Origin of the sequence: Marivita sp., from assembly GCF_020055635.1 — a bacterium.
Lineage (GTDB): Bacteria > Pseudomonadota > Alphaproteobacteria > Rhodobacterales > Rhodobacteraceae > Marivita.
In genome coordinates, this window is record NZ_JAIPUT010000023.1 from 1 (window position 1) to 55,805 (window position 55,805).

The 55,805-nt window shown below is 62.1% G+C and carries 56 protein-coding genes, 1 tRNA gene and 1 pseudogene (1 of these 58 running past the window's edge); 19 read left to right on the forward strand and 39 right to left on the reverse strand.

Annotated features, from left to right (window positions below; genetic code table 11):
* The 3 genes and pseudogenes from LCF60_RS12215 to urtE form a co-directional block, all read left to right on the forward strand.
* Positions 1-465, forward strand: a pseudogene (locus LCF60_RS12215) (urea ABC transporter permease subunit UrtC); the annotation flags it as partial.
* Positions 465-1,211 carry an urea ABC transporter ATP-binding protein UrtD gene (urtD, locus tag LCF60_RS12220; protein WP_292292091.1) on the forward strand — a complete coding sequence of 249 codons (747 nt, stop codon included), beginning with the start codon at positions 465-467 and terminating at the stop codon, positions 1,209-1,211. The pseudogene LCF60_RS12215 and the gene urtD, both read left to right, overlap by 1 nt.
* Position 1,212: 1 nt before the next feature.
* Positions 1,213-1,908: an urea ABC transporter ATP-binding subunit UrtE gene (gene urtE, locus LCF60_RS12225; RefSeq protein WP_292292092.1), complete on the forward strand. Its 696-nt coding sequence runs from the start codon at positions 1,213-1,215 to the stop codon at positions 1,906-1,908.
* Here the strand turns inward: urtE and LCF60_RS12230 are convergent.
* The 3 genes from LCF60_RS12230 to LCF60_RS12240 are packed head-to-tail and all read right to left on the reverse strand — an operon-like array spanning position 1,905 to position 4,853.
* Positions 1,905-2,618: an amino acid racemase gene (locus tag LCF60_RS12230; RefSeq protein WP_292292093.1), complete on the reverse strand. Its 714-nt coding sequence runs from the start codon at positions 2,616-2,618 to the stop codon at positions 1,905-1,907. The two genes, urtE and LCF60_RS12230, sit on opposite strands and share 4 nt — an antisense overlap.
* Positions 2,618-3,820: an aminotransferase class I/II-fold pyridoxal phosphate-dependent enzyme gene (locus LCF60_RS12235; RefSeq protein ID WP_292292094.1), complete on the reverse strand. Its 1,203-nt coding sequence runs from the start codon at positions 3,818-3,820 to the stop codon at positions 2,618-2,620. The genes LCF60_RS12230 and LCF60_RS12235 overlap by 1 nt, the downstream gene beginning before the upstream one ends.
* Positions 3,821-3,827: 7 nt before the next feature.
* A complete protein-coding gene (locus LCF60_RS12240) occupies positions 3,828-4,853 on the reverse strand; it encodes a D-cysteine desulfhydrase (protein WP_292292095.1) in 1,026 nt (341 codons plus the stop codon).
* Between the two features lie 105 nt (positions 4,854-4,958).
* Between LCF60_RS12240 and LCF60_RS12245 the strand changes: the two genes are divergently transcribed.
* On the forward strand, positions 4,959-5,861 hold the full coding sequence (locus LCF60_RS12245) for a LysR family transcriptional regulator (RefSeq protein WP_292292096.1): 903 nt from the start codon (positions 4,959-4,961) through the stop codon (positions 5,859-5,861).
* Between the two features lie 7 nt (positions 5,862-5,868).
* Here the strand turns inward: LCF60_RS12245 and LCF60_RS12250 are convergent.
* From LCF60_RS12250 to LCF60_RS12265, 4 genes are all read right to left on the reverse strand, one after another.
* A tRNA-Thr gene (locus LCF60_RS12250) sits at positions 5,869-5,944 on the reverse strand.
* A 69-nt stretch (positions 5,945-6,013) separates the two neighbouring features.
* On the reverse strand, positions 6,014-7,537 hold the full coding sequence (locus LCF60_RS12255; RefSeq protein ID WP_292292097.1) for a heme biosynthesis HemY N-terminal domain-containing protein: 1,524 nt from the start codon (positions 7,535-7,537) through the stop codon (positions 6,014-6,016).
* 11 nt (positions 7,538-7,548) lie between these two features.
* Complete coding sequence (locus tag LCF60_RS12260) at positions 7,549-9,003, reverse strand: mitofilin family membrane protein (protein WP_292292099.1); 1,455 nt, start codon at positions 9,001-9,003, stop codon at positions 7,549-7,551.
* A gap of 53 nt (positions 9,004-9,056) precedes the next feature.
* Positions 9,057-9,800, reverse strand: coding sequence for a uroporphyrinogen-III synthase (locus LCF60_RS12265; RefSeq protein WP_292292101.1), 744 nt, complete (start codon positions 9,798-9,800; stop codon positions 9,057-9,059).
* A 72-nt stretch (positions 9,801-9,872) separates the two neighbouring features.
* Here LCF60_RS12265 and tsaD point away from each other — a divergent pair, with 72 nt between their 5' ends.
* The 5 genes from tsaD (at position 9,873) to LCF60_RS12290 (ending at position 13,050) form a co-directional block, all read left to right on the forward strand.
* Complete coding sequence (gene tsaD, locus LCF60_RS12270; protein WP_292292102.1) at positions 9,873-10,943, forward strand: tRNA (adenosine(37)-N6)-threonylcarbamoyltransferase complex transferase subunit TsaD; 1,071 nt, start codon at positions 9,873-9,875, stop codon at positions 10,941-10,943.
* Complete coding sequence (locus LCF60_RS12275) at positions 10,940-11,896, forward strand: NAD(P)H-dependent glycerol-3-phosphate dehydrogenase (protein ID WP_292292104.1); 957 nt, start codon at positions 10,940-10,942, stop codon at positions 11,894-11,896. Before tsaD ends, LCF60_RS12275 begins: the two co-directional genes overlap by 4 nt.
* A gap of 10 nt (positions 11,897-11,906) precedes the next feature.
* Complete coding sequence (locus LCF60_RS12280; RefSeq protein WP_292292105.1) at positions 11,907-12,182, forward strand: YciI family protein; 276 nt, start codon at positions 11,907-11,909, stop codon at positions 12,180-12,182.
* A complete protein-coding gene (locus LCF60_RS12285) occupies positions 12,179-12,598 on the forward strand; it encodes an EVE domain-containing protein (protein WP_292292107.1) in 420 nt (139 codons plus the stop codon). Before LCF60_RS12280 ends, LCF60_RS12285 begins: the two co-directional genes overlap by 4 nt.
* A gap of 77 nt (positions 12,599-12,675) precedes the next feature.
* Entirely contained in the window at positions 12,676-13,050 is a 375-nt protein-coding gene (locus LCF60_RS12290) for a DUF1761 domain-containing protein (RefSeq protein WP_292292108.1), read from the forward strand.
* Positions 13,051-13,271: 221 nt separating this feature from the next.
* Here LCF60_RS12290 and LCF60_RS12295 read toward each other — a convergent pair whose 3' ends face one another.
* Positions 13,272-13,613, reverse strand: coding sequence for a DUF2853 family protein (locus LCF60_RS12295; RefSeq protein ID WP_292292109.1), 342 nt, complete (start codon positions 13,611-13,613; stop codon positions 13,272-13,274).
* A gap of 232 nt (positions 13,614-13,845) precedes the next feature.
* The gene (ahcY, locus tag LCF60_RS12300; protein ID WP_292292110.1) at positions 13,846-15,234 is read right to left on the reverse strand and encodes an adenosylhomocysteinase; all 1,389 of its coding nucleotides are present in this window, start codon (positions 15,232-15,234) and stop codon (positions 13,846-13,848) included.
* Positions 15,235-15,356: 122 nt separating this feature from the next.
* Between ahcY and LCF60_RS12305 the strand changes: the two genes are divergently transcribed.
* Together LCF60_RS12305 and LCF60_RS12310 are read left to right on the forward strand one after the other, a co-directional pair.
* A complete protein-coding gene (locus LCF60_RS12305) occupies positions 15,357-15,953 on the forward strand; it encodes an HD family hydrolase (RefSeq protein WP_292292111.1) in 597 nt (198 codons plus the stop codon).
* Positions 15,950-16,441 carry a GNAT family N-acetyltransferase gene (locus LCF60_RS12310; RefSeq protein WP_292292112.1) on the forward strand — a complete coding sequence of 164 codons (492 nt, stop codon included), beginning with the start codon at positions 15,950-15,952 and terminating at the stop codon, positions 16,439-16,441. The genes LCF60_RS12305 and LCF60_RS12310 overlap by 4 nt, the downstream gene beginning before the upstream one ends.
* 18 nt (positions 16,442-16,459) lie before the next feature.
* Here LCF60_RS12310 and LCF60_RS12315 read toward each other — a convergent pair whose 3' ends face one another.
* The 11 genes from LCF60_RS12315 to regB all read right to left on the reverse strand — a co-directional run bounded on the left by LCF60_RS12315 (position 16,460) and on the right by regB (position 31,089).
* Complete coding sequence (locus LCF60_RS12315) at positions 16,460-17,137, reverse strand: D-lyxose/D-mannose family sugar isomerase (protein ID WP_292292113.1); 678 nt, start codon at positions 17,135-17,137, stop codon at positions 16,460-16,462.
* An 87-nt stretch (positions 17,138-17,224) separates the two neighbouring features.
* Positions 17,225-18,541, reverse strand: coding sequence for an ATP-dependent protease ATPase subunit HslU (gene hslU, locus LCF60_RS12320; RefSeq protein WP_292292114.1), 1,317 nt, complete (start codon positions 18,539-18,541; stop codon positions 17,225-17,227).
* Positions 18,542-18,579: 38 nt separating this feature from the next.
* Complete coding sequence (gene hslV / locus LCF60_RS12325) at positions 18,580-19,137, reverse strand: ATP-dependent protease subunit HslV (RefSeq protein ID WP_292292115.1); 558 nt, start codon at positions 19,135-19,137, stop codon at positions 18,580-18,582.
* Positions 19,138-19,252: 115 nt separating this feature from the next.
* Complete coding sequence (trxA, locus tag LCF60_RS12330) at positions 19,253-19,573, reverse strand: thioredoxin (RefSeq protein WP_292292116.1); 321 nt, start codon at positions 19,571-19,573, stop codon at positions 19,253-19,255.
* A gap of 47 nt (positions 19,574-19,620) precedes the next feature.
* The gene (addA, locus tag LCF60_RS12335) at positions 19,621-23,013 is read right to left on the reverse strand and encodes a double-strand break repair helicase AddA (RefSeq protein ID WP_292292117.1); all 3,393 of its coding nucleotides are present in this window, start codon (positions 23,011-23,013) and stop codon (positions 19,621-19,623) included.
* Positions 23,010-25,955: a double-strand break repair protein AddB gene (addB, locus tag LCF60_RS12340; protein ID WP_292292119.1), complete on the reverse strand. Its 2,946-nt coding sequence runs from the start codon at positions 25,953-25,955 to the stop codon at positions 23,010-23,012. Before addB ends, addA begins: the two co-directional genes overlap by 4 nt.
* Positions 25,948-26,628: a nucleotidyltransferase family protein gene (locus LCF60_RS12345; protein ID WP_292292120.1), complete on the reverse strand. Its 681-nt coding sequence runs from the start codon at positions 26,626-26,628 to the stop codon at positions 25,948-25,950. Before LCF60_RS12345 ends, addB begins: the two co-directional genes overlap by 8 nt.
* Positions 26,628-27,593: a phosphotransferase gene (locus LCF60_RS12350; RefSeq protein ID WP_292292122.1), complete on the reverse strand. Its 966-nt coding sequence runs from the start codon at positions 27,591-27,593 to the stop codon at positions 26,628-26,630. The genes LCF60_RS12345 and LCF60_RS12350 overlap by 1 nt, the downstream gene beginning before the upstream one ends.
* Positions 27,590-28,063 (reverse strand): tRNA (adenosine(37)-N6)-threonylcarbamoyltransferase complex ATPase subunit type 1 TsaE, encoded by a 474-nt coding sequence (gene tsaE / locus LCF60_RS12355; RefSeq protein ID WP_292292123.1) that lies wholly within the window; start codon positions 28,061-28,063, stop codon positions 27,590-27,592. Before tsaE ends, LCF60_RS12350 begins: the two co-directional genes overlap by 4 nt.
* A 51-nt stretch (positions 28,064-28,114) precedes the next feature.
* Complete coding sequence (locus LCF60_RS12360) at positions 28,115-29,623, reverse strand: PAS-domain containing protein (protein ID WP_292292125.1); 1,509 nt, start codon at positions 29,621-29,623, stop codon at positions 28,115-28,117.
* Between the two features lie 77 nt (positions 29,624-29,700).
* The gene (gene regB / locus LCF60_RS12365; protein WP_292292126.1) at positions 29,701-31,089 is read right to left on the reverse strand and encodes a sensor histidine kinase RegB; all 1,389 of its coding nucleotides are present in this window, start codon (positions 31,087-31,089) and stop codon (positions 29,701-29,703) included.
* A gap of 116 nt (positions 31,090-31,205) precedes the next feature.
* On the opposite strand from regB, the gene LCF60_RS12370 reads away from it, so the two are divergent.
* Both LCF60_RS12370 and LCF60_RS12375 read left to right on the forward strand, forming a co-directional pair.
* A complete protein-coding gene (locus LCF60_RS12370; protein ID WP_292292127.1) occupies positions 31,206-31,832 on the forward strand; it encodes an SCO family protein in 627 nt (208 codons plus the stop codon).
* Positions 31,833-31,910: 78 nt separating this feature from the next.
* Positions 31,911-32,465: an ActR/PrrA/RegA family redox response regulator transcription factor gene (locus tag LCF60_RS12375; protein ID WP_292292128.1), complete on the forward strand. Its 555-nt coding sequence runs from the start codon at positions 31,911-31,913 to the stop codon at positions 32,463-32,465.
* 27 nt (positions 32,466-32,492) lie between these two features.
* Here the strand turns inward: LCF60_RS12375 and LCF60_RS12380 are convergent, their stop codons facing one another.
* Positions 32,493-34,034: an ABC transporter substrate-binding protein gene (locus LCF60_RS12380; protein ID WP_292292129.1), complete on the reverse strand. Its 1,542-nt coding sequence runs from the start codon at positions 34,032-34,034 to the stop codon at positions 32,493-32,495.
* A 156-nt stretch (positions 34,035-34,190) separates the two neighbouring features.
* Positions 34,191-35,162: a prolyl aminopeptidase gene (pip, locus tag LCF60_RS12385; protein WP_292292131.1), complete on the reverse strand. Its 972-nt coding sequence runs from the start codon at positions 35,160-35,162 to the stop codon at positions 34,191-34,193.
* Positions 35,163-35,212: 50 nt separating this feature from the next.
* Between pip and ubiG the strand changes: the two genes are divergently transcribed.
* The gene (ubiG, locus tag LCF60_RS12390; protein WP_292292133.1) at positions 35,213-35,956 is read left to right on the forward strand and encodes a bifunctional 2-polyprenyl-6-hydroxyphenol methylase/3-demethylubiquinol 3-O-methyltransferase UbiG; all 744 of its coding nucleotides are present in this window, start codon (positions 35,213-35,215) and stop codon (positions 35,954-35,956) included.
* A gap of 102 nt (positions 35,957-36,058) precedes the next feature.
* On the opposite strand, the gene LCF60_RS12395 is transcribed toward ubiG, so the two are convergent.
* Genes LCF60_RS12395 through LCF60_RS12410 form a run of 4 tightly spaced genes read right to left on the reverse strand, consistent with a single transcriptional unit; the run spans position 36,059 to position 38,359 of the window.
* Positions 36,059-36,508: a MarR family transcriptional regulator gene (locus LCF60_RS12395; RefSeq protein WP_292292134.1), complete on the reverse strand. Its 450-nt coding sequence runs from the start codon at positions 36,506-36,508 to the stop codon at positions 36,059-36,061.
* Entirely contained in the window at positions 36,505-37,338 is an 834-nt protein-coding gene (locus tag LCF60_RS12400) for a carbon-nitrogen hydrolase family protein (RefSeq protein ID WP_292292136.1), read from the reverse strand. The genes LCF60_RS12395 and LCF60_RS12400 overlap by 4 nt, the downstream gene beginning before the upstream one ends.
* 4 nt (positions 37,339-37,342) lie before the next feature.
* The gene (grxC, locus tag LCF60_RS12405) at positions 37,343-37,600 is read right to left on the reverse strand and encodes a glutaredoxin 3 (RefSeq protein WP_292292137.1); all 258 of its coding nucleotides are present in this window, start codon (positions 37,598-37,600) and stop codon (positions 37,343-37,345) included.
* A gap of 30 nt (positions 37,601-37,630) precedes the next feature.
* A complete protein-coding gene (locus LCF60_RS12410) occupies positions 37,631-38,359 on the reverse strand; it encodes a double zinc ribbon domain-containing protein (RefSeq protein WP_292292139.1) in 729 nt (242 codons plus the stop codon).
* 14 nt (positions 38,360-38,373) lie between these two features.
* Between LCF60_RS12410 and LCF60_RS12415 the strand changes: the two genes are divergently transcribed.
* Both LCF60_RS12415 and hemH read left to right on the forward strand, forming a co-directional pair.
* Positions 38,374-39,195, forward strand: coding sequence for a methyltransferase domain-containing protein (locus tag LCF60_RS12415; protein WP_292292140.1), 822 nt, complete (start codon positions 38,374-38,376; stop codon positions 39,193-39,195).
* 56 nt (positions 39,196-39,251) lie between these two features.
* On the forward strand, positions 39,252-40,316 hold the full coding sequence (gene hemH / locus LCF60_RS12420) for a ferrochelatase (protein WP_292292141.1): 1,065 nt from the start codon (positions 39,252-39,254) through the stop codon (positions 40,314-40,316).
* Positions 40,317-40,412: 96 nt separating this feature from the next.
* Here hemH and LCF60_RS12425 read toward each other — a convergent pair whose 3' ends face one another.
* Complete coding sequence (locus LCF60_RS12425) at positions 40,413-40,604, reverse strand: ferrochelatase (protein ID WP_292292143.1); 192 nt, start codon at positions 40,602-40,604, stop codon at positions 40,413-40,415.
* A 149-nt stretch (positions 40,605-40,753) separates the two neighbouring features.
* Positions 40,754-41,353 carry a L,D-transpeptidase gene (locus LCF60_RS12430; protein WP_292292144.1) on the reverse strand — a complete coding sequence of 200 codons (600 nt, stop codon included), beginning with the start codon at positions 41,351-41,353 and terminating at the stop codon, positions 40,754-40,756.
* A gap of 172 nt (positions 41,354-41,525) precedes the next feature.
* On the opposite strand from LCF60_RS12430, the gene LCF60_RS12435 reads away from it, so the two are divergent.
* Positions 41,526-42,080, forward strand: a complete 555-nt coding sequence (locus tag LCF60_RS12435; RefSeq protein WP_292292146.1) for a CAP domain-containing protein — start codon at positions 41,526-41,528, stop codon at positions 42,078-42,080.
* 25 nt (positions 42,081-42,105) lie between these two features.
* Here LCF60_RS12435 and LCF60_RS12440 read toward each other — a convergent pair whose 3' ends face one another.
* The 9 genes from LCF60_RS12440 to LCF60_RS12480 form a co-directional block, all read right to left on the reverse strand.
* Complete coding sequence (locus tag LCF60_RS12440) at positions 42,106-42,591, reverse strand: L,D-transpeptidase family protein (protein WP_292292148.1); 486 nt, start codon at positions 42,589-42,591, stop codon at positions 42,106-42,108.
* An 89-nt stretch (positions 42,592-42,680) separates the two neighbouring features.
* A complete protein-coding gene (locus LCF60_RS12445) occupies positions 42,681-43,445 on the reverse strand; it encodes an ion transporter (protein ID WP_292292149.1) in 765 nt (254 codons plus the stop codon).
* 12 nt (positions 43,446-43,457) lie between these two features.
* Positions 43,458-44,678 (reverse strand): class I SAM-dependent RNA methyltransferase, encoded by a 1,221-nt coding sequence (locus LCF60_RS12450; protein WP_292292150.1) that lies wholly within the window; start codon positions 44,676-44,678, stop codon positions 43,458-43,460.
* 39 nt (positions 44,679-44,717) lie between these two features.
* On the reverse strand, positions 44,718-46,547 hold the full coding sequence (locus LCF60_RS12455; protein ID WP_292292151.1) for an ABC transporter ATP-binding protein: 1,830 nt from the start codon (positions 46,545-46,547) through the stop codon (positions 44,718-44,720).
* On the reverse strand, positions 46,544-48,397 hold the full coding sequence (locus tag LCF60_RS12460; protein WP_292292152.1) for an ABC transporter ATP-binding protein: 1,854 nt from the start codon (positions 48,395-48,397) through the stop codon (positions 46,544-46,546). The genes LCF60_RS12455 and LCF60_RS12460 overlap by 4 nt, the downstream gene beginning before the upstream one ends.
* Positions 48,398-50,242: an ABC transporter ATP-binding protein gene (locus LCF60_RS12465; RefSeq protein WP_292292153.1), complete on the reverse strand. Its 1,845-nt coding sequence runs from the start codon at positions 50,240-50,242 to the stop codon at positions 48,398-48,400.
* Positions 50,243-50,377: 135 nt separating this feature from the next.
* The gene (locus LCF60_RS12470) at positions 50,378-51,523 is read right to left on the reverse strand and encodes a CCA tRNA nucleotidyltransferase (protein WP_292292154.1); all 1,146 of its coding nucleotides are present in this window, start codon (positions 51,521-51,523) and stop codon (positions 50,378-50,380) included.
* A complete protein-coding gene (locus tag LCF60_RS12475; RefSeq protein WP_292292155.1) occupies positions 51,520-52,125 on the reverse strand; it encodes a CoA pyrophosphatase in 606 nt (201 codons plus the stop codon). Before LCF60_RS12475 ends, LCF60_RS12470 begins: the two co-directional genes overlap by 4 nt.
* Positions 52,109-53,098, reverse strand: a complete 990-nt coding sequence (locus LCF60_RS12480) for an Hsp33 family molecular chaperone HslO (protein ID WP_292292156.1) — start codon at positions 53,096-53,098, stop codon at positions 52,109-52,111. Before LCF60_RS12480 ends, LCF60_RS12475 begins: the two co-directional genes overlap by 17 nt.
* Before the next feature lie 86 nt (positions 53,099-53,184).
* On the opposite strand from LCF60_RS12480, the gene LCF60_RS12485 reads away from it, so the two are divergent.
* On the forward strand, positions 53,185-53,649 hold the full coding sequence (locus LCF60_RS12485) for an NUDIX hydrolase (RefSeq protein ID WP_292292158.1): 465 nt from the start codon (positions 53,185-53,187) through the stop codon (positions 53,647-53,649).
* Here the strand turns inward: LCF60_RS12485 and LCF60_RS12490 are convergent.
* The gene (locus LCF60_RS12490; RefSeq protein WP_292292159.1) at positions 53,617-54,882 is read right to left on the reverse strand and encodes a fused response regulator/phosphatase; all 1,266 of its coding nucleotides are present in this window, start codon (positions 54,880-54,882) and stop codon (positions 53,617-53,619) included. The two genes, LCF60_RS12485 and LCF60_RS12490, sit on opposite strands and share 33 nt — an antisense overlap.
* A gap of 152 nt (positions 54,883-55,034) precedes the next feature.
* On the opposite strand from LCF60_RS12490, the gene LCF60_RS12495 reads away from it, so the two are divergent.
* Positions 55,035-55,367: an Hpt domain-containing protein gene (locus LCF60_RS12495; protein WP_292292161.1), complete on the forward strand. Its 333-nt coding sequence runs from the start codon at positions 55,035-55,037 to the stop codon at positions 55,365-55,367.
* On the opposite strand, the gene LCF60_RS12500 is transcribed toward LCF60_RS12495, so the two are convergent.
* Positions 55,364-55,805: the 3' portion of an SDR family NAD(P)-dependent oxidoreductase gene (locus LCF60_RS12500; protein WP_292292162.1), read on the reverse strand. The gene runs 371 nt beyond the window's last position; 442 of the gene's 813 nt are visible here — the last part of the coding sequence; its start codon lies off the right edge, out of view; it ends in the stop codon at positions 55,364-55,366. The two genes, LCF60_RS12495 and LCF60_RS12500, sit on opposite strands and share 4 nt — an antisense overlap.

The following is a 55,805-nucleotide window of genomic DNA, read 5'->3' on the forward strand; positions in this document are numbered from 1 at the left end:
AGGCAGGCGCAGTCCGGCACCAGCATGCGGGCCAGCCGCGACGATGCCGGGCGGGCGCGGTTTCTTGGCTACCACGTGGCCTATTACCAGACAGTGCTGTTCTCGATCTCGGGCCTGCTGGCGGCAAGCGCCGGCCTGTGCTGGGTAATGATCGTGCAATACGTCTCGCCGACCCTGCTTGAGTTGTCGCTCAGCATCTCGGCGGTGATCTGGGCGGCGGTCGGGGGCCGGCTTTCGCTTCTTGGCGCGATCCTCGGCGCCTTCCTGATCAACGGGATGCAAAGCTACCTGGGCGACGAGTTGCAACAGGTCTGGATGCTTGTCCTCGGGGTCATCTTCATTGCGGTCGTGCTGCTCTTGCCCAAGGGGCTCGTGGGGCTGGTGGAAACCATTCTGGGGTCCCTTGCGGCGCGCGGTCGCCCCGCCGCCGAAGACGATGCGGCCACCGAACGGGAGCGTGTGTGATGAGTATTCTGGAACTCCAGGGCGTCAGCAAGAAGTTCGGCGACTTTCCGGCGGTAAACGAATTCAGCCTGTCGGTCGATCAAGGCGAGCTTCGCTGCCTTCTGGGGCCGAACGGCGCGGGCAAAAGCACCTGCATGGACCTGATTACCGGGCGGCAGAAAACCAGCGGCGGCAAAGTCTTCTTCAAGGGCGAGGACATCACAGACAATTCCGAGCACAAGATCGTCCGCTCTGGCATCGGCCGGAAATTCCAGGTGCCGGCGGTGTTCCCCCACCTGTCGGTGGAACAGAACCTCGAAGTTGCCTTCGCCAAGGGGCGCGGGCCGTTCGCCGCGATGGGCGTGTTCCGCCGGACCCTCGGGCATAGCAATCGCTTTGACGAGATCATCGAGATGATCGGCTTGTCCCGCCGGCTCGAAGATCTGGCCGGGCTGCTGTCGCATGGCGAAACCCAGTGGCTGGAAATCGGCATGGTGCTGATGCAGGACCCCGACCTGCTTTTGATGGACGAGCCGACCGCCGGCATGACCGAGCAGGAAACCCTCAAGACCTCGGAAATCTTCAACCGGCTGAAGGGCTCGCACACCTTGATCGTGGTCGAACACGACATGTCCTTCGTTCGCCAGATCGCGGATGTTGTCACGGTCATGCATATGGGGGGCTTCCTCGCCCAGCGCACGATTACCGAGATCGAGGCCAACCCCGAAGTGCGCGATGTCTACCTTGGCGAAGAAGGGGATCATTGACATGCTTTCTCTGAACAAGGTCACCTCTTTCTACAGCAAGACACCCATCCTTCAGGACATCTCGCTCAAGGTCGAAGAGGGCAAATGCCTCTGCGTTCTGGGCCGTAACGGCGTCGGCAAGACGACGTTGATGCAAACGATCATGGGGCTGACCACTCGTGCGACCGGCGAAATACGGATCAACGGCACGCCGATGGACGGCTCGATCACCGCCAAGCGGGCGATTGCCGGGCTGGGCTACGTGCCGCAGGGCCGCCGGATATTCGGAAAGTTCACGGTGCGCGAGAATATCAAGCTGGGCACTTTCGCCCGCACCGATGGTAGCGACAAGATCCCCGATCTGTGTCTCGAACTGTTTCCCTATCTGGCGGATAATCTCGACAAGCGGGCGGGCATGCTCTCGGGCGGGCAGCAACAGCAACTCGCCATCGCCCGGGCGTTGATCACCAAGCCGAAACTCCTGCTTCTGGATGAACCGACCGAAGGCATTCAGCCCAACATCATCCAGCAGATCGGTCGGGTTATTGCCCTGCTGCGCGAGCAGGCAGACATGGCCATCGTACTGGTCGAACAGTATTTCAGCTTTGCCTACGATCTTGGCGACCGCTTCTACGTCCTTGAACGCGGCGCGGTGAAGATCAGCGGGCCAAAGGCCGACCTGGATCGGGACGACCTGCTTGCCGGGGTGTCAGTCTAGGCGGTTGCGGCGTGCTCCTGCGCACCGCACGACCGCGCAAAATCGACCGTCGCGGACACGAGCACCTGCAAGGCGTCGACCATCGGCAAGCGTGTCTCGATGTCATCCGCGAGAAGCGAAAACTCGGTGCAGCACACGCAGATGACATCGGCGCCGTCCGCCTTCATCTGCTCGCAGAGGTCCGACAAGCTATGCGCGGCAAACTCCGATGCGCCCTGTGACTTGATCGACCGGATCGTCGCAAGAACACGACCCTGTTCGCGGACGTAAACCGGGCTGAGCCCGGCCTTCGCCAAGGGTGCCTCGAAAACACCCACCTGCTGTAACGCAGGCGAGCCAAGCAATCCGATCCTGCCCCCCGGGGCGATCCGCGCAGCCTCGGCGCAGGTCAATGCGACCATGTCGAGGAACGGCCTGTCCGTCGCGCTTGCCACCTGATCGGCATAGTAATGCGCCGTGTTGCACGGCATGACGAGCGCGTCCGCGCCGGACGCGACCAGCCCCTTGGCCATCTGCACCAGCACCGGGCCGGGGTCTTCACCGCCGCCTTCAAGGATCGCCTTGATGCGTGACGGCACCTGCGTGTTGTTGTCCACCAGCATCGGAATGTGATCGGAATCGTCGCGCGCCTGAACCGCGTCAACGACCTGTTGCATGAAATAGATCGTGGCTTCCGGCCCCATGCCGCCAAGGACACCTATTTTCCGCATCAGGCTGCTCCTTTTTGCAGGGCGTTCCGTACCACATGCACGATGATGTCCGCCACATGGCCGCAGTCATCCAGGCTGAACGTCAGTGGAATGCGCATGTCCAGCAGGCCAGCCAGAACGGCATCCGTCCGGGGCAGGTCCTGCGGCGCCACAAAGCGCCAGCTTTGATGGTTCGAGGTGAAGCCAACCGGACTGTCCGCGCCGAACCACTTGAGTTCGACGCCCAATGTCCTGGCCCCTGCCACCACCTGTTGCACGGCCTCGGCACCCGCATCCGGCATCAGGAACTGAAAGGACGATCCGACATAGCGTTCCTGTTCGGGCCGGTTCGGAACATAGACACCAGCCACCCCGCGCAGACGGTCCGCCACAAGGTCATGCCGCGCATTCCAGCGGTCGATATTCGTCTCTAAACCGCCCAATTGGGTCAAAAGGATGGATGCCCGCAAGTTGTCCATCCGTCCCGACATGTTCGGCGTATCGAGCCGGATATCGGTGAACATTTCGGGCGGCGGCGCGGCCCCGTGACGGTCATACAGCATGTAGGATCCCGAAAGCATGATCGCCCGCGCCATGAATTCCGGATCGTCGGAGGTCAGCAAACCGCCTTCGCCGCTGTTCATGTGCTTGTAGGTCTGGGTCGAGAAACACCCGGCAGTCCCGAAACTGCCCGATCTGGTCCCGTTCCAGGACGCCCCCATCGTGTGCGCGCAATCCTCGATCAGCGGCACACCGTGGCGATCCAGCACGGCCATAAGGGCATCCATGTCACACAGATGCCCCCGCATGTTGGACAAGAGCAGCACCTTTGGCGCGGTTGCGGTGATCTTCGCCTCGAGGTCATCAAGGTCGAGCACCAGGTCTGGCGTGATCTCGACCAGCACCGCATCGGCACCAACGGCGGCAATCGCCCCCGGCACCGGAGCAAGGGTGAAGCCGTTGGTCAGAACCGTGTCACCAGCCCCGACGCCAAGCGCCCGCAAACCCGTCGCCATCGCGTAGCCACCAGAGGTACAGGCAAGGCAATATTTGGACCCCTGATAGGCGGCATAGGCCTTTTCAAGCTCGGCCACCGGACCGAGTTCGGTGCCAACCGTGTTGTAGCGATGCAGCCGTCCACTGCGCAAAACCGCGACAGCCGCCTCTATCGCGTCATCCGCGATCGGCTCCTGCTGGGTAAAGCTGCCGGTGAAAGGCTGCATCAGGCGATCACTCCGCCGCCATGGTCGGCGCGTCATAATCGAACGCCGCCGTGTATCCGAACAGCGCCACACCGCCGCCGGTGTGGATGAACACGATGTTCTCGTCGCCCTCGAACGCGCCCTTGCGGATCAGGTCGATCAGCCCAGCCGCACCTTTGCCGGAATAGACCGGATCGAGCAGGACGCCTTCGAGACGCGCGAACATTTCGATCGCGGCCAGACCGTCCTTCGTCGGGATTCCGTACCCGTCGCCAACGTAATCGGTGTTCGCGTCCACATCTTCGCGCGCCACAACGCCGGGGCACCCCAGCTTGTCGGCGGTCTTGACCGCAAGGTTGTAGACATTCTCTTCCTGCTTGGCCTTAGGCGCCCGCACACCAATGCCCAGCAGCGGGATATTCGCGTTGATCGCCTTGAGACCCACGATCAGACCTGCCTGCGTGCCCGCGCTGCCCGTGGCATGCACGATACGGTCGATCTTGAGACCCATGGCGTTGGCCTGAGTCACCAGCTCCATCGCGGCATTGGCGTATCCCAGCGCGCCAGTCGGGTTCGACCCCCCGCCGGGAATGGTGTAGACATTGCGCCCGCCGGCGCGGAACTTGTCTGCCACCGTTTCCATCTCGGCATTCATGTCGAGCCCGGACCCCGGACGCTTTTCCGCCGTGGCACCGTGCAGGAAATCAAGAAACACGTTCCCATTGAGATTGTAGTTCGGATCGTTCGACCCGGTGCGGTCTTCCAGAAGGATGTGGCAATCCATGCCCAGCTTCGCCGCACAGGCCGCCGTCTGGCGCGCGTGGTTGGATTGCGTGGCCCCTTGGGTGATGACAAGGTCAGCCCCCTGCGCCTGCGCCTCGGCCATCAGGAATTCAAGCTTGCGCGTCTTGTTGCCGCCGGTCGACATGCCGGTGCAGTCATCGCGCTTGATCCAGATGCGCGGCCCGCCCAGTTCCTTTGAAAGCCGATCCATCGGCTCCAGCGCGGTTGGCAGATGGGCAAGGTGGACACGCGGGTAACGGGAAAAATGCATCGGACGTCCTTTCAGGTGATTTGACGCATCAGTTCTGCATGTTGCATGCCTCGTCAAATAGAAAAACCGGCGTTATTATGCGTAACATGCATAAAGAGACCTTCAATGCGGATTGACTGGATCGACGATCTCGTGGCCCTGCTCGACAGCGGCGGCGTTGCGGATGCTGCGCGCCTGCGCAACGTAACACAACCCGCCTTTTCCCGCCGCATCAAAGTTCTGGAGGACGTGCTCGGGATCAAGGTCATCGACCGCAGTGTAAAGCCAAGCGGCCCCTCGCGCATCCTGCGCGACCGCGAAACCGAATTGCGCAAACTGGCCTCGGATCAACGGCTTCTGCTGGCCGACATGCGTCAGGACCAGTTGTCAGGCGGGCGGCCGCTCGTGATTGCAAGCCAACATGCAATCACGACGTCGATGGGACCGCAGATCATCACGAAGATCGCAGAACCCAGCCGGACGCATATCCGCCTGCGTTCCGCCAATCGCGACGAATGCGAAACCTTGCTGATCCGCAGACAGGCGGAGATTTCGCTGACCTACCGGATCACGTCCGAACCGGTAGCAGAACTGCCGTCTTTCCTGACCGAAACCGTCATCGGATCGGAAACCCTGATTCCGGTTTGCGGAACCCGGGCCGCTCAGACCATTCTGGATGAAGTCGAACTCGGCAACTTGCAGATCATCGGCTACCCGGCCGACGTGTTTCTCGGCGCGGCCGTCAGGCGCCACATTCTGCCCGAGCTGTCCGCAAGATGCAGCATCAACGTCATCACCGAAACCGGCCTGTCCACGGCGGCCCTGCAACTCGCTCAATCGGGCCTCGGGGTCGCGTGGGTACCCAGGGCGCTGGCTGCTCCGGCCTTGGCCCGGAGAGACCTCGCGGATCTGTCAAATCAGCTGGGCGCCGTCGGCATGACCATGGTGGCGCAGCGATGGAGCAAATCCACCGACCCCGCAACAACGGACGCGTGGCACAGATTGACAAGCGTTGCGCAACAAGACTGAGGAAAACTGGTGCCGCTGAAGGGACTCGAACCCCCGACCCCATCATTACGAATGACGTGCTCTACCAGCTGAGCTACAGCGGCCATTCCCGGTGAGGATATATCCCGGGGAATGGCCGGGCTGTTAGCACCGGAATCGCGCCGAGGAAAGAGCTATTTGACCTTTTCAGGCTCGGATTCGGATGTGCTCGCCCCGTCGTTCTGTTCGCTTTTTCCCTCGGCTACGGTTTCCTCGGCCGGTGACGGAACCGGATCGGGCTCCACGATTTCGGCCTCTTCCGTAGCAGTCGAGGTGTCTTCGCGCGACCCGACGAGCAGAGGCAGCATTTCGGCCCCAGCCGGCAGAACGGTTTCGCTCTGGGGAGGCGAGGTCCAGCTCAGGGTATCGAAGCTCTCGCAATTGTTGCAGACGGGGGTCCATTCGCTGTGGATCGTCTTGCAGTTCTCGCACACCCATTGCGGACCACGCGGCGCCGTAATCGCACGTGCCAGCCATCCACGCACCACCGCGTCAGAGGCACCTTCGCCGCGCTCGATGGCTGCGGCAATGGCGAGAACCCGCGTATCGGGCTGGGACTCTGCCAGATCACCAAGCGACCGGCGCGCTTCGGGAAAGTCTTCCGCGGCGAGGTTGAGCTCGGCCAGAAGCAGCTTGGTTTCGCGATGCTCGGGCCGCAGGACGGTCAACTGCCGGAACCGCTTGAGCCGCGCCCCTGCGGTTTCGTTCGGTTCGATTTCGGCAAAGGCGGCGGCCAGGTCGGGATGGGGCTGGGCCTGCCATGCCTTCTTGAGGATGCGCACCGCATATTTCGGCCGTCCCTGCGCGATATGGCTCCTGGCTGCCATCGCGGCTGCGGGGATCAGATCGGGAGACGACTTGTTGGCCGCGATCGCCGCTTCCTGAGCCTCGATGGTCTTGCCTTCGTCCAAGACACCTTTCGCCTCGGACAGCGCCAGCACCGCATCACGCCGCTTGTGCACGTCCCGCGGCAAAGCGCCGTGCTTGAGCTTGGCATTCAACGTCTTGCGCGCGCCGGACCAGTCGGCATTCCGGGCCTGAAGGCGCAGCAATGTGTCCTGCACCTCTTCATGCTTGGGCTTGAGCGCAAAGGCTCGCTCGGCCAGTTTCAGGGCGGTTTGCGTATCGCCCGCGTCGAGTTTCTGCTTCATCAGGCCGCGCACCCCGACAAATCGTGTGGTGTCGTTCTGAACGAGCCGCTTGTAAACCTCTTCCGCCTTCTTTCGGTCGCCGGTCATTTCGGCCGCCTGTGCGGTGATCAGATCGGTCAGTTCGGGCTTGTGCAGGTATTTCTCGGCCTTGGTCGCTTTGGCCATCGCCAGCCGGCCTTCGCCCGAGGCAAGCGCCATGAGGCCCTCGCTCAGCGCCTGGAATCCCTTGCGTTCGCGATTGCGGTCAAAGTAGCGCGAAATCGCGGTCTCGTCGCCATTGATGAACTTCAGCGTCGCGATCAGCAGCGTGAACAGCTTGAGGAAAATCCAGACGGCCAGGATCGCCACCAGGGCGGCAATAACGGACTGAAGCGGTCCCAGCGTGAATTCGGTGCCACCTGCGGTGATCTGGATTCCGCCGCTGCTTTCCAAAAGGAATCCGGCCCCAAGCGTCAAGGCAGCGACGATGACAACAAAAAGTACGATCTTGAAAAGAGACCAAAGCATCGGACGCCCCCCTATTCCTGAATGAGCTGCTGGACGAGACCGTCCGCTGCCGTTTTTGCCTCAAGGCGTGTTTGTGCCCTCGACTGCCACTCCGAAAGCGCACTCTTGGCAACGTCCGGAAGGCCCGACAACTCTGACAAGGCAGCGTCCAGATCACCGGACCGAACCGCGGCCTCCGCCCGGGACAGGATGGCATCCGCATCGTCGCCTTCTCGAGGGGCCACGGATCGTGCGCCCAGCTGATTGGCAAAGAATGTCGCGACGCGCCCGGCGCCTTGAGACGCTTCGGTCTCGACACTGCGGGCGGCTGACAAGGCAGACCGCGCTGCTTCGGGAAAGCTTTCGATCAGAGATCCGAGAGTGGCCACACCGCTCTCGGCGTTGGCCACAAGAACGTCCGGAACGGCGACGCCGTTCGAGGACAGAATGGCGATCGCATCCGAGAACCCGTCACCGCTTTCCAGCGCCGAGGTGATTTCCGCCAGCGCGGCACGCGACGCGGCCAGTTGTGCCTGTTCTTCGGCATTGGCTTCGGCCGTCACGGCCTCTTGCGCCATCTGCGCGACCTCGTTTCGTTGCGCCTCGACCTCGGCCTGCAAGTCTGCAAGCGCGCGCTCATAAGCTGCAATCGCCTCCGGCGACACCGCCTGCTCGAGGGGTTGACGTTCAAGGGTATCGATGCGCGACGCCAACTCGTCCAACCGCGTGGTCAGGCCAGCGGTGTTTTCCTGGACCGATGCCAATTGGTCTTCCAGAGGTCCAAGGTCAACAATGGGCGCTTCGGCGCTTTCCAACGTGGCGATCCGTTCGCCAAGCGTCGAGAGCGACCCGTCCTGCGTGGTCAATGCCGCGCGAATCTCATCTTCGAACGCTGTGTCGTCGGCTGCCTGAAAGGGCCAGAGATCCTGGGAGACATAGGCTGCGCCCCCGTATCCCAAGGCGGCCGCAACCGCGCCACCCAGCAACATCGGGAAAAACCCGCCCTTTCGTTCAACGGTCGTTTCCCGGATGACCTGCGGCGCGAGGGGAACGTGGTCGGGCTGTCTGATCGGTTCGGGATCCGCCTGATGGCCTTCCACCGTTTCCGCGTCGACGATCAGTTTCTCGGCCTCGTCTTCCGAGATGTGTTCATCCTGCGTTTTGTCGGCGTCGGATATCTCTGCCGGGTCCGAGGCGTCTGGCGCGTCCGGACCATCGATCGGGGCGTCGTCGGTCGGCTCTTTCAGCTCCACCGCCTCGTCGCGTTTTTCTGGCGCAGCATCGTCGCTGGTGCCCTCGGCAACACTCTCTTCAGCAGGAGCGTAGGTATCGACGGCGTCAACTGCCTCGGCAGCGGTCTCCATATCGCTGTCGCTCTGGGGCGGCGGCGTGTCTGAGACATCTTTCGACTCGGATGCGGCGTCGGTTTCGACTTGATCTTCGCCATCCGTTTGAGAGGTTTTGTCCGTGCTTTTGCGTTTCGCCACCGGCTATTCCTTCGAATCTGTCAAGTTACTGCGACAGCAGTGTCAACTTTACCTTACAAGTCTCGCTTCCGCCGCTCAAGCGCCACGGCCTCGGCGACCATTTCGGCGACCAACGTCACCATGCCCTCCCGGTTGGGCGCTCCGGCAACCCGGACCCGCCGCGTCGTCCCTCCCGGCAAGGCATTGGCCACTGCCGGACTGATCGCCGCGTAAGCCATATCACCCAGACCCACCGATTCGCGGGCAAGATGCTCTGCCGTCCGCGGAGAGAATACCGGGGCAATGACGGGTCTGTCTTGCGACAAAGCTTCTCGTACAGAAGACGGAAACGGTTCAAGCTCCTGTTTATACAGGATCGCTTCGGATGTCGCCACACCCGCCTCCGTCAGCCGGGCGGCAATGTCTCCGATTGCGGTCTCTCCCCTCAGATGCATCAGCCCCCCTGAATAGCCGCAGTCCAGAACGTGCTGAACCAGATGATCGGCGGTGCCCCCGGCCACATCGACGTGAAACCCGTAAGCCCGTGCGGCGCTGGCCGTCGTCTCTCCCACCGCGATCACTGGGACGTCCAATCCCCGACCGCCCAGCGCCATGTAAGCATCTAGACCGTTGACAGACGTGAAGATCAAGCCGGTGATACCGTCAAAACTGGGCAAAGGTCCTGTTACACGGATCGAAAGCAACGGGCTGATCAAAATATCGACAGCATCGCGGGTTTCTTCCGGCAACGCCTTCGAGAAAGCCTCGCAAGAGGCTTCGGGGCGTGTCAGCAGCAGCAAGGGGCGCGGATTGACCATACCGTCCGTATTATTGTGAGCAGCAGACAAGGGTGGTAACTGCTTGACCCCATGGGTGCAACGGAAAGTCTGATGGACAAAGATATCACGATCCTCGGGCTCGAGAGCAGCTGCGATGATACCGCCGCCGCGATCCTGCAGGGGCGCCACATCCTGTCATCGGTGGTGGCCGACCAGACTGCTCTGCATGCGGCCTATGGCGGCGTGGTCCCGGAAATTGCCGCACGCGCCCATGCGGAAATGCTGGATCTCTGCATCGAACGCGCATTGCTCAAGGCCGGAAAGACCCTGAACGACATCGACACGATCGCCGTGACAGCCGGACCGGGCCTGATCGGTGGCGTGCTCTCCGGCGTGATGATGGCCAAGGGTCTGAGTGCGGCCACCGGCAAGCCGCTGATCGGTGTGAACCACCTTGCCGGTCATGCCCTGACCCCGCGCCTGTCCGACGGGCTGGACTATCCCTATCTTATTCTTCTGGTGTCCGGCGGCCATTGCCAGTTTCTGCGCGTCGACGGCCCGACGGCCTTTTTGCGCCTTGGCAGCACGATCGACGACGCCCCCGGCGAAGCCTTTGACAAGACCGCCCGCCTGCTCGGGCTGGCACAACCGGGAGGTCCATCCGTCGAAACGCGCGCCCGCCAAGGCGACGAGACGCGGTTCGCCTTCCCGCGCCCCCTGCTGGATCGTCCTGGTTGCGACCTCTCGTTCTCGGGCCTGAAGACCGCGCTGCTGCGACAGAGGGATCACCTGATTGCGGATCAGGGCGGTTTGCACGTACGCGACGTCGATGATCTTTGCGCCGGGTTTCAGGCCGCCATCCGGGATGTCCTTGTCGAAAAGTCCCGCCGTGCTCTGGCGCAGTCGACGGGACTGACGGGCTTTGCCGTCGCGGGTGGTGTTGCCGCAAATACCCCGCTTCGGGCAGCGTTAGAGACGCTTTCTGCCTCGCTTGGCCTGCCTTTCGTCGCCCCACCGCTGGCGCTTTGCACGGACAATGCCGCGATGATCGCCTTTGCCGGGGCGGAACGATATGCCGTCGACGGCGCTGATGACCTGACACTGGGCGCACGGCCACGCTGGCCGCTCGACACCCGAACCCCGTCAGGCCTGGGAAGCGGACGCAAGGGAGCCAAGGCATGATCGGCATCATCGGCGCAGGCGCCTTCGGAACCGCCCTTGCCATCGCGCTGGCCGAAGCGGGCAGACCCGTGACCCTTTGGGCGCGATCCGGTGCGCAGGCCCGCGACATGGCCGAGTTGCGCCGGAACAGAGCCTATTTGCCCGACGCGACCTTCCCCGAAGCCCTGACCGTGACCGCCCGGATCGACGATTTGGCAGGCAGCGACGCGATACTTTTCGCCGTGCCCTTGCAGCACCTGCGCGCAACGGTGCAGGGTCTCCCGCTTCCCGATGTTCCGCTTGTCGCCTGTTGCAAGGGAATCGAACTGTCGACCGGGTTGGGCCCGACCGGCGTGATCCGCGAGGCCCTGCCCTCTGCCAACGCGGGCATCCTGACCGGCCCGAGCTTTGCCGCAGACATCGCCATCGGCCGACCGACCGCGTTGACCCTCGCCTGCCAGGACGCCGCGACGGGCAAGAGCCTTCAGAAACTGCTGACCACGCCAACCCTGCGGCTGTACCGAACGACCGACACCATCGGCGCCGAACTGGGTGGGGCGCTCAAAAACGTCATCGCCATTGCCTGCGGCGCGGTGATGGGGGCCGATCTGGGTGACAGTGCGCGGGCCGCCACCATGACACGGGGCTTTGCAGAAATGCAAAGGATCGGGCACGCCTTCGGCGCGGATCCCGACACGCTTGCAGGACTGTCCGGCTTGGGGGACCTCGCCTTGACCTGCACGTCCGATCTGTCACGCAATTACCGGCTGGGCCTGTGCCTTGGCCGGTCGGAAACCTTCGATCCGACCGTGACAGTCGAAGGCGCGGCAACGGCCAGGGCAATGTCCGAAATCGCCCTCAAGCGCGGTCTGGACCTGCCGATTACGACCACTGTCACACAGCTTGTGGATGGTACACAAACCATTGCGGATGCCATAGAAAGTCTCATGTCCCGCCCATTGAAAGAAGAATGAAGGAAGAAAGATGCTGATCGCTCTGATCGCCCGCGACAAAGCCGGTGCTCTTGAAACACGCAAAGCCAACCGCGATGCGCATCTCGCCTATATCGACACGACTGGCGTCGTCGAACAGGCCGGTCCCCTTCTTGATGCAGACGACCGGATGATCGGGTCGCTTGTCATTCTGAATGTCGATGACATGACCGCCGCGCAGTCTTGGGCGGACAACGATCCCTACGCCAAGGCCGGACTGTTCGAAAGCGTCGATCTGATCCCGTGGAAGCGGGTGATCGGTCCATGAGATACTGGCTGTTCAAATCCGAACCCTCGACCTGGTCCTGGGACGATCAGGTCGCCAAGGGCAAGTTCGGCGAAGAATGGGACGGTGTGCGCAACTATCAGGCGCGCAACTTCATGCGCGAGATGTCGGTCGGCGACCGGGGTTTTTTCTACCATTCGCAGTCGGAAAAGGCGATTGTCGGCACGGTCGAGGTCATTACCGAGGCGCATCAGGACAGCACGACAGAGGATGACCGCTGGGAATGCGTGGACATCAAGGCGTTGGAGCCGGTCAAGACACCCGTCACGCTGGAACAGATCAAGTTGGACGAACGGTTGGCGGACATGGTGCTGGTCAACAATTCGCGTCTCTCGGTGCAGCCCGTCACGCAACAGGAATGGCGGATTATCTGCGATCTGGCGGGTTTGACAGGATAAGATGTGTGGCCTCAGACTACGACTGACGGGTTTCGGCTGACACGGAGGATCGGAGATTGCCAATATTTCCAGTGATCGTGGCCGGGCTGGCCGGATGGGCTTTTGGTGCATTGTGGTACAGCGTCTTCGCGAAACCGTGGATCGTCGTATCTGGCGTTGCGACCGATGCGAACGGCAAGCCGGCCAACCGGAAAAGCCCGCTTCCCTATGTGATCAGCATCGTCTCGGCCATGATCGTCGCCGCAACAATGTATTATGCGTTCGACATGCTGGGCATCGTGACCGTTTCGAAAGGGTTTACCTCCGGCCTTGGCATCGGAGCCTGTTTCGCAGCACCGTGGCTGGCGACCAATTACGGGTTCGCAGGTCGCCCGTTCATGCTCACAATGATTGATGCAGGATACGCGACATTCGGGTCCGCGGTGATTGGTGCGGTGATTACCCTGTTCTGAATTCAAACGGAGGGTTCCGGCACAAACCGAAACCCTCCGTCCCCGCGCTCCCAAGTCACCACGCGCGTAAACTGAATATGGTTTCGGTCATCCTGACCGTCCTGAACGGTGTACAGCAGGCGACCGCTTACTCCAAACGCCAAGTCCAGAGAACTTGTCTCAAGTCGAACAGAAAAGGCGCCCCCAACGGGACGCCTTGAACGCCGATCCTTGCGGAACACTCAGTGATAAACGGATTCTTTCCCGAAATGCTTGGTCAGCATGTAATAGACCACGGCGCGGTACTTGTTGCGCTCGGATTTGCCATAGGTCTCGATCACCGAATTGATCCCATCCATCAGTTCCGGACCCTCGCTCAGGCCAAGCTTCTTGATCAGGAAGTTGGTCTTGACAGTCTCGAGCTCGGACGGCTGCGATCCTGCCACGGTAGAGGCATCTGCATTGTAGATCGCCGGACCGCAGCCAATCGTGACCTTGGTCAGCAGGTCCATGTCCGGTGTCATGCCGCACTTGTTCTTCAGATCGTCGGCATAATGCGCGATCAGTTCGTCTCTCTTACCCATTACTATCTCTCCTAAATTCAATACCCCTGAGGAAAGGCCCCCTTGACGCGCTGCAAAACTGGCAAAAAGCCCGGCATTGGGCAACGAAAAACACAAATTCGCGAGGCCGGGGGGCGTTTTCCCTCTGGTGTTGGCTGGAAAGTCACTCAATCCAGACAGAGCATCAGCGACGGTTTCGCACGAGTCCGGGCGCAGAGAATGAAAAAAGCCCCCGAATCCGGGGGCTTTTTCTTCAGTACCGGTAATGCTCCGGCTTGAACGGGCCTTCCGGCTTCACGCCGATATAGGACGCCTGTTCCGGGGAGAGCTGGGTCAGCTTCACGCCGATGCGGCCCAAGTGTAGACGGGCGACTTTCTCGTCCAGATGCTTGGGCAGGATGTAGACCTTGTTCTCGTACTCACCGCCGTTCTTCCACAGTTCGATCTGGGCCAGCACCTGATTGGTAAAGCTGGCCGACATCACGAAGGACGGGTGGCCGGTGGCGTTGCCGAGGTTCAGCAGACGGCCTTCGGACAGCAGGATGATGCGGTTGCCCGAGGGCATCTCGATCATGTCCACCTGTTCCTTGATGTTGGTCCACTTGTGGTTGCGCAGGGACGCCACCTGGATCTCATTGTCGAAATGGCCGATATTTCCGACGATCGCCATGTCCTTCATCTCGCGCATGTGCTCGATGCGGATCACGTCCTTGTTGCCGGTGGTGGTGATGAAGATGTCCGCGCTGTCGATCACGTCTTCCAGCAGAACAACCTCGAACCCGTCCATCGCCGCCTGAAGCGCGCAGATCGGGTCGGCCTCGGTCACTTTCACGCGCGCGCCCGCACCAGACAGCGAGGCAGCAGAGCCCTTGCCCACGTCACCATAGCCACAGACAACGGCGACCTTGCCCGCCATCATCGTGTCGGTGGCGCGGCGGATGCCGTCGACCAGCGATTCCTTGCAGCCGTACTTATTGTCGAATTTCGACTTGGTGACAGAGTCGTTCACGTTGATCGCCGGGAACGGCAGCTGTCCTTCGCGCATCAGCTGGTACAGGCGGTTCACGCCGGTGGTGGTTTCCTCGGACACACCCTTGATCGCGTCGCGCGTCTTGGTGAACCAGCCGGGGGTTTCCGCCATCCGCTTGGCGATCTGCTTCTTGATCACCTCTTCCTCTTCGGATTGCGGAACGGAAATGATGTCTTCGCCGGCCTCGGCGCGCGCACCCAGCAGAACGTAGAGCGTCGCGTCGCCGCCATCGTCGAGGATCATGTTCGCGCCCTCGGGGAACATGAAGGACTTGTCGAGGTAATCCCAATGCTCTTCCAGCGTCTGGCCCTTGATCGCGAAGACCGGCACACCGGCTTCGGCAATCGCCGCGGCCGCGTGATCCTGGGTCGAGAAGATGTTGCACGAGGCCCAACGCACATCCGCGCCCAGCGCGGTCAGCGTTTCGATCAGAACTGCCGTCTGGATCGTCATGTGCAGCGATCCGACGATGCGCGCACCTGTCAGCGGCTTTTCCGCACCGTATTCCTCGCGCAGGGCCATCAGCCCCGGCATCTCGGTTTCCGCGATGTCCAGTTCCTTGCGGCCAAACCCGGCCAGCGCGATGTCTTTGACGATATAGTCCTTGGCCATGTGCGGCGCTCCAAATGTCATCCGTGTTGAAAGGCGAGTTAGCATGAGGCCACCGTCCCGGCAATGCAGCCGTGTTTACAAGCTTCCGAAGGGCGACTACCCAGACGGAAAAGAGGCGAAAAATGGCGAAATCCCCACGCGCATGGCAGCGGATGCTGTCGGGACGCAGACTTGACCTGCTCGATCCCACGCCGGTCGATATCGAGATCGAGGATATTGCGCATGGCCTGGCCTTTGTCGCGCGGTGGAACGGGCAGACATTCGGCGATTATCCCTATTCCGTGGCCGAGCATTCCCTGCTGGTCGAGACCCTGTTCATGCGGCTCTGCCCCAAGGCCCCGGCAGCAGAGCGGCTCACGGCGCTCCTGCATGATGCGCCGGAATACGTGATCGGCGACATGATATCTCCGGTGAAAGCGGCGGTCGGACCCGGCTACGAGGCCTTGGACGATCGGCTGACGGCGGCGATCCACATTCGCTTCGGCTTGCCCGCGGTCACACCCGCACGGCTCAAGAAGCAGATCAAGAAGGCGGATCGCATCAGCGCCTGGATGGAAGCGACCCAGATCGCCGGGTTCACACGCGGCGAGGCCGACAGGTTTTTCGGCGCCCCCGACCTCGACATGATCGCCGATCTGGACATCGTGTTACGGCCGCCTGTCGAGGTGCGCACCGAATTCACGGCCCGACACGCCAAGCTGTTGCAGGACATGTCGTGATCACCGTGCGGCGCGCTGGCGATCTGGACGCTCGCGAGATGGCCGAGCTTTTGGCGGCAATTGTCAAGAGGGGAGGCACCACGGCGCATACCGGTGACGTGACGCGGCCCACCATCCTCGAATGGATGCGGCGCGATCCCGACCGGTCTGCATGGCATGTCGCCGAGGATGACAACGGTCGGATCCTGGGGTTCCAGTTTCTCGAACCCCACCCGGACCTTCCGCCCGAGGCCTGCGATATCGCTACCTTCGTCCGCATTGGCCAGACCGGGCTGGGTGTCGGGTCAAGGCTGTTCGAGGTGTCGCGTCAAGCGGCGACCGAACTGGGATACGCCTGGATCAACGCCACGATCCGCGCCGATAACCAAGGCGGTCTGACCTATTACCAAAGCCGCGGATTCGAGACCTACGCGCGCCACCCCGACCAACGACTGGCCGATGGCTCGGTTGTCGACCGGGTCAGCAAACGGTACGATCTGGAACAGTGAGCGAAAGCGGACCGCGCACTACAGATGTGTGTCGTAATCCGACACCAGAAGATGCAATGGTGCCTCGTCCTCCTCGATCTTCGAGAACCGACCTATCGGCTTCTCGAAAATGTTGTCGGTCAGGTCATCGTTGACCGTCGACACCTCACCGATCAGCACATCCCCACCCTCGCCCCAGAAGGCGTGCCAGTTGTTCGGGAACAGCGTCACGGATTCGCCCGGAGCCAGCTTGAGATGCCCCCCAGCCGACACGGTCCGGATCATGCCGTCAACCATGACCGACACCTCTGCGCTGCGATCAATCCCGCCCGCCGCATCGGCCATGAACAGTTCGATGACAAGCGTGCCGCCCCCACGGTTGATGATGTCCTCGACCTTGAGATCGTGCCGGTGCATCGGGCTCAGCTGCCGGTCCCGCGAGATCATGATCTTTTCGGCATAGAGCATGGCACTCTTCCTGCCCAGATCGGCATTCAGCCCATTGCGGGTGGTGAACAGGAACAGCCCCATCTCGTCAAAGGTTTCGGCACCGTAATCGGTGATGTCCCATCCCATGCGCCGGGTCTTTATCTCGGAATGATCGGCGGCCTTCAACGCCTCCGGGGACAGGTACGCAAAGGGCGGGAGCGTATGGCCCAAAGACCGGATGAACGCGTCACCCTCGCGCAGGATGTCGTTGACACGGGACCGTTTCATATGCGCCTCGAAGGTTTGGTGGCGCTAACATACCCAATCCGTCGTCCTCGCGAAAGCTTTGCTTGTCGTCCCGGCGATACGTGATGGTCAAAGCACGTATCGGCTCAGGTCGGTCGACCGGGTCAGTTCGCCCAGATGTGTCTCGACGAAATCGGCGTCCACCGTCACCTGCTCGCCGGACTTGTCCGGGGCGTCGAAGCTGAGATCCTCGAAGACCCGCTCCATCACCGTGTAAAGCCGACGCGCGCCGATGTTCTCGATCGACTGGTTCACATCCGCCGCGATCTTGGCCAGGGCCGCGATCCCGTCCTCGGTAAAGCTCACGGTGACATGTTCCGTCGCCATGAGGGCGGTGTATTGCAATGTCAGGGCATTGTCGGTCTCGGTCAGGATGCGCACGAAATCCTCTTCGGTCAGCGCCCGCAGGTTGACCCGGATGGGCAGACGGCCCTGAAGCTCGGGCAACAGGTCCGACGGTTTCGCGATATGGAACGCGCCCGACGCGATGAACAGGATATGATCGGTCTTTACCGGACCGTGTTTGGTGCTGACCGTTGTGCCTTCGATCAGCGGCAACAGATCGCGCTGCACGCCTTCGCGGCTGACATCGCCACCACGGGTTTCCTGCCGCGCGGCAACCTTGTCGATCTCGTCAAGGAAGACGATGCCGTTCTGTTCAACGGCTTCAAGAGCCAGCGCCTTGACCTGTTCGTCATCCAGAAGCTTGTCCGCCTCTTCGGCGATCAGCGTCTCGTAGCTTTCAGCGACAGTCATGCGCTTGCGCGTCGTGCGTCCGGCAAATGCCTTGCCGAAGAGATCGCCCAGGTTCATCATCCCTGCGCCACCACCGCCCATGCCGGGTTGACCGGGAATGTCCATCATCGGAAACGGGCTGGACGTGTCCTGAAGCTCCAGTTCGATGATCGTATCGTCCAGAAGCCCGTCCTTGAGCTTCTTGCGGAACATTTCGCGGGTTCCCTCGCGCGCGCCCTCTCCGGCGATCGCCTCGACCACCCGTTCCTCGGCGGCTTCGTGGGCCTTCGACTTCACGTCCTCGCGCATGTGGTCGCGGGTCATGGCGATGGCGGAATCCACGAGATCCCGAATGATCTGCTCGACGTCGCGCCCGACATAGCCCACCTCGGTGAACTTGGTCGCCTCGACCTTGATGAAGGGCGCGCGCGCCAGCTTGGCCAGACGGCGGCTGATCTCGGTCTTGCCGACACCGGTCGGCCCGATCATCAGGATGTTCTTGGGATACACCTCTTCGCGCAGATCATCGCTCAGCTGCTTGCGCCGCCAACGGTTGCGCAGCGCCACGGCCACGGCGCGCTTTGCATCCTTCTGTCCGATGATGAACCGGTCCAGTTCGGACACGATTTCGCGGGGGGTGAGATCGGTCATGGTGATTTCCTTTTCGGCGGCGGGATTTGATCAGCGGGTCACGCGCTGATCGTCTCGACCGTCAGGTTGCCGTTGGTATAGACGCAGATGTCTGCCGCAATCGCCATCGCTTCGCGGGCGATCTGTTCCGCATCCTTGTCGGTGTCCATCAGGGCGCGGCCGGCGGCCAGGGCGTAGTTTCCGCCCGAACCGATGGCGGTCACGTCATGCTCGGGCTCGAGCACGTCACCCGCCCCGGTGATGACGTAAAGGTCCTTGCCGTCCGACACGATCAGCATCGCTTCCAGCTTTTGCAGATACTTGTCGGTCCGCCAGTCCTTCGCCAGTTCGACGCTTGCGCGCTGAAGCTGTCCCGGCGTCGCCTCGAGCTTGGTTTCAAGACGTTCGAGCAAGGTGAACGCGTCGGCGGTCGACCCGGCGAACCCGGCAACGATGTCATAGCCTCCGGGTGAGATCCGTCGCACCTTGCGCGCCGTGCCCTTGATCACGGTCTGTCCAAGACTGACCTGGCCATCGCCTGCAATCACCACCTTGCCGCCTTTGCGGACGCCGATGATCGTGGTGCCGTGCCAGCCGGGAAAGTCGTTGTCAGCCATGATGGGTCCTCTTCGCGTTTGTCCCGATATGGGCCGAACGGTCCTGCCGCACAAGCCCCGCAACGCAAAACGCCCGGCGCTCAAGGCCGGGCGTTCGCGATAAAATGTCGGAAAATCAGATGCTTTCGTCGATCCAGCCCTTCAGAGCCGCCTTGGGTGCGGCCCCGGTCTTGTTCGACACGACCTGACCGTCCTTGAAGATGAAAAGCGACGGGATGCCACGAACACCCATGGCGGCAGCCGTGTTGGGGTTGGTGTCCACATCGACCTTGGCGATCTTGATGGAGTCGCCATATTCGGCGGCCAGCTCTTCAAGTGCGGGGCCGATCTGTTTGCAGGGGCCGCACCATTCGGCCCAGAAGTCGACGACTACGGGCACGCTGGAATTCTTGACTTCGGCATCGAAGGTATCATCGGTCACGGCGACGGTGGACATCTGGGTTCTCCTTGCGGCTGGGCGCATGTTTGGGTCGGACCGAGAGACTAGGTACCCTCTGCCGGGGCGTCAAGGTGGTGCGCCCTCACGAGAGCTTGTGTCACGCGCTTTTCCGACAACGGCATGTAGGTCGACGTGCGGGTCCAGAGGATACCGGTCTCGATCTCTCGATCCGGATATATTCGAGCCAGCATCGCATGATAGGCTCCCATCTGCCGCAGCAGGCCCTCGGGCACATTGTCTTCGGTGTCGGGCACGGTGCGGTTGGTCTTGAAATCGACCGCGATGATCTTTGTGTCGGTCATGATCAAACGGTCGATGATTCCGTATAATGGCGTGTCGGGAATGGCATCGACAGTCGCCGTGATCGGCACCTCGGCAAAGGTGGTCTTGGCGAAAAACCGGCGCAGGTCCGGCGCCTCGAGGACGGCCAGCGCTTCGGCAATCATCTCTTCGGCAAGCGGATGGTCGCCGATCAGTGTTCGTGCCGCCGTTTCGCGATCCGGCGCCGCCAGCACGGGAAGCGTCTCGAGCAGCAGATGAATCAGCGTGCCGCGGGCTTTTGCAACTTCGGTCAGGTCTCCGTCCGCGCCGGGCAGTGCCTTGGCGCCACCAAGGTCGGACGGGCTGCGGGAGGCCGGCTTGGCTTCCGGGACAGGTGCCGCGAGGTCAAAAAGCGCGGGCAGACGCGGCCCGTCGACAGTGGCGGTCCTTGTCACCGACGGCATAGCATCAGGCCATGCCATGTGATCGAGGCGTAACCCCTTCTGAGGACCGTCGTCGGAAAATCCGAACTCGTGCTCCGTCGCGCCAACAGTCTCCAACGTGGCCGAAACGCGGTCATGCCAACATTCGGCCGAGCTGTCCGCCGTCCCCGCTGCGGCGACGACCAACCAGCGTTCCGCACGGGTCAGGGCGACATACAGCAATCGGTCCCGCTCTTCCTCTTCGGCCTGTTTGGCAACATCAAGCGCGGCGCGCTGATACGCAGCGCGCGTCTTGTCAGACCCACGCCAATGCGCAGACCCATCGGCCAGAACAAAGGTTTCCTTGCTGGATTGCGATGTCTTCTTGTGCGTGTCGGGCAGGATCACGATCGGGGCCTCAAGGCCCTTCGCTCCGTGGATCGTCATCACGCGAATCCGCGCGCCCGCGCTGTCGACGGTACGCTTGATCTCGATATCATCGGTTTCCATCCAGTGCAGAAACCCGGTCAGGCTCGGGATGTCGGTCTGCTCATAGGCCAGCGCCTGGTTGAGCAGCGCATCGATGCCGTCTTCGGCCTCTTCCCCAAGCCGACCGATAAGCCTCTGTCGGCCCTTGTGGCGGATCAGGATGCGTTCAAGCAGATCATAGGGCCGTAGGAAATCGAGCTGCCCACGCACGTCGTCAAGAACCTTGAGAACCGCCGGAAAATCGTCTCTTCGCCTGCGCAGTTCTTCCCAAAGATGCGGAGAGGTCCGACGATGCGCAAGATCGAAGATCGCCTGCTCGTCCAACCCGAAAAGCGGTGACCGCAGGGCCGATGCAAGCGAAAGACTGTCCTCGGGTGTCGCCAGAAAGGACAGGAGCGCGCGCAGATCCTTGACCGCGAGTTCCGCCATCACCTTGAGCTTGTCCGCCCCCGCGATGGGAAGGCCCAATGCCTTGCAGGACTTCAGAATCTCGTGAAACAGCGCCCCGCGACTGCGCACAAGGATCAGAAAATCCCCGGCGTGAATCCGGCGCGATTGGATCACGCCGTCCTTTGCGCCAATAGGGATCGCGGTGCCATCCTTCAGGGAATGATCGATGAACCGCGCAACACGCTGGGCGAGGATCACGTTGTGATGCGTCGGGCTGACGCGGTCGACGGGCGTATCCCAAGGCAGGTCCTCGTCGTCTTCCTTTGCCGGTTCGATCAAGGGCCACAGATCAACCCGGCCGGGCAGGTGTTCATGAAACGATATGTGAGACTGATCCGGCAGAAACCCGGCCTTTTCGCGCCCTTTGAAGATCTCGTCCACCAGCCGCAGGATCGGGACCGAGGATCGGAACGAGTAGCTGAGCTGACCATCCCGAAGCGGCGCGCCCGTCGGTTGCATCTGCTCGCGGAAGGCCGCGCGCATGTGGTCGAATTCACGCGGATCGGCACCTTGGAAGGAATAGATCGACTGTTTCTTGTCCCCGACAACGAAGATCGTTCGCGAAACATCACTGCGCGCACCTTCGCCCGAGGTGAATTCCTGCGCCAGCTTGTTGATCACGTCCCATTGCGCCGGGCTGGTGTCCTGGGCCTCGTCCACGAGGATGTGGTCAATCCCGCCATCCAGACGGTAAAGCACCCACGCAGCCTGTTGCCGGTCGGTCAGCAAACTGCGCGTGCGGGTGATCAGATCGTCGAAATCGAGCCAGCCGCGCGCCTGTTTTGTCTCTTCGTAGCGGCGCAGGAAGGTGTCGGCAAAGCGATGCAGCCTGTGATCGCGGTCGACCGCTTCCAGCGCCAGCCGCGTTTCCCGCGCCGCCTCGACCCGTTGGTAGAGATCTTCCAGCCGATTGACGCATGCGGCCATCGCACCCTTGCGCAGCTTGGCAGATGGCGGCAGCGACTTGCGCCGTTCGCATTTCTGCGTGAACACGACGGATTCCAGCGCCAGGAGCGCCTCGATGCCTCCGCCCTGAACGGTTCCAATGGCGTCGGCCAGCGTGTTGTCCATGACGACGCCTGCCCGCAGATCAGGCACCAATCCAGCCAAAAACGTGGTTTCATCACCCGGAAACACAGTGGCGAGGATCATCGGCAGGGTGTCGTGCGGTGCCAGACCGTAACATCGCATCAGGTCCGCCCGATCCAGCGGCGGCACAAAGCCATCCCGATGACCGACGATGCGATCGGCAAGTTCCTGAAGCGGATCGTTCGACGCGATCCGCGCGATCTCCGCAATCAGATCAGCCTCCGGACCGCTCGCCATGTCGTCGAGGATCTGTTCGCGCAGCAGCTGCGCCGCGCGGTCGTCGATTTCTTGGAATTGCGGGCTGACCCCGGCTTCGAGGGGAAACCGCCGCAGAATCGACGCGCAGAAGGCGTGGATCGTCTGAATCCGCAACCCGCCCGGCGTTTCGATGGCGCGGGCAAACAAGGTCCGGGCACGGGCCAGAAACCCGGGTGTGAGGCTGTCTGCGTCCTCGCCCAGTTCGATCAGTTGCGCGCCAAGCCGGGCATCATCCAGCATCGCCCATTCACCAAGGCGCTTGAACAACCGATTCTGCATCTCGCTGGCGGCGGCGTTGGTGAAGGTCAGGCAAAGAATGTGTTCCGGCCGCGCGTCCCCCAGCAAGAGGCGCGCAACCCGGTCGGTCAGGACACGCGTCTTGCCGGACCCGGCATTGGCCCCCAGCCAGGTCGACGCGGTTGGATCGGCCGCACGGACCTGTGCTTCGCTCGCCTCGTCTCGGATCATGACAGGGTCACCTTTCTTGCGGCATGCGACGCGTCCCATTCTCCAAAACGCGAAAGCTGGTCATAATCCGACCCGAAGACGTCCTTGTGCATCCTGTTGCGCGCCGTATAGCCGGTGTTGGGGTCGCGATAGGCCTCGATCAACGTGGCCAGCATCGCGAGTATCCGCTCTGGCGGGCAGTCCTCCAAAGGCGCAGGCACTTCGGCGCCCTCCCCCGAGAACGAGATATAGCGCGCTTCGGCGACGCTGCGCGGGCTGAAATCCGGAAAGCCGCCCTCGCAGACAAGAGCGGCCGTCACCAGCAATTGGACATCGAACTGCATCTGCCGTTTCGGCGACGGCGCGGTGCCGGTCTTGTAATCATAGACAAACGCCTCGCTCCGGTCGTTGAGGTCGATCCGGTCCGTCTTGGCGGTGATACGGAAGGGCGGATCGGCAATCTCCATCCCGCCTTTCTGCTCGAAAAGAACCGGATGAGCCATCGCCTGCCGTGCTTGCTCGTTCTCGACAAACCAGCGCGCCACTTTCTCGATCCGGATACGCCATTGAATGCGGTCCGTGGGCCAGGGCACCTCGTCATCCAGGATGCGTCGGGCGACCGAAAGCAAATGCTCCACGGTCAGCGGAGCACCGTTTCGGGCCGTATCAGAGACGAATTCCTCGAACACCTTGTGAAGGATTGTGCCTCGGTGCATCGGGTTCGGTGCGTGCTGAATCGGATGCAATTGCCGCAGCCGCAAAATCTTGGACCCGTAGATCGCGTAAGGATCGCGGATCAGCCTTTCGATATTCGTCACCGACAGCTCGTTGGGCCGCGCGGTCACGGGCGGCGCGGGTGACGGCCTTTCTGCGGGGGGCGCATGGATCGGCTGTTCCAGGGCGCGGCCCAGGGCCAACCAGTGACTGCCCCGGTCCCGCATCGCCGCGAGGGCCTCGGGCCCTCCGGTCTGCGGCAGCCCGAGCATCAGGTTCGTCAAGCGGTTGAGCCACCGCGACGGCACGGTTTCCGCATCCTCGGACCGTTCAGCGCGGGTCAACCAGACTTCTTTTGCGCCGATGGCCTGCTGGAAATCATGCGCCGACAGGCCGATCCGCCGTTCCGGCAGCAGCAACCCGACCTGCTGCCGCATCCGCCGGTTAAGCCACGGGTCCGCAGGCGGCGCATCAGGCCAGGAATGCTCGTTCAACCCGCCCAGGATCACCAGATCAGCACCCATGACGCGCGCTTCGATCGTGCCCCAGATCAGGATATGCGGGTGCGGCGCATCGCGGTCGCGGACCTCGGCCGCGCGCAAGACACCGTCCACCAGATCGGCATAGTCACGCGCCGACAGGCTGCCGCCGAAGCTGGCATTGTCGATCAGGTCGTCGAAAACGGCGCGGGTGGTCTTGCCCGCCTCCTTGGCCCACAACTCGGACGCATCCCCGCCGGTCGCGCCCGCGCAGATCGCCTCGACCTGCGCCAAGTGCTGATCGATATGCTCGGCAAGATCCTGTTTGCCGTGCCGGGCCGGTTGCAGCAGGCACCTGTCGATCCAGGCCAGCCAATCCTGCGCCGCGTCGGCACCCTTCCAGGCCATCAGTTGGGGAAGGTCGGGATAAGGCACGCCGGTCTTGCGGATGAACAGCTCAAGCTCGGATGTCCAAAGGCGGTGTTGCCCCCGATCGGCGCCGATATGGCAAAGCGGGTGCTTGAGGATCGTCAGAAGCGCGTCTGCCGTCGGCCCGTTGACCCTAAGCTGCGCGATATGGCGCAAGAGCCGACCCGGCGCCGTCAACTGCGCAGGAGTTCCCGCGCTATCATCCGGCAGGATGCCCCATCGGTCCAGCAGAGCGGTCACCCGGCGGGTCAGCATCCTGTCCGGCGAGATCAGCGCTGAAGTGGTCCCGTCTTCCGCCGCCTGCCTCAGGCGCATCGCAATGGCGCGCGCCTCGTCGCGCGGCGACGGCGCTTCGAGCAGCGTCAGGGACCGTGTCGCATCCTCCAGCGCCGGCAGACGCGGCCCGTCCGACAGCCATTGATCGGTGACAGGTGCCGGGCGCATGGCCAGCGACACCAGCGCGTTGCGCGCGGGGCTGGGGGCGGGCGTGTCCGACCATGTCCCCACGTCGCGATGATCCATGTCCAACCGGTCGAGCAAACGCGCAAAGCGAAACTGCGGATGGTCTTCGCCCTGCATCGCTTCGGTGTTGCGCACGTTGCTGCGCAGGACATCCCAGACGCCTTCCGGCATGTCCCAGTCAAAGCCGGGCAGGACAACCGCACCCAGCGGCAGATGTGCGGCGGCCATCATCAGCTGGAACGCGGTCCCGCGCGACCCGGTAGAGCCTGCCACGATGACCGGATGGGTCGGAGGCGTCTCGCGCCACCGGTTCAGACGGTTGGCCAGCACCATTCGGTTGACCGTCGCTGCGTCCGGTTCCTCGATATCGGGGTCGAAATAGCCCGTGACGATCTGCAGAAACTTTTGCGCACGGTCCCAATGGCCGGATTGGTCGCTCACGTCCAGGGCTGCAATGTCGTCAGGCGTCACGCCTTCGGCCTGCATCTCGTCCAGCAATGCACCAAGGCTTTGCGCAAGATCGTAGACCGCGGACCGCGGGGCAAGGGTCGGATCGGCGTCGATCAGCCGCCCGACCAGTTCCGCCAGTTCAAGCTGCCGCCGCAAAGCGGGCACCGGTCGGGGCAGGATCGCGCGATCAATGGGATCGGCAAGATCGGTAATCAGGCGAATACGCGGCAGAAACCCGGCGCCCAGCCCCTGGAACACCGCTTCGACCCGCCGCTGCATGCGCCGCGTGTTCAGGATCAGTTCCACCCGCGCCATCGCCTCGGGCGGCTGTCCATCGAGCCGTGATTTCAGCCCCAGCACCAGTTCCCGCGCGAAATCCGCACCGGGGGGCAGCGCGAACAGGCGCGGCGTGTCGGATTGGTCAAACATTCCCGTAATCCAGCATCTTTTCGGCCAAAACGATCCCCTCGGGGTGGCCGACATCGCACCACTCGCCCGGATAGGTTACCGCGCGAAGCTGCCCCTGCGCTTCGAGACGCTCCCACACGGTTTTGAGGGAAAAGACATCCTCGGCCGTATCAGAGACTGTATCCAACCGGATGATCTGCACCCCCGTATAGATCGCGCCGTCCCCCCAGGTTGCTGTTCCGTCGTCCGAGATGTCGAAATCCCCCTCCCCGGCATGCCCGGTGGCCCGACGCTTGGGGACACACAAAAGCAGCGCCTGCATGTCGTCTTGCCAGGCATCCCGAAGAATGCGCAACGGATTCGGACCCTTCCAGACGGCATCCGTGTTCATGGTGAAAACCACGTCAGACTCGAGCAATGGCATCGCCGCCTTGAGCCCGCCCCCGGTGTCGAGAATGTCAGGCGTTTCGACTGCAACCCTGACACCGGTTCCCGCGACATGATCGACGATCTGCTGCGCATTGTAATGCGCGTTCAGGACGATCCGCGACGGGGCCAGATCCCGGACAAGGCCCAGCGCATGATCGATCAATGGCAGACCTGCGACTTTGATCAACGGTTTCGGTCGGTCACTGGTCAACGCGCCCATGCGCGTGCCGAACCCGGCCGCGAACAGCATGACGGCATCGGGCATCAGGTCGCTCCCATCTTCAGGCGGTCTGGCGTCGGTGCCGGGAAAACCGCGCGCACAAGCGGTTCGAGGTCCCGTGCGACGGGCGCGGCAAGGCTTGCCTCGACATGCCCCCAGACACGCGGGATCAGGGCAAGGTATCCGGGTTTCCCGCGCTCCTGTGCCAGACGCGCAAAAATCCCCAGAATGCGCAGGTTGCGCTGAAGTCCAAGGAGGTGAAACACCGGCAGGACATCCTCTTCCAATCGGCCCGTTGCGCCAAGATAGTGTCGCAATGTTGCCGCATGGCAGGCCTTCGACACGTCCCGGCGCGCGTCTTGAAGCATCGAGACCAGATCATAGATCGGCGGGCCTTCGAGGGCATCCTGAAAATCCAGCAATCCGACGCGAAGCACACCCTGTCGGTCCGGCAGCCAGATCATGTTCTCGGCGTGGAAATCGCGCAGAACCAGCAGGGTCTGGTCCGGCAGGTGCCGGGCAATCAGGTCGGTCAGGCAGGTGATGATCGCGTCGCACTTTCCACCCGGCGCAATCCCCATCAGCGGAAGGTAATGCGTGAAGGCAGGCTCGATCATCTGGCCCAGAACCTCTGGCGTTGCCGTGTTCAAACCGTCCGGCGGGGAACGACGTTCAAGGCGGCACAGGACATCCGTCGCGGCCTGATAAAGCGAAATTTCCATCGCCGGGTCCTGCGCAATCACCCTTGCGAATTGTGCATTCCCGAAATCTTCGAGAAGCATCAACCCTTCGGACCGAGCTAATACCTTGGGCGCCGACAGCCCTATCAATTCCAGATGTGCCGCGATCCGGGCGAATCTAGCCGTGTCATCCTGCGGATCAATCATGAGAACCGCGCGTTTTGGGCCGGAACAGAGCCTGATATACCGCCTCACTGACGCATCGCCTGCAAGCGGGTGCTGCGTGGCCCCGGCCCAGCCACTTCGCTTGAGGAATGCCTCGTGGTTCATGCCAAGGCCTCTTGCACGCGCGGCGTCCACGCGGGATCGGTCCAGGAAAGCGTCATCTCGCGGGTGTCGGTCTTGTGCGGGTCATCCAAGCGGATCGTCAGGGCACCCGCAGGACGCAGATCACCCATGCGGTCCGGCCATTCGATCAGGCAGATGTCGGTTTCGATGGCATCAAGCAGCCCCAGTTCGATGATCTGGTCCGGGTCACCAAGCCGGTACAGATCGGCATGCCACAACGCGCCGTCCGGCAGGTCGTAGGTCTGGACAAGGGTGAAGGTGGGGGACGGGACGTCTTCGGGTTCGCGCAGCCGGGACAGGATCAGCGCACGGGCGAAATGGCTCTTGCCGGCGCCGATGCCACCTTCCAGCAACAGGCAATCCCCCGCAGCCAGAGATGCGCCCAGACGCCTGGCGAACTGCGCGGTCTCATCAGGGGAAGTCGAAGTGAAAGCCGCGCGCATCTTGGTCATGCGGGCATGTTTACCTGCCCTGTGCCCGGTCGCAAGATTGGAAAGCCGCGCTCAGGCGGAAACGATCTGAAGCCCGTCCTTTTCCGAGGATGCCCCGCTTTGGCCCGTCGCCCGACAGAACCGGATCAACGTCGCACCATAGCAGATGGGATCAATCCGGCAGATCACCTCGCGTCCGTCTTTCGACCGCAATTCGCTGTCCCAACTGGCACGCTCGGTGTTTGTCGTCACGAAATCACGCAACTCCGGCCAGACCGGAGAGGGGTGGAAGGCCGATTTCCACTCCTGGGTCGCGTCGAGAATGGTAGATTCTGTCAGGCACGTGTCCGGGTCCACCTGCCACATCGCCTTGTAGGCCGCGTTGCACACGGTCAGGATGCCCTGCTGGTTGAAGACCGCAACGGCGTCCTCCATCACGTCGAGCATGGACTGCATCGTCTCCAGTTCGGTGCGAAACCCCCTTGTCAGAGACACTTCGGCCGTGATGTCATTGAACAGGAAGGCGATGGCCCCGTCCGGATAGGGTCGGCCGGTCACGTCGAATGTCTGTCCTCCGGCAAGGTTCCAGGTTTCGCGGAACCGATCATCGCTGGCCGCTGCCACCAGCTTGGCCATCCGTTCGCGCCAATCATCGTAATTCTTGGGCTCCGGCATGATCTGCTGTTCACGCAGCTTGTCGAAGAACTCGAACAGCGCGGGGCGACCACTCAGGAATTCGACGGAAACGCCGCTTAGGTCGATCAGGGCCGGGTTGAACAGCACAAGGCGCCGGTCACGATCAAAGATCGCCAACCCGGTTGTCAGGTTGGCGAATGTTTTCGACAGCGTTTGCACAAAATTGCGCTGCGCCTCTTCGGCCCGCACCACGGCGTCGATGCTGGCCGCAAAAAAGAGCATGCCGGCGTCGGTTTCCTTCGTCGTGACCTCGAGCCACCTGCTGCGTCCGATACCCGGCGTGTCCAGCTTGAGCCGCTTCGACCTGAGCACCTCTGGCTGCGACAGCAAATCGGACACGTGGCAGGCGAATGCGTCCGCCCCGCCCTGCGACACGGCATAGGCCATGAAGGCATCATTGCCCCAGAGGAACGTGCCCTCATGCGACAGGCTCCAGATCGGGTCAGGCGCATAGATCAGCGCCGGCCGCAGACGTGTCACATCGACGTCGTTCTGGCGCGCCGTGAACCAGTCCCTCTGGTGTGTCGGACAGGGTGAAAGAATGAGGCGGTGACCGTGCTCGGTGGTGCGCACCGTGACCCGGACATCCGCGTCAGAGTCGCCCCGGCCCTGTTCCTCAAGGGTTTCCGGCAGGTTCGGAACGACAGGAAGAAGCGCCGTGCGGACCTCCTCCCATTCCGGCCTGTCTGTCGCCCCGTCGAGAAGAGGCCAGATCGCGTTGTCGGCATCGATCAACTGTCCATCCTCGAAGAGCAGCGTCAGGCTGGCGGACCCCGTTTCGGTCGATCCGGACGCGCTACGCCGCGCCGCCAAAGCCAATGCGGCGACGGTGACGCCCGCGCCGCCGAGGCCGATCAGTATCGATATCCAGAAAAGCGCATCCATCCTGCCACCCGTTCCGCAACTTTGCCCCATTGAACAACGCGAGGCTTAACGGATCGTTAAGGTTGACGCTGGAAAGTTCACAGATCGAAAGCCGGGTTCTCTCCGATGCCCTCGCCCTTGGCGCGTGTCGGCGACAGGATCGCGTCGCTGGGCCAGACAACTTCGACCACGGCGCCGCGCCGCTTGCTTGATCCGTTGACCCGCTCGCTGCCATTCGCGAAGCTGAGTTCGGCCCCGGAGCGTTCGAGCAGGGTCTTGGCGATGAACAGGCCAAGGCCCATGCCCTCGTATTCGGGCCGTGCCGTTCGGTCCCTCTCGGTTCGCCGGTTGCGCACGAAGGGATCGCCGATTCGACCCAGCATGTTCGTCGGATATCCGGGTCCGTCATCCATGATCCGGACGGAAATGGACTTGCCGGTCCACCGCGCCTCGACCCACACCGTCGAGCGGGCGAAATCCACCGCGTTCTGGATCAGGTTGCGCATCCCGTGTATCACTTCGGGTCGACGCATGACCGTCGGTGGATCAGAGGCCTCCTCCTCGTTTCCGAGAGCTTCGATCAGGACGTCTTTGCCACGATAAAGATGGGGTTCCGCCGCCTCGCGGATGACCTCGATCAGGGGGGCGGAGCGGATATGCAGGTCTTCCTTGCCCGCACGACCCATCGATCGCAGGATGTCGCGACAGCGATCCGCCTGCTCTCGGATCAGGCGTGCGTCCTCTTGTTGCTCGGGCCTGTCTTCCAGATCCTCGATCAGTTCGGCACTGGTCAGCTTGATGGTGGCCAGCGGAGTGCCCAACTCATGCGCCGCGGCCGCAACGACACCGCCAAGGTTGTTGAGCATCTGGGTCCGGCTGAGCGCCATCTGGGTCGCCACGACAGCATCCCCCATGGACGTCATTTCGTCGGTCACCTGCCGCGCATAGAGCGACAGGAACACAACGGCGATCGTGATCGCCACCCATTGCCCGAACACGAACACATCGGCAATGCGCAGGATGAATCCCTGCTCGGTGCGCAGGGGCAGGTGAAAGAACACCATGAGCGTGACCAGCATGAGCGCCGTGGCGCCGATGATGACGGTCGATCGAAGGGACATGATGGTCGCCGACACGATCACCGGTCCGAGGATCAGAATGCTGAAGGGGTTGTGCAGCCCGCCGGTCAGGTACAGCAGGAAACACAGTTGCAGCAGGTCGAACAGGACCATCAGGAAATTCTCGGCCTCGTTCAGACGCTTGTTTTCCGGAAAAACGAAGATCGCGATCAGGTTGCCCACCACCGACACGCCGATGGCAAGAAAGCACAGGCCCAGTTCGAGCTTCAGGTTGTAAAAGTACTGGGCGAGCATGATCGCGGCCAGTTGGCCGACAATGGCGAACCAGCGCAGCCAGATCATGGTGCGCAGCCGGATGAAGTTCCCACGCTGCCGCTCTTGGAACAGCCCGAATTCGGATTGCGTCATCTGCGCCCTTTCGCCACTTGCCCCGATTGTTTAAATCCTTACCTCGGCTGTAACGGAGCATAGGCAAGGCATTTCGGATGAGAAGGGCTTTGTTCACGTAGGAACAAGAGGGCAACATGGTACGTTTGGCAGCGGTTTCGGCAGGTGTGGCACTCCTCGCATTGGTTGGGGGGGTCTGGTACGCGACAGCACCCGGTGGCGGTGGCGGCGACAAATATGCGGCCTGCCGGACGACCAAGGTCGCAGGCGGGACCGACGCGATTGGCGGACCCTTCACCCTGGTCAACGCGGCGGGCGAGACCGTGACCAACGAAGATGTGATCACCGAACCGTCACTGATCTATTTCGGCTACACCTTCTGCCCGGATGTCTGCCCGCTGGACACGGTGCGCAACGCCGAAGCGGTCGATATTCTGCGCGAGCAGGGCCATGACATCACCCCTGTCTTCATCTCGGTCGATCCAGAGCGCGATACGCCGGAAGTGGTGGGGGAATTCGCCGCCAACCTGCATGAAGACATGATCGGTCTCACCGGCTCGGAAGAGCAGGTCAGGGCCGCCAGCCAGGCATACCGAACCTATTTCCAACGGCAGCCCGGCGACGACGAGTATTACCTCGTGGATCACTCCACCTTCAGCTATCTCGTCATGCCCGAGGACGGGTTCGTGGAATTCTTCCGGCGCGATCTCAGCCCCGAACAGACCGCCGAGCGCGCCGCCTGCTTTCTTGAAGTTGCAAACTAGCGCTCCATTTGCCCGTTGATGTTGAAAATTTCGCCGTTAATACTGGCGGATAACGCGAATGCGACGGAGGAACCCGCAGTGAATGATCGGAATGCCGACGATCTTGGCGATGACAGAAGCCTGCTACTCGTGGACGATGACGAGCCGTTCCTGCGGCGCCTCGCCAAGGCCATGGAAAAGCGGGGCTTCGAAGTCGAGACCGCGCAATCCGTCACTGCCGGGTCTGCCATAGCCACGGCGCGTCCCCCGGCCTATGCGGTGGTCGATCTGCGGCTCGAGGATGGCAACGGGCTTGATGTGGTCGAGGTGATCCGGGAAAAGCGTCCAGACAGCCGCGTCGTTGTCCTGACGGGCTATGGCGCGATTGCCACGGCCGTCGCAGCGGTCAAGATCGGCGCCACCGACTATCTGTCCAAGCCCGCCGACGCGACCGACATCACCAACGCCTTGCTGGCCAAGGGCGATGACCTTCCGCCGCCGCCGGAAAACCCGATGAGCGCGGATCGGGTCCGCTGGGAACATATCCAGCGCGTTTACGAACTCTGCGATCGCAATGTCTCGGAAACCGCGCGCCGCCTCAACATGCATCGACGCACCTTGCAGCGGATACTGGCGAAACGCTCGCCAAGATAGTCCCGCCACGATGGACATGGCCGGGATTCAGGCCACCCACCACCGTTCGATCATCCGCGCGCTGTCCATCTGAAAGGCGTTTCCGATGACGCCGGAATTGGCGATCCTGCTGGAATGCGCGCCCACGAAATTCGCATATGCCGGAATGACGGTCCCGCCTTCGCTTGAGACCAGCATCTGCATCTCGCGATACTGCGCGCGACGCTTGTCGCTGTCGAGCTCGGCGCGGGCGGACAACAGCAGTTCCTGGAAACGGGCGCTTGCCCAACCCGTGTCGTTCCATGGGGCACCCGCCTCATAGGCGGTCGAGAACATCCAGTCCTCGGTTGCCCGGCCGGACCAGTGGCAGGCGCACCACGACTTGTGCTTCCAGACACTGGACCAGTGCCCGTCATCGAATTCAGGCACGACGGTGATGTCAATCCCCGCCGTCCTTGCCGAGTCCCGGTAAAGCTGCGCCGCCTCGATCGCGCCGGGAAACGCCGCGTTTGCCGCCGAAAGGTCGAGCGTCAGACCGTCGAAGCCTGCCTGCTTGAGCAACCAAACCGCCTTGTCCGGGTCATAGTCGATCTTGTCCAGATCGTCGGCGAAGTACTGGTTCGCCGGCCCGATCGGGTTGTCATGCGCGACAGCGCCATGCCCGTTCAGAACCGTGTCCACCAAAGCCTGACGGTCGATCCCGTGCTTGAGCGCTTGGCGCACCTGAAGTTCGGTGAAAGGGGTCACGTTGGTCAACATCGGGAAAGCAAGATGCTGGTTCCCCGTCACTTCGAAGATGCTGACCATGGGGTTCGCACGAAGCAAAGGCTCGGCCTTGAAATCGACCCGGTTCACCGCATCGACCCGCCCGGCCGTCAGCGCAGTCATACGCTCGAAAGGATCGTTGAGGGCGATCAGTTCGACGCTGTCGAACCAGCCCGCCTTGCCGTCCCTGTAATGGCTGTCCACGCGGCTCAGCACGGTGCGCACACCCGGATCGAAGCTTTCGACCCGGTAAAGGCCGGTCCCGATGCCCTTGGTGATGGCCTCGTCGATCTGACCCGCCGGATAGATGCAGAGATGGTAATCCGACAGTAGGAATGGAAAATCGGCATTGCCGGCGTGCAACGTGAACGCAACCTCGTGGTTGGTGATCTTCTTCATCTCGGCAATGTTCGCAACGATCGGCCTGGCCGCGGAATGCGTCCCGTCCGCCATGTGCATGGCCAGCGACGCCAACACATCATCGGCCCCGAAGGATTTGCCGTTGTGGAAGGTCACACCCCGGCGCAGCTTGAACGTCCAGGTGACCGCGTCTGCCGACGCTTCCCAACTGTCGGCCAGTTCGCCGACCAATTCGCCACTTGCCGCCACTTCGGTCAGGCAGTCAAAGACCGCGCCGTGACCCGCGACGATCATGTAGCTGTCGACATGGGTGCGGCTGTCCCAGCTGTCGGATGTGTGCGCGCCGGCCAGACCAAGGCGCAACGTCCCGCCACGCTGTTGCGCGCGCAGGGGCAACCCACTGGCAGCAAGCACGCTGGCCGCGGCACCGGTCGTCAGCAGTCGACGTCTGGAAATATGGCTCATCGCCGTCTCCCTCTGAATTCGCATGGCGTCGCACCGCCTGCCAGCCCGAATCTGGCCGATTCTTCCGGCATCCTAGCAAGTGCGGCACCTTCGACGCCAACGCCACCTTCGGTCAGCAGTGTCGCATGTCGCGCAGGACCCCTGCCCGCGGCCGCACTAGGCGTTTGAAATACCGTCCATGATCCGGACCAGTTCGGCGCTGATGCCGGGTTCGGACAGGGCGTGCCCGGCATTGCGCACCATGCGCAGATCGCATTCAGGCCAGGCCCGCGCCAGTTCCCACGCGCGCAAGGGCGGGCAGATCATGTCATAGCGTCCCTGCACGATGGCACCGGGAACCCCCGAAAGCCGATCCATGTTCTTGAGGATCCAGCCGTCTTCCTCGAGAAACCCGTCATTGATGAAGTAGTGATTTTCAAGCCGCGCGAACGCCCGCGCATAATCGCCGGGAGATTCGCCGCCGGATCCGCTGGAATAGACCGACGCCAAGGCGTTCTCCCAGGCTGACCAGGCGCGGGCGAACCGGGTCTCGATGCGCAGGTCACCGGAAAACAGCCGTCGATGGTAAGCCCCGATCAGGTCGTCACGTTCGTCCTCGGGGATCATGTCGACAAACCGCGCCCAGGTTTCCGGCCAGAACTGCCCCGCCCCGCCGCCATAAAACCAGTCCAGCTCGGCCTTGGTCATGGTGAAGACACCGCGCAGCACCAGATGGCGCACCCTGTCGGGATGGCTGATGCCGTAGATCAGCGCCAGCGTGGCCCCCCAGCTGCCGCCGAAGACGATGAACCTGTCGATGCCCAGTGTTTCACGGATCAACTCGATATCCGCGACCAGGTCCCAGGTGGTGTTGTTGCTGACGCTGGCATGCGGACGCGACCGGCCACAGCCGCGCTGATCGAACAGAACGACGCGAAACACCTTGGGATCGAAATAGCGCCGCATCGACGGGCTGCATCCGCCGCCCGGACCGCCATGCAGCACGATCACCGGGATGCCGTTTTCCGCACCGCATTGTTCGACATAGATCGTGTGCCCGTCCCCGACCGGCAGCATGCGCTGATCGTAAGGGTCGAGGGGGGGATAAAGGTACTGCACTGCGCGCTTTTGGCTCGGGAATTTATCCATACCCAATCTATATTGGCACCGAATACCAAAAGACCATGGGGAAATGTTTCATGACCGCCACGACAACTGTCGATCCGTCGGAAATCGCCAAGTTCGAGGCAATGGCCGCCGAGTGGTGGGATCCGAACGGCAAGTTCAAGCCACTGCATATGCTCAACCCCTGCCGGCTGGATTACCTCACCTCGCAGATCGCGGAAGAATTCGACCGCGACCTTGGACAAAACAGACCTTTCGATGGCCTGCGACTCCTCGATATCGGCTGTGGTGGCGGGTTGCTTTGCGAACCGATGGCACGGCTGGGCGCGACCGTTGTCGGCGTCGATGCCGCGGGTGGCAACATTCCGGTGGCGCAGGCACACGCGCGCCAGTCCGGCCTGACTATAGATTACCGCCACACCACCGCCGAAGCGATGGCCGAGGCTGGCGAAGCCTTTGATGTGGTGCTGAACATGGAGGTCGTCGAACACGTGGCTGACCCGTTGGCCTATTTGGCAGCCTGTCAGCGTTTGCTGAACCCCGGCGGGCTGCACCTGTGTTCGACGATCAACCGCACCGCCAAAAGCTTTGCCGCGGCCATCGTGGGGGCGGAATACGTCATGCGCTGGCTGCCCAGGGGCACACATGACTGGGCCAGATTCATCACACCCGACGAATTGTATGACCTGCTGCGCAAGGCGGGGTTCGATCCGGTTGACCGCAAGGGGTTCCAGTTCAATCCGGTGTCGTGGAGATGGAGCCTGTCTGACCGCGATCTGAGCGTGAACTACGTCACCGCGTCCCTGAAACCGGCCTGAGCGGGAAGCCGCTTCGAAGCGGCTTGGACCAAGCGCGTTCGAACACGCTTGAAACGTGGTTTCGAAACCACGTGAGCAAGGCCCTTCGAAGGGCCTTCCCGCTCAACTCCGGCTGTCCGGCTCTTCCAATTTGACGCGCAGCTCGCGCAGAACCGGGATCGCCGCGCGCACCTTGGCGTCGCCCAGCTCGGACACCATCTCGGTGATCAGGGGCGTGATCGCAGCAACCGCCGCGTCGCGCGCCGCAAGGCCCGCGGGGCTGATCGACACCTGTTTGCGGCGGGCATCGTCCCAATCCGGGCGGATATGCACATAGCCGGCCGCTTCTAGCTTACCCAGGGTGTTGGTCATCGCGCCGCGCGTGACGTGAAACGCCTTGGCCAGTTGCGCCGGGGTCTTTTCCGATCCACCCCGGGCCAGCTGATTGAGTACTGAAAAGTGCGAGATCTCCATCTTGTTGGGCAGCACCCGCGTCAGGCGATTCCGCAACAGCTGATCCGCCGTCAGCAATTCGCTGAACAGGGAAATCGCAAGAGGGCTGCTGTCGCTCATGTCGGACCGGAATACACTCTGTCATGTTCCAAAGAGGGGATTTTCCGGCGGGCTTTCGCCACGTTGGACAGATCGACGTCAACCAGGTGAACCCCGAAGCGCTGGTCAGCATCCAGCAAGACCTCGCCCCAGGGCGACACCGCCATGGAGTGCCCATGCGTGGTACGCGGTTTGCCGTGGCTGATGGCATGTTGGCCGAATTGCGCGGGAGCAAGCACATAAGAGCCTGTTTCGATCGCACGGGCGCGCAGCAGCGGTTCCCAATGCATCGGACCCGTCGCCGGGGAAAAGGCCGCGGGCACCACAATGATCTCGGCCCCTGCCTGGGCCAGCGTACGGTAGAGATAGGCGAACCGTACGTCATAGCAGATGCTCAGACCGATGATTCCAAACGGTGTCTTGGCCGTCACGGCCCGGTCGCCCGGCTTGAACCCGGCGGATTCCCGGAACGTCTCGGTTTCGGTCACCTGGACATCGAACATGTGCAGCTTGTCGTAATGCGCGGCGATCGACCCGTCCGGCGCAATCAGGAAAGACCGGTTCAGGAACCGCTCCTCCGGCGGTTCGGCCTTGAGCGCGAGCGACCCGATCAGGAGCCAGATGCCCAGCCGGGCCGCCTCGTTGCGCAGGCCCTGCAATGTCGGGTCATCGACCTGACGGTGCAGGACATCGCGCTGGTGGCTGCGGCTGTTGCTGACGCAATTGGTGACCTCGGGTGTGACAATCAGCCCGGCCCCTTCGGAGGCAGCATTGCGCACAAGATCCGAGGTGACCCGCAGATTGTCCTGCGGATCATCCGACGACGAAAGCTGAAGCAGCGCCGCCCGCATCGTCTCAGGCCGCCAGAAGCGGGTCTAGCTTGCCCGCCCGGTCCAAGGCATAAAGTTCGTCACATCCGCCCACATGGGTGTCGCCGATAAAGATCTGCGGCACGGTGCGGCCGCCATTGGCACGCTGGATCATCTCGGGCTTGCGGTTCGGATTGGCAAGCACGTCGATTTCGGTAAAACTCGCGCCCTTCTGGGTCAGCAGACGTTTCGCGGCATGGCAGAACCCGCAGAGCGGTGACGTGTAGATTTCGATATTTTGCATGGCATTCTTCCTAACATGATTGTCAGGGATTTAGGCAACCTTTGCAACGCGTGCCAGAACAGTGACATAAATCTCTCTGCACTGTGCGCTGTGGCACGCCAGCGCGCAGGCGCCAAGCGTTGCGCCCGAGGTCATGACATCGTCCACCAGCAGGATGGGCCGGCCCTGCATCAACCGTGATTTTCGCTGCGCGGCCGAGATCGCATCCGTCAGTTCGACAAATCGTGCCTCGCGCGACTTGCCATCCAGCGACGTCGTGCGCCGCACCCGGCACAGCGCATCGGGGCAAAAGCCAAGTTCCAGCCGGTGGGCTATGGCCTGCGCAAGCAGCGCCGATTGATTGTAGCGGCGCCGCAAGAGGCGCGTCAGGTGCAACGGGACCGGAACCACCAGGGTATCGACCGGCAGTTTGCAGGGCAAGGCGCTCACCATCCAGTCGGCGGCGGTGCCCACGATCTCATGGCGATCCCCGTGCTTGAGCCCCAGCACGAGCTTGCGTGCGACCCCTTCATAGCGCAGCGGGGCCCGGCCCTTGGCCCAGGGACGGCCGATCGCCAGACAGTCATCGCAGTGCACCACCTCGTCCGATGCGCCGGGAAGGGGCACCCCGCAAAGATCACAGACCAGCCCCGTGATGAAGGGCGTTTGCGCAAAGCAGGCAGCGCAAAGGCCGTTGTCGTCTTCCACCAGCCCGCCGCAGGCAAGACAGCGCGGCGGATAGATCATCCGCAGGGCGATTTGCAATCCTGTCTGGAGCATCCTATCTGCCGCTCATGTCCGATACACCTCTTCTCACCGATCATGGCGCGCTGATCCTGCATCGCAATCGGGCCCGGCGTCGCCCGGCCCTGTTCCTGCATGAGGAAGCCCTGACCGATGTTCAGGATCGCCTGTCGCTGGTTAACAAATCCTTTCACGCGCCGGCGATTGTCACGCCCTACCCCGAGGTCTGGACGGACGCCTTCCCGGACGCGCATCTGATACCGGACAATGACGTGCTTGATCTCACCGAGGGCACACATGACCTGATCATTCACGCCATGGCGCTGCACTGGGCCAATGATCCGGTGGGACAGTTGATCCAGTGTCGTCGCGCATTGAAACCCGATGGCCTGCTGCTTGTCATCGCGCTGGGCGGCCAGACGCTGCACGAACTGCGCGCCGCGCTGGGGCAGGCCGAGATCGAGGTCACCGGCGGGTTGTCCCCGCGCGTCGCGCCAATGGGCGAAATCCGCGATCTTGGCGGGTTGCTGCAACGCGCCGGACTGGCCTTGCCGGTGGCCGATAGCGCGGTTCTGACGACAAGCTACGAAACGCCGCTTCACCTGATGCACGACCTGCGCGCGATGGGCGAAACCAATGCACTCAACGCTCGGATCAAGGGGCTGACGCGCCGCGATGTGATGACCCGCGCGATGGCGCTTTATGCGGACGCCTATGCAGATGACACGGGGCGCATTCCGGCCACGTTCGAGATCATCACGTTGACCGGTTGGGCACCGGACGCCTCGCAGCCCCAACCTTTGCGCCCCGGCTCTGCCGCGCATCGACTTGCGGATGCTTTGAATACAGTGGAAAGCCCACTGAAAGATTGACCTGACACAGATAGAGTTTAGTTAGCGCGCTAAACGATTTTAAGGATCCTGGCCCGATGTTGGACGCGACGAAAACAGCACAACGCCCGACCCATGCCCCGACCGATCATCCGAAGGTCCCGGCAGAACGCGTGGGGGTTCTCCTGGCCAATCTCGGCACACCGGACAATTACACCTATTGGCCGATGCGCCGCTACCTGAACGAGTTTCTGTCAGATCGCCGGGTGATCGACTACAGCCCGTGGCTCTGGCAGCCATTGTTGCAGCTCATCATCCTGACCAAGCGTCCCTTCAGTTCCGGCGAAGCCTACAAGTCGATCTGGAACGAGGAACAAGGCGAAAGCCCCTTGATGACCATCACCAAGGACCAGACGGCCAAGGTGACAAAGGCAATGCAGGAGCGCTACGGCGACCAGGTGATGGTCGATTTCTGCATGCGCTACGGCAACCCGTCGACCAAGTCCAAGGTGCGCGCCATGGTCGAGGCCGGGTGCCGCAAGATCCTCTTTTTTCCGCTCTATCCGCATTACGCCGGGGCCACCTCGGCCACCGCGAATGACCAGTTCTTCCGCGCCCTGATGGACGAGAAATGGCAACCGACGGTGCGGACAGTCGATCCGTATTACCAGCATCCGCTCTATATCGAAGCGCTCGCGCAATCCATTGAACGGGCCTATGACACGATCGAAAAGCGACCCGATATCCTTGTCTGCTCCTATCACGGTGTGCCCAAGCGCTACCTGTTGGAGGGCGATCCCTACCATTGCCAGTGTCAGAAGACGACGCGCCTGCTGAAGGAACGGCTGGGTTGGGAGGATTCCGAGATCACCACCACGTTCCAGTCAAAGTTCGGACCCGAAGAATGGCTCAAGCCTTATACCGTGGAAGAGGTCGCGCGGCTGGCCGAAGAGGATGGCAAGAAGAACATTGCGGTGTGCGCACCGGCGTTTTCGGCCGATTGCATCGAAACGCTCGAAGAGATCAACGAAGAGATCAAGGAAAGCTTTGAAGAGGCCGGCGGCGAGCATTTCACCTATATTCCGTGCCTCAACGATGATGACGCCCATATCGCGGCGCTGTCAGCCGTGATCGCGGAAAACATGAACGGGTGGCTTGAGTGATATTTGGCGGGGCGCGAAGCCCTGCCCGGTCTGCGATGGACACAAAAAAGGCGGTGCATCAGCACCGCCTTTTCCGTTAGTGAAATCCGCTGTGGATTAGTCCGCTGCAGCAGCAGCCAGCAGGGCGATAACGACCAGCGGGATGATGAGACCAGCGGAAGTGGAAGTTGCTGCGGCTTCTTCAACCACAACAACGGGTTCCATGACCACGTCGTCTTTTGCATAGGAACCGGCCATTGCTGTCGAAGCAGCACCTGCAAACGCAGCGGCGAGAACGAGTTTCTTCATGTTAACCTCCAGATATTCGCGAGTCGGTGCACATAGATGTAACACGCGACAAGCACCCAAGACTTACCTCGTAAGACTCTCTAACCAGCTTATAGGGTCAATTGCAAACCTATCTTATCGCTGAACTTTCTTGGTTCATTCCCATGTCGTCAAATTAGCAACACCTGAGTGCCTACTTTCGCCAACTCGTAAAGCTGTTCGATATGTTCGTTGTAAAGGCCGATGCAGCCATTCGAAGAGCGGCGTCCGATCTTGCGCGTATCATGAGTGCCGTGGATGCGATAATAGGTCCAGCTCAGATGCAGGGCGCGGGTGCCAAGCGGGTTGTCCGGGCCCGGCGGAACGTAGTCCGGCCACTCGGGATTGCGGATCTTCATGGACGGCGTCGGACGCCAATCGGGCTCGGGGTCCTTGAAGGTCACGCTTGTCCGGCCCCGGCGCGTCAGGTCGTCGGTGAGAGGCACGGAAGACGGGTAAAGCCGGTAGTTTCCGTTCTCTTCCCAGTAATGCAGGGCACGCGAATCGATATCCACGAGGATGGCGCCATTGGTCAGATCGCTGAAATAAGGTTGCCATTCAAGCGTCCGAAAGCTCGAGACATTGCGGCGCACGATCTGCGACAGATCGCGTTCGATCTCGACAGTGGACCCGTCATTGACGGTCTGGGCAATGGCCGGAGTTGCAATCATGGCAGCGGACCCTGCCAGAAAACTGCGGCGATTTACTGAAAAACGGGGAGTCTTTGCCATTTATACGGCCTCTCAGTTGGAAAAAGCATGAAAATTCCCGTATATGTATATTGCGTGAATGCCTCAGTCGCAATTCAAAGGAATGTCATATCGGCAAATCTCGGCTTTGTGTGTTTGCTCCTTCCCATGACTGAGGATAAGCCCGTCTGGGATCAAACTTGGGTGGCCTGACATGAAGCGTTCGACTTTCCTTCTGGGTGCAGCTGCGATGGCGTTGAGCGCATGCGCAACCGCGCCGACGCCGCCGACGCTCGGTCCGGATGGAAAACCGCTGCCGCGCGTGTACCAGATCCGACCCGGCGACACCGGGCGCATTCAGTTCCGGATGCTGGACGCAATCAACGCGCTGCGGCAGGCGTCAGGGGCACCCGCGCTCGAACTCGACGCCCGTCTCAACGCCGCCGCGGCAACCCATGCCCGCGACATGAGCGTTCAGAACCGCCCTTGGCATTTCGGCTCCGACGGTTCGTCCCCGATCACCCGCATCCAGCGCGCCGGATACCAGGGCAAGCTTGTCGGCGAAGCGATCTCGGAAACCTACGAAACCGAACTCGAAACGCTGGGCGCCTGGATGGAAGCGCCGAACACCCGGGCGGTGATTCTCGATCCGACCGCACGGGAAATGGGCTTTTCCTGGTACCAGGAATCAAATGGCAAGATCTGGTGGAACCTGATCCTCGGAACGCCCGAAGAAACCGGATTCATTCCGGTCAACGCGCCGTCCTGACCCGCACGGCGCCTTTGTCGCCCGATCAGGGATTGATGGTGATCGGCGTGCCGTTCTTCACCATCGAGTAAATTTCGCGCATCTCGCGGTTGGTCACGGCGATGCACCCCCATGTCCAGTCTCGCCCGCCCTTGCGGTTCTTCCAGGGCCGTCCGTGGATGAAGATGTCGCCGCCCGGCGATTTGCCCATTGTGCTGGCAATCTCGATGTCGCGCGGGCGCGGGTAGTCGATCCCGATGGACAGGTAGAAATTGCTGTTCGGGTTGCGCCGGTCGATCAGGTATTCGCCCTCGGGCGTGCGACCGTCGCCTTCGATCTGCTTGTGGCCCTGCGGCGCGAATCCCAAGCCGATGTCGTAGGTCTTGAGAACCGCTTTTTCGTGCAGCAGGTACATCTTGCGATCCGCCTTCTGCACGACGACCCGCGTCACCTCGGGTCCGCTATAGGTTGGAAACTTGCCGCAGGCTGTCAGCCCGAGCATGAGCGCCAGAAGACACAGGATTCGAAACATTTGATGCACACTGCCCGATTTGTTTTTTTGCAAGTGTACCAGAATTCCTGCCGCTCGGGGAAACGAAACCGTGATCCGGGGCTGGCGGATTACCGCTGATCCAGTCGTTTTTCGATCGCTTCAAGCCGCGCAAGCACCTGGTCGCGATAGGCATCGGTGCGTTCGTTCGATTCCTCGGCATGGGCATCCTGCATCGAGTTCACGATGAGACCCACCAGCAGGTTCACCACGGCAAAGGTTGTCACCATGATGAACGGCACGAAGAACGCCCAAGCCCACGGAAACACCTCCATCACCGGGCGAACGATACCCATCGACCAGGATTCCAGCGTCATGATCTGGAAGAGCGAATAGGCCGAGCGCCCAAGATCGCCGAACCATTCAGGGAAGGAATCGCTGAACAGCTTGGTGGCCATGACCGCGCCGATGTAAAAGATCAGCGCCATGAGAAGGAACACGCTGCCCATGCCCGGCAACGCGGTGATGAAGCCCTCGACCACCCGGCGCAGACGCGGCGTGGCCGAGATGACCCGCAGCACCCGCAGGATTCTGAGCGCCCGCAGCACGGAAAAGCCCTGGGTCGCCGGAACCAGCGCGATCCCGATGATGACGAAGTCGAAGATGTTCCAGCCGCTGCGGAAGAACCGCCAGCCATGCGCAAAAAGCTTGAGACCGATTTCGACCACGAAAATGAACAGGCACAGGCTATCCAGCGCCACGATCAACGGACCAGCCGTCGCCATCAACTGATCCGAGGTCTCCATACCCAGCAGGACGGCGTTGAACAGGATCACGCCAATGATGAAATTCGTTACCCACGCCTGATCCAGAAACGCGGCCACCTTGTTGCGCATTGCGCTGCCTCTTCACTTGCCCCGACGCAACAGCGCCACCAATTCCACATGGGTCGACCAGCGGAACTGATCAACCACTTGCACCCATTCCAGATCATACCCCGCCCGGATCAGGGTCGCCGTATCCCGCGCAAAGCTTGCCGGATTGCACGAAACATGCGCAATCCGCGGAACACGCGCCTGCGTCAATTCAGCTATTTGGGCGGCGGCCCCGGCACGCGGCGGGTCGATCACCACGCCGTCATATTTGCCCAGCTCGTCGGGCACGAGAGGATTGCGGAACAGGTCGCGCGCCTCATGCGTGACGCGTTTGAGCCCCGCCGCATTGCGCCAGCCGTGATCGAGCGCGCCAAGCATGTCGCGATCCCCTTCCACCGCGTGCACGGCGGCATCCCTTGCCAAGGGAAGCGCGAAGGTGCCACAGCCCGCAAACAGATCGACAACGCGTTTCGACCCTGTCAGCGCCTGTATCACAGCCTCTACCAGGGCCGTTTCGCCTTCTCTCGTCGCTTGCAGAAAGGCCCCAGGCGGCGGCGTCAGGTCTGCCGGGCCAAGCCGCAGCACAGGCGCGCGGCGCTGCAACGCGATCTCTCCGTCCCAGGCAACGCGGGCCAGGTCATGTTCGCGCGCAAGATCGGCCAGCGCCTGATGCAGCGCCACGTCCATCTCCTTGCCCCCGGTGACCGCCACGTCGAGCCCGGTATCAGTGCGCGTGAGCGACACCGACACCTCGCCCTTGCGCGATGCGCCCAGAACGCCCAGCGCCTCGACCATCGGCAAGGCGGCGGTCAGGTCGGGATGCACAAGCTGACAGGTCGGGACCGAAATGATCGTGTCCGAGCCTTTCATGTGGAACCCGGCCAGCGCGCCCTTTTTCGTGCGCCGGACAGAAAAGGTCGCCCGCCTGCGTGACCGGGGCGGCGATGTGACCGGGTCGGGCAAGTCGATCGCAATGCCATGCGCCGCCAGCGCCTGTCGCACCACGTCGCGCTTCCAGTCCGACACAAAGGCGTCCGAGGCGTGTTGCAACTGGCAGCCGCCACAAGAGCGGGCATGCGCGCAGGGCGGTTTCACGCGGTTCTCCGAGGGCGTGTCGATCTTGGGATCGCGCAGCTGTTCGCCATCAAGGGTGCCCGACACCACCTCTCCGGGCAGCGCACCGGGCACGTAAACCGGGCCGTCGGCAATGCCGTCGCCCAGATGTCCCAGTCGTTTGATCTTTAGCGTTGTCATGAAGCGGCTTTTGCCTCAGCCACGGTCGCGGGTCGAGGGCTATTCCGCCGCCTCTGCACCGATGAACCCGCCGGACTGCCGGTCCCAGTAGCGCGCGTAAAGCCCGCCTTTCGCCAGAAGCGCGTCATGTGTGCCCATCTCGAAGATCCGGCCCTGATCCATCACCACGATCCGGTCCATGCTGGCGATGGTCGACAGCCGATGCGCGATGGCGAGAACGGTCTTGCCCCGCATGACGTGATCCAGCGCCGTCTGAATCTCGGCCTCGACCTCGGAATCGAGCGCGCTGGTGGCCTCGTCCAGAACAAGGATCGGCGCGTCCTTGAGAATGGCCCGGGCCAGCGCGATGCGCTGTCGCTGTCCCCCGGACAGCTTGACCCCGCGTTCGCCCAGAAACGCCTCGTAGCCCTTGCGCCCCCGGTGATCTACGAGGCCCTGGATGAACTCGTGCGCCGATGCTTTCCTGGCCGCGTCATGTACCTCGGCGTCGGTGGCTTCGGGGCGACCGTAACGGATGTTTTCCATCGCGGAGCGGTTGAACATCGACGTTTCCTGCCGCACGACCGAGATATCCTTGCGCAGGGCGATCTGCGTGATGTCGCGGATGTCCGTCCCGCCGATGGTAACGCGCCCGTCCTCCACGTCGTAAAGCCGCAGCAGCAGCGACACCACGGTCGATTTCCCGGCCCCCGACGCACCGACCAGCGCGACCTTTTCACCCTCGGCGATCGGAAGGTCGAACCCGGTCAGCGCATCGGACGCGCCGCCATAGGCAAAGGTCACCTTCTCGAAATGGACCGGCCCCCGCGGTGCCGTGCTCCGCGCATCGGGGCGGTCGGTGATCCCGTGCTGCGGGGTCAGCGTGCCGATGCCGTCCTCGACCTCGCCGATATTGGTGAAGATCGACATGGCGACCCGGCCCAGCCGGTTGGTCAGCATCGACAGGCGCGTCGTGATCATCGCCGTCATGGCGATATCGCCGGCCGTGGCGCTGCCCCTGCTCCAGAGCCAAAGCGCCCCGAGAATGGCAAACAGCGGCAACATGCCCCCGAGCGTCATCAGGACCATGCGAAAGACCGCCGACAGCGTCCCGAAATCCAGCGACCGGTCCCGGTATTCGTCGAGGGCCGCGCGGGTGGCCGTGTCTTCGTCGGCATCGCGGGCAAAAAGCTTGACCGCCGCGATGTTGGAATAGATGTCCACCACCTGTCCGGTCACCTGCGTGCGCGCCCCGGCCCGTGCCTTGGACCGCTTCTGCACGCGCGGGATGAAATAGCGCAGCGCCGCCGCGTAGAAGACGGCCCAGATCACGAAGACCAGCAGAAGCCGCGAATCGATCGACGCCATCAGGATGAACGCCCCGATGAACATCGCAACCGAGTAGATCACGACATCCGACACCTCGATCACCATGTCGGTCAGCGCCCGCGCGGTCTGCAACGCCTTCTGGCTCAACCGTCCTGCAAAGTCGTTCTCGAAGAACTGCATGGAATGGCCAAGGGTGTGCTGATTGAGTCGCGCAAGGACCATCGGGTAAAGGTTCGGCCCGAGCAGGATGCCGGTCACACCCGCATCCATGACAAAGATCAACGGCCGGATCACCAGAAAGAACAGGACGCCGACAACGATGACAGGCCAGAAGCTTTCCCAGAACGCGCCCATCTCGGCCAGCGATGTCTGGTCGACCACCCAGCCTGTGAAACGCGCCGCGACCAGTTCGGAAATGCCGGTGACAAAGGTGATGGCAAAGGCGATCAGGATGGCGCGTTCCGATCCGCGCAACGCCCAGCGGATGAACGGCAGCATTGCCTGTGGCGGTGGCCCCTCGGCCGGGTCGAACGGTCGGATCAGGCTTGCGATTTTCCTCATTCCGCCGCCTGCGCCCCGATGAACCCACCGGACTGACGCTCCCAATAGCGGGCATAAAGCCCACCCTTGGCCAGAAGCGCGTCATGTGTGCCGATCTCGGCGATGTGGCCTGCATCCATGACAACGATCCGGTCCATGCTGGCGATGGTCGACAGCCGATGCGCAATGGCCAGCACCGTCTTGCCCTCCATCACCCGCTCGAGCGCCGACTGGATCTGTGCCTCGACTTCGGAATCAAGCGCGCTTGTCGCCTCATCCAGAACAAGGATCGGCGCGTTCTTGAGGATCGCGCGGGCCAGGGCAATGCGCTGACGTTGCCCTCCGGACAGCTTTACCCCGCGTTCTCCAAGATGCACATCATAGCCAGAGCGGCCCGACCCGTCTTCAAGCTGTTCGATGAACTCATGCGCCTCGGCCTTGCGCGCAGCGGCGTAGACCTCTTCCTCGGAGGCGTCGGGGCGACCATACCGGATGTTGTCCAGCGCCGAGCGATTGAACATCGCGGTTTCCTGCGTGACCATGCCGATCTGCCGACGCAGGCTTTCCTGCGTGACATCCGACACGTTCTGCCCGTCGATGGAAATCGTGCCTTTTTCGGTGTCATAGAGCCGCAACAGCAGTGACACGAGGGTCGATTTGCCCGCTCCGGAAGCCCCCACGATGGCAAGCTTTTCGCTAGGCGCGATATCGAGCGTGATGTTCTCGATCCCGCCGTCGCGCTGACCATAGGCGAAAGACACGTCATCAAAGCGGATCGCGCCGTGAGCCACCTGCAATTCCGGGGCCGAAGGCGTGTCGTCGATGCGATGCGGCGGCGCGAGGGTGTTCATGCCGTCCTCGACCTCGCCAAGGTGGCTGTAGATCACCATGATCGTGTAGCTGATCCAGCCCGTCATCTGGGACAGACGGATGCCGACAGCTCCAACCGCCGCCACTTCGCCCGGTGTCGCGCCAGCGCCGCGCATGCCGATAGCCATGGCCACGAGAACGACCGGAAGAATACCCGCGATGAACATCAAACCAAGGCGGAACAGTGTCTGTGCCTCGCCGAACCGAAGCGCAGTGACCCGCAGATCCTCCATCGCGCCAAGCGCCTTGCCGTCCTCGTGACGGTCTCCGGCAAAAAGCTTGACCGTCTTGATGTTGCTGATCGTGTCGACGACCTGTCCGCTGACCTGCGCCTTGGCTTCGGCCCGCGCCGCAGACCGGCTGCGGATGATCGGCAGCATCAATCGCAGAAAGCCGATATAGACGGCGAACCAGACCGCCATGGCCAGGATCATCCAGGGATTGACCGCGCCGACCAGAACCGCCGCGCCCAGAACCGTGGCAAGGCCGAAGGTGACGGCGTTCACCGTTTCGATCACGATCTCGGTCAGCGATGTCGACGCCTGCACCTTTTTCTGCGCCAGCCGACCGGCAAAGTCGTTGTCGAAAAAGGTCACCGACTGGCCCAGCGTCCAACGGAACATGCGGGCCATGACCTGCATGCCGATATTCGGACCGATCATAACCGATTGGGTCAGGGCAAGCCCCCCGAACAACAGCGGTCGCGCCACGAGAAGCACCAGAAGGCAGGCAACGACCAGCCCCGCATGATCGGAAAGGAAATCCTGCGACGGAGTCTGGGCCACCGCGTCCACGACGTTGCCCAGAAGCTGCATCGACACGACTTCGGTGATCCCTGCGAGAACCGAAATGGCAACCCCTATCCAGATCACACGCCAGCCGCCCCGCAGGCACCAGCCCATGAAGGCCCGCAAATGGATCGGCGGCACACCGGGAGCCGGGCCCACCGGTTCGATCTGGTTGCCAGCGCGTTCGATCAGTGTCTGGTATAAATGCCGCATCTATTCCGCTGCTTTCGTATCCGGATCGATGAACCCGCCCGACTGGCGGGCCCAGAACCCTGCATATAGTCCACCCAGCGCCAAAAGCGCGTCATGAGTTCCCTCTTCCACGATCCGCCCCTCGTCCATGACAAGGATCCGGTCCATGTGCGCGATGGTCGACAGACGGTGCGCGATGGCGATCACCGTCTTGCCTTCCATCATGCCGTAGAGCGTGTCTTGAATGGCGGCTTCGACCTCGGAGTCAAGCGCGCTGGTGGCTTCGTCCAACAGCAGGATCGGCGCATTCTTGAGGATCACGCGCGCCAGCGTGACCCGCTGCCGCTGACCACCCGAAAGCTTGACCCCGCGTTCACCCACCTGCGCTTCATAGCCGGTGCGCCCTTGAAGGTCCTGCAGGGTCCGGATGAAGGCGTCTGCCTGCGCCTGTTCGGTGGCGGCGACCAGGTCGGCCTCGGTTGCGTCCGGTCGCCCGTAAAGGATGTTGTCCCGAACCGACCGGTGCAGCAATGAACTGTCCTGCTGCACCATGCCGATGGCCATGCGCAGACTGTCCTGCGTGACCTTGGTGATGTCCTGACCGTCGATCAGGATGCGCCCGCTTTCCGGATCGTAGAACCGCAGGAGCAGCTTGACCAAGGTCGATTTCCCTGCTCCAGAGCGACCGATCAGACCCACCTTCTCCCCCGGCTGGATGGTCAGGCTGATCTGGTCGAGACCGCCGCTATCGCGCCCGTAATGGTGTGTCAGAGACTGAATCTCGATCTTGCCCTTGGCCAGTTGCAGGGGCTGCGCATCGGGATCATCGACAAGCGTGATCGGCTGCGCGATGGTCTGCATCCCTTCGGCGACCACACCAAGCTGGCGAAAGAACGACGTCAGCGCCCACATGATCCAGCCGGTCATCGCGTTCAGGCGCAGCGTCAGCGCGGTTGCGGCCGCCACAACCCCGACGCTCGCCTGACCCTGCATCCAGAGCCAGAACGCCCAGCCAACGACCGCGACGATCAACAGACCGTTCAGCGTGACAAGAACCACGTCCATGATGGTGAAGATCCGCATTTCGCGCTGGAACGTTTGCCGGGTCTTTTCGATCGCGTCCCTGGCATAGTCCAGTTCGGTCTTGTGATGTGCGAACATCTTGACCGAGTGGATGTTGGTATAGCTGTCCACCACGCGGCCCGTCACTTCGGACCGGGCGTCGGAAGCCGCTTGCGACGCGGGTCCGACGCGTTTGACCGTCCACACCACAAGCGCCCCGTAGAGAAAAAGCCACCCGATCAGCGGAATCGCCAACCTTGCATCCGCCTGCCCCAGAAGCACCAGCGCCCCGATCACATAGGCTATCGAGAAGGTAATCGCGTCGAATACCTGGAACACTGCTTCGCCGGCTGCTGGCGGGGTCTGCATGATCCGGTTCGCGATGCGCCCGGCAAAGTCATTCTCGAACCAGCCAACCGACTGCCGCAGCACGTGTTTGTGCGCCCGCCAGCGGATCAGCGTGCCAAAGTTGGGCAGGATCGTGTTGTTGAGCAACAGCACGTCCAGCGCCTGCAAACCGGGTCGGATCAGCAGGATGAAGACGGCGATCGCAATGAGCCAGCCGCCATATGTCTCCCAGACCTCGGCGGGATCTCCGGCCAGGATATCGACGACCCAGCCCATCACCCAGATCAGGCCGATCTCGATCGCGGCGACGACGACGGACATGATCGTCGCGTAGACGAATATGCGTTTGAACGGCTTCGCATAGTCGAGCATGAAGGGCAGCAACCGCGTCGGCGGCGTGTCCTTTTCGTCATAGGGGCCGTAAGGGTCCACGAGATTTTCGAAATAGCGGAACACCCAACGGTCTCCTTGAGGAATGCAGGGGGGACCGTGCCGCAGATGGCGGTCGGACCAAGAGGACAGTTGACGCAATGTTCGGTGTTGTCCGTGACACAGCGATCCTAGCGCGGCTTTTCGCCAGAGGGAACCCGGTCAGTCGAGAAGGTCGGATTTGCTCAGGGCAAAGCCCGAGGCGATCCAGCGATCCTCGAGCGCCCGCAACCTGTCGCCCAGCGCGGCCCCGGAATAGCTGGGCATCAGATCACTTGCCTGGATCGGAAACTGCGCCCTTGATCCCGCCTTTGCAGCCGTCAGAATGTCTGCATCCAGCGGCGAGTCCAGCATTGCCCCCCGCAAGATCAGCACATCCCGTGCGATGGTCTCGCCGTGGCGATAGCCAAGTTCTGCCGCCCCCTCGGAGGACGAAATCAGGCTCTGATACAGCGCAAGTTGCCTTTGATCCTTTTTCGACAGGCGTAATGCCGCCCCGTCGAACACGCCAAGCCCCGCGAGACGCCGGAGCGGGTTCGGGCGCATGTTGTGCTCTTGCTCGAGATGGACAAGCGGGGCCAGGGCGCGGGTATCGCTGCCCGGCAAGATGGCCTGCAAGACACCCGTCTGCGCCATCGATCCGATGGCCGGTGCCGGGTCTGGTGCGGACAGCAGCTTGATCATCTCGGCGCCGATCCGTTCACGCGACAGACCGGACAACCCATCCAGACAGTCGGCGATGGCGGCCAGCGCCTCGGCGTCGAATCCCAGATCCGGGTCGCCATACCAGGCGGCAAAGCGAAAGAACCGAAGGATGCGCAGGTAATCCTCGGAGATCCGGGCATGGGCGTCGCCGATGAACCTGACGCGCCGCGCCTCGAGATCGGCCAGACCGCCCAGCGGGTCGATCACCGTCCCATCGGCGCGTGCATAAAGCGCGTTCATCGTGAAATCACGCCGGGCTGCATCTTCGGCCATGTCGGTCGAAAACCGCACGACGGCGTGTCGTCCATCGGTTTCCGTATCGGCCCGGAACGTCGTGACCTCGTAGCCGGTCCCGTCAGAGACAATGGTGACAGTTCCGTGGTCGATTCCCGTGGGGACCGACTTCAGACCCGCCGCGAGGGCCAGCTGCTGAACCCTTTCAGGGACAGCATCCGTGGCGATGTCCACATCGGTGACCGTCACATCCATGAGCGCGTTGCGGACGCATCCGCCAACGGCAAGCGCGGTATCGCCCCGCGCGGTCAACGCGGCAAAGACGGCCTGCGTCGTATCCGAAGTCAGCCAGTCGCCAGCAACTTTCATGTGTCCTCCAGCCGTTCCGCCAGGCCCCGCAAAATACGCGCGGTTGCCCCCCAGATGTAATAGGGGCCAAAGGGCACAGTGTAGTAATGTCTGCGGGTCCCGCGCCAGCGCCGCGATTGGACCGTGAAAAGACCAGGCTGCGTGACATGCGCCAAGGGCACGCGAAACGCTTCGGCCACCTCGCCGGGTTCCGGGGTGATGTCGAAGGGCTTGTCGATCCAGCCAATGACCGGGGTGACAAGAAAGCCGGTCACGGTTTCATGCGTCGGCAAGGTGCCCAGAACCTCCACTCGGTCCGGAGACAACCCGACCTCCTCATGCGCCTCGCGCAGGGCGGCCGCCGTGACATCGGCGTCGCTGTCATCCTGTTTCCCGCCGGGAAAGGCGATCTGGCCGGGATGGTGCTTGAGCCGTGACGAGCGCTTGGTCAGCAAGACATCCGGTCCGTCTGCGCTTGCCAGAACCGGCACCAAGACACCCGCGGGACGCAGTTTGCGCCCGACGGGCAGGTCTACATCCGGGTTCAGATCGAAATCGGAAGACGCCGTGGTGTTCTTGCGCAGGGCCGCTTCGAGCCGGGCACGGTCATTCACCCGACACATCTTCGGCGTCGAACCCGACGGTGGCGGGATCAAGATCGTAATGTGCGCCGCAGAACTGGCAATCCGCCGTGACCCGGCCATCATCCGTCGTCATCTTTTCGATGTCCCGCGCCGAATAGATCGAAAGGCTTTGCCTGACGCGCGCTTCCGAGCAGGTGCAGCCAAACCGCACCGGCTGTGCATCGAAGACGCGGGGGCGTTCCTCGTGGAACAGGCGAAACAGCAGATCCGTCGCAGGCAGCGATGGGCCGACAAGCTCCATGTCATCGACCGTCGCAAGATGGAAATTGGCGCGGTTCCAGTTTTCGCCCTCATCCTCGTTGAGCAGGTCCTCGGCCAGTAGCAGCCCGCCTTCGCCGGACCCTCCCTCGGCGGCATGCGGCGACGCCTTGGGCATGTGCTGAATCATGATCCCGCCCGCGCGCCAGTGCTGCGCCACCCCCGGTTCGGTCGATTGACCAAAGCTGAGCGCGAACTTGGTTGGCAATTGTTCGGATTGTGAAAAATACGCCTCGGCACAGCTCGACAGCGTTTCACCGGACAGAGGAGTGATTCCCTTGTACGGCTGCATGCCTTTGCCCTGGTCCATCAGGATCGCGAAATAACCATCGCCGATCTGTTCCATCGCCGGGCCATCCGTAACCCTATCGGCGTCAAAGCTGGCATAGGCGCGGATGCGGGCAGGCTCACCCTCCTTTTCGGGTGCATAAAAATCCGTCGCGATCATTCGCACGGCGCCTCTCGACTGGACCTGCAATGACAGCTTCCAGCGCAGCTTGATCGTCTGTCCGATCAGCGCGGTCAGCAACGCCATCTCGGCGACAAGCGCCTCGACCGGGGCGGGGTAATTGTGCTGCTTGAGAATACCGCTCAACACACCGTCAAGCCGGGCCACCCGTCCGCGAATATCCGAACGGTCAAGTTGAAATGGCAGGACAGTGTCGTCCCAGGCGAGTTTAGAACCGATGGTCATGGAATTTCCTTGCTTGCCGCACGCGGGCATGTTCGGGACTATATAAGAGACGAACCGCGAGGTCCAAGGGGCAGAAGGGGATTGGCATGATCCGCAGATATGGCAATGCACCGGAATCGGGGCGCTCCTACAGGCTCAGGACCGGCGCATATGCCATCCTGCCGTCCTCCGACGGTCTGCTGCTGACCCGTCAATCCTCCCCGGCGCCGGAGATCCAGTTGCCCGGTGGTGGCGTCGACCCAGGCGAATCTCCTGTTCAGGCTCTGATTCGCGAGGTCTACGAGGAGACCGGCTGGCGCATTGCCCGTCCCTTGCGGCTTGGCGCGTATCGGCGGTTTACGTTCATGCCGGAATACGAGCTCTGGGCGGAAAAGATGTGCCTGATCTACATGGCGTCCCCTGTCAGGCGCCATGGGGATCCGCTCGAACCGGATCATACCGCCCTCTGGATGAGCATCGCGGACGCGCAGGCGAAACTTTCGAACCCGGGTGATCGGGAATTTGTCGAACTTTTCGCGTCACGCGCCTCCGTATTCCAGAAGCGCCGCTGAGATGTCGTCATCGAAGTCCTGACCCAGCCCCGTTCGGCGTTTCAGCGCCGCGTATAGCGAATCGAGGAAAGCCGAGCCGGATGCTCCTTCGGGGACAGACTGCAACAGTTCCATCAAACCCGCCTCGTCCAACAAGGATCCGTCCGGCAAAACCGCCTCGGTGAAGCCGTCCGTATACAGAAGCAGCCGGTCTCCGGGATCAAGCTGGATCACGTGATCCTCGTACTGCGCGTCGTTGATAAGTCCGATGGGCAGCCCGCCATTGCCGATGAACGCAACCTCGCCGGTGCGTCGAAGCAATATCGGCGGCGGATGCCCGGCCTGAGCGACTCGCACGCGCCCCGATCCAGCGGAGACATGCGCATAGGCCAGCGTCAGGTATTCGGTGACCCCTTGCTGGCGCACCATCCGCTGATTGAGCCGCGCGGCGACTGCCTTGGGCGCGAGGAAATCGAAGTCCGTCTCGGACCGGGCCAAGGCAAGGTTCTCGTCGGGATAATCCGGGCTCAGATACCCCGCGACGCGGGCGGTCATCATGGCCGAGGTGATGCCGTGCCCTGAAACATCGAGACTATACAGGCCGAAATCCCCGTTTTGTGTGCCGAACATCCCGGCCAGATCACCACCAACATGCCCGCAGGGCTGCAACAGAACACTGACCCGGCTCTTGCCGAACATTGCCTCTCGCACAGGCATCAGTGAGTGTTGCAGCACACGCGCCTGTTGCAGATCCTTGTCGATCGAGGCGTGGATGGTCTGCAATTCCGACAGGGTCTCGGCAATGACGGCGGTCTTTGCGCGCAGTTCCTGCTCCATCGACAGGATACGCGCTCCTGCGTTGATTCGCGCGCGAAGCTCGTCCCCGTTCACCGGCTTGGTCAGAAAATCGTCGGCCCCGGATTCAAGCCCCGAGGCCACGGCAGCCTTTTCCGACTTGGACGTCAGCAGGATGAAATAGCCATAAGACGTCCGCGGTGTCGCACGGAACGCGGCACAGAATTCCACCCCGCTCATTCCGGGCATCATCCAGTCCGAGATGACGAGATCGGGCTGGAACGTATCGCAGAGCGCGAGGCCCTGTTCGGCATCTTCCGCCTCGACCACGTCAAAGCCCCAACGTCTGAGCATCAGGGTGAGGATCCGACGCTGCACAAGACTGTCGTCCACCACGAGAACGCGGCGCAGACAGGTTTCCTGAACATCGGGGAACGCAAAACGTGCGTTCTGTAACATACTTTTCACCAACCCATGCGTCGGCCCCCACATGCCTGTCTAGGACCCAAATGTTAACCAGAGGTGAATCCTAAAATGCGCGCTATTCCAGATTTGCCTGTCGCAGGATCTTCATAGTTCCTTGGTACTGGAGAGCAGCAATGGAGGGTCCAATGATTGACTGGATACGCGTGGCCGAATTGCGCGATGAAATCGGTCCGGAAGATTTCGAAGAAGTCGCGGAACTGTTTCTGCTCGAGGTCGAAGACACGTTGTCCCGGCTGCCCGGCGCCATGAATGACACGGCGCAGATGCAGGAATACATGCATTTCCTGAAGGGATCGGCTCTGAACCTCGGCTTTTGCGATGTGACGGACCTCTGCAGCCAGGGCGAGTCGGATGCAGCCGCAGGGCGCCTAACCGTGGATATCCACCGCCTGAAGGATCTCTATGTGCAATCGCGTGCCGTGTTCGAAGCCGGATATGCAAAGCGCTTCGCGGCCTAGATGAACCTGTGCAGCGATTCGGGATCGGATCGGTCGGTCTGCTCTTTGACCCGCTTGCGCAAACGTTGCATTCCCGCAATCCAACGGTCCGTATCTTGCGCGCGGCGTTGGAAAAACGTCGCTGCCTCGGGATGCGGGAAAATCATGAACCGCCCCTCTCCGACCCCACGCAGGGTTGCCTCGGCGACGGCTTCGGGTTCGATCACACCATCGGGCCGCTCTGTGCTGTCGCTCTCATATCCCAGAAGCGGCGTCGCCACGTAAAGCGGACACACCACAGACACCTGAATACCTTCCGCGCCGTGGTCGATCGCCAACGATTGCGCAAGGCTGACGGCGGCATGTTTCGTGGCGCTATACGCCGCATCCCCGATCTGCGACAGCACGCCTGCGGCCGACGCGATATTGACCAACACGCCAGACCCGCGTTCAGTCATC

Coding starts and splice junctions, on each gene's coding strand:
- urtD (WP_292292091.1), top strand. CDS start 465: ATGAGTATTCTGGAACTCCAGGGCGTCAGCAAGAAGTTCGGCGACTTT.
- urtE (WP_292292092.1), top strand. CDS start 1,213: ATGCTTTCTCTGAACAAGGTCACCTCTTTCTACAGCAAGACACCCATC.
- LCF60_RS12230 (WP_292292093.1), bottom strand. CDS start 2,618: ATGCGGAAAATAGGTGTCCTTGGCGGCATGGGGCCGGAAGCCACGATC.
- LCF60_RS12235 (WP_292292094.1), bottom strand. CDS start 3,820: ATGCAGCCTTTCACCGGCAGCTTTACCCAGCAGGAGCCGATCGCGGAT.
- LCF60_RS12240 (WP_292292095.1), bottom strand. CDS start 4,853: ATGCATTTTTCCCGTTACCCGCGTGTCCACCTTGCCCATCTGCCAACC.
- LCF60_RS12245 (WP_292292096.1), top strand. CDS start 4,959: ATGCGGATTGACTGGATCGACGATCTCGTGGCCCTGCTCGACAGCGGC.
- LCF60_RS12255 (WP_292292097.1), bottom strand. CDS start 7,537: ATGCTTTGGTCTCTTTTCAAGATCGTACTTTTTGTTGTCATCGTCGCT.
- LCF60_RS12265 (WP_292292101.1), bottom strand. CDS start 9,800: ATGGTCAATCCGCGCCCCTTGCTGCTGCTGACACGCCCCGAAGCCTCT.
- tsaD (WP_292292102.1), top strand. CDS start 9,873: ATGGACAAAGATATCACGATCCTCGGGCTCGAGAGCAGCTGCGATGAT.
- LCF60_RS12275 (WP_292292104.1), top strand. CDS start 10,940: ATGATCGGCATCATCGGCGCAGGCGCCTTCGGAACCGCCCTTGCCATC.
- LCF60_RS12280 (WP_292292105.1), top strand. CDS start 11,907: ATGCTGATCGCTCTGATCGCCCGCGACAAAGCCGGTGCTCTTGAAACA.
- LCF60_RS12285 (WP_292292107.1), top strand. CDS start 12,179: ATGAGATACTGGCTGTTCAAATCCGAACCCTCGACCTGGTCCTGGGAC.
- LCF60_RS12295 (WP_292292109.1), bottom strand. CDS start 13,613: ATGGGTAAGAGAGACGAACTGATCGCGCATTATGCCGACGATCTGAAG.
- ahcY (WP_292292110.1), bottom strand. CDS start 15,234: ATGGCCAAGGACTATATCGTCAAAGACATCGCGCTGGCCGGGTTTGGC.
- LCF60_RS12305 (WP_292292111.1), top strand. CDS start 15,357: ATGGCGAAATCCCCACGCGCATGGCAGCGGATGCTGTCGGGACGCAGA.
- LCF60_RS12315 (WP_292292113.1), bottom strand. CDS start 17,137: ATGAAACGGTCCCGTGTCAACGACATCCTGCGCGAGGGTGACGCGTTC.
- hslU (WP_292292114.1), bottom strand. CDS start 18,541: ATGACCGATCTCACCCCCCGCGAAATCGTGTCCGAACTGGACCGGTTC.
- hslV (WP_292292115.1), bottom strand. CDS start 19,137: ATGGCTGACAACGACTTTCCCGGCTGGCACGGCACCACGATCATCGGC.
- trxA (WP_292292116.1), bottom strand. CDS start 19,573: ATGTCCACCGTCGCCGTGACCGATGATACCTTCGATGCCGAAGTCAAG.
- addA (WP_292292117.1), bottom strand. CDS start 23,013: ATGATCCGAGACGAGGCGAGCGAAGCACAGGTCCGTGCGGCCGATCCA.
- addB (WP_292292119.1), bottom strand. CDS start 25,955: ATGTTTGACCAATCCGACACGCCGCGCCTGTTCGCGCTGCCCCCCGGT.
- LCF60_RS12345 (WP_292292120.1), bottom strand. CDS start 26,628: ATGCCCGATGCCGTCATGCTGTTCGCGGCCGGGTTCGGCACGCGCATG.
- LCF60_RS12350 (WP_292292122.1), bottom strand. CDS start 27,593: ATGAACCACGAGGCATTCCTCAAGCGAAGTGGCTGGGCCGGGGCCACG.
- tsaE (WP_292292123.1), bottom strand. CDS start 28,063: ATGACCAAGATGCGCGCGGCTTTCACTTCGACTTCCCCTGATGAGACC.
- LCF60_RS12360 (WP_292292125.1), bottom strand. CDS start 29,623: ATGGATGCGCTTTTCTGGATATCGATACTGATCGGCCTCGGCGGCGCG.
- regB (WP_292292126.1), bottom strand. CDS start 31,089: ATGACGCAATCCGAATTCGGGCTGTTCCAAGAGCGGCAGCGTGGGAAC.
- LCF60_RS12370 (WP_292292127.1), top strand. CDS start 31,206: ATGGTACGTTTGGCAGCGGTTTCGGCAGGTGTGGCACTCCTCGCATTG.
- LCF60_RS12380 (WP_292292129.1), bottom strand. CDS start 34,034: ATGAGCCATATTTCCAGACGTCGACTGCTGACGACCGGTGCCGCGGCC.
- pip (WP_292292131.1), bottom strand. CDS start 35,162: ATGGATAAATTCCCGAGCCAAAAGCGCGCAGTGCAGTACCTTTATCCC.
- ubiG (WP_292292133.1), top strand. CDS start 35,213: ATGACCGCCACGACAACTGTCGATCCGTCGGAAATCGCCAAGTTCGAG.
- LCF60_RS12395 (WP_292292134.1), bottom strand. CDS start 36,508: ATGAGCGACAGCAGCCCTCTTGCGATTTCCCTGTTCAGCGAATTGCTG.
- LCF60_RS12400 (WP_292292136.1), bottom strand. CDS start 37,338: ATGCGGGCGGCGCTGCTTCAGCTTTCGTCGTCGGATGATCCGCAGGAC.
- grxC (WP_292292137.1), bottom strand. CDS start 37,600: ATGCAAAATATCGAAATCTACACGTCACCGCTCTGCGGGTTCTGCCAT.
- LCF60_RS12410 (WP_292292139.1), bottom strand. CDS start 38,359: ATGCTCCAGACAGGATTGCAAATCGCCCTGCGGATGATCTATCCGCCG.
- LCF60_RS12415 (WP_292292140.1), top strand. CDS start 38,374: ATGTCCGATACACCTCTTCTCACCGATCATGGCGCGCTGATCCTGCAT.
- hemH (WP_292292141.1), top strand. CDS start 39,252: ATGTTGGACGCGACGAAAACAGCACAACGCCCGACCCATGCCCCGACC.
- LCF60_RS12425 (WP_292292143.1), bottom strand. CDS start 40,604: ATGAAGAAACTCGTTCTCGCCGCTGCGTTTGCAGGTGCTGCTTCGACA.
- LCF60_RS12430 (WP_292292144.1), bottom strand. CDS start 41,353: ATGGCAAAGACTCCCCGTTTTTCAGTAAATCGCCGCAGTTTTCTGGCA.
- LCF60_RS12435 (WP_292292146.1), top strand. CDS start 41,526: ATGAAGCGTTCGACTTTCCTTCTGGGTGCAGCTGCGATGGCGTTGAGC.
- LCF60_RS12440 (WP_292292148.1), bottom strand. CDS start 42,591: ATGTTTCGAATCCTGTGTCTTCTGGCGCTCATGCTCGGGCTGACAGCC.
- LCF60_RS12445 (WP_292292149.1), bottom strand. CDS start 43,445: ATGCGCAACAAGGTGGCCGCGTTTCTGGATCAGGCGTGGGTAACGAAT.
- LCF60_RS12450 (WP_292292150.1), bottom strand. CDS start 44,678: ATGACAACGCTAAAGATCAAACGACTGGGACATCTGGGCGACGGCATT.
- LCF60_RS12455 (WP_292292151.1), bottom strand. CDS start 46,547: ATGAGGAAAATCGCAAGCCTGATCCGACCGTTCGACCCGGCCGAGGGG.
- LCF60_RS12460 (WP_292292152.1), bottom strand. CDS start 48,397: ATGCGGCATTTATACCAGACACTGATCGAACGCGCTGGCAACCAGATC.
- LCF60_RS12470 (WP_292292154.1), bottom strand. CDS start 51,523: ATGAAAGTTGCTGGCGACTGGCTGACTTCGGATACGACGCAGGCCGTC.
- LCF60_RS12475 (WP_292292155.1), bottom strand. CDS start 52,125: ATGTGTCGGGTGAATGACCGTGCCCGGCTCGAAGCGGCCCTGCGCAAG.
- LCF60_RS12480 (WP_292292156.1), bottom strand. CDS start 53,098: ATGACCATCGGTTCTAAACTCGCCTGGGACGACACTGTCCTGCCATTT.
- LCF60_RS12485 (WP_292292158.1), top strand. CDS start 53,185: ATGATCCGCAGATATGGCAATGCACCGGAATCGGGGCGCTCCTACAGG.
- LCF60_RS12490 (WP_292292159.1), bottom strand. CDS start 54,882: ATGTTACAGAACGCACGTTTTGCGTTCCCCGATGTTCAGGAAACCTGT.
- LCF60_RS12495 (WP_292292161.1), top strand. CDS start 55,035: ATGATTGACTGGATACGCGTGGCCGAATTGCGCGATGAAATCGGTCCG.